Source organism: Ruegeria sp. BF12, from assembly GCF_056538705.1.
On sequence record NZ_JBQFTP010000004.1, the window covers coordinates 227,060 to 280,789 of the forward strand.

Consider the following 53,730-nt stretch of genomic DNA (forward strand, 5'->3'; position numbering starts at 1 on the left):
GACGGGCTGCGCTATGGGATGATCGGGGTGTCCGACAGCTCTCCCTGGTTGGGTGTTGCGGTATGCACAGGCGCGACACTGCTGGTTGGTGCTTTGACCTGGCAGATGCTGCGGACGGGCTATCGGCTCAAGGCTTAATTCGCCTCGGCCAGAGCCCCCGGTCGAAACGCCATTCTGGGTCGCCCGAGGCGCGGATGCAGGTTTGCCGCAATGGCCCAAGCGCCGAACAGTGCAAATCCGCCGACGGCGAACACTCCGGCAACCGGTGAGACCAGCAGGACAAGCGAGGCGATGCCCGGAGTCAGAATGCCGGACACATCCCGGTAGCTGGAATAGATTGCTGACATCTCGGTTCTCTCGGACGGTTTGACGGCCATGAGGAATGGCAACCCGGCGCAGATATCCAGAACGATCAGCCAGATGGACCCAAGCACCAGCGCCGCAACCGAAGCAACCGGCCATCCCGCGATTGCCCCGGCGGTGACAAAGCACACCCCGCAGGCCGCGAAACCTACGCGCACAGCTGTTCGCAGTGAGCGTCCCTGCACCCAGCGCAGAATCAGCGGCGCGGCAAACAGCATGCCATTCGTGGCTGACAGAAGGATGCCGCCCAACTGCTCACCCAGCCCGTTTTCAATGGCGAAAATGGGCAGATAAACCACATAAATCCACCAGCCGCAGGAACGGATCATGGCGAACAGGTATCCAGCAACGAGCCTTGGCTGGGCAAAGAACCGGGGCAGAAAGGCGAGTGGGTTTTTTGCCGGGCCTCGCGCCCGGGTAATCAGTTTTCCGTTGCCCAGCCGCATACGCCAGAACTGGATCAGCATGACTGCGCCTGCAACTGCGCTTATGACGAAGGGGGCCGGAGTCCAGACCTCCATCAGCAGAACGCCTGCCATCGGGCCACCGGTCCAGCCGAGGGCGCTGTAGAACATGCGGCTGGTCTCGCAATGGCCCAGTTCGATCTTGCTGATGTAGTCCAGCACATAGGCGTTAAAGCAGATAAAGGTCACAACCGTCGCTACGGTGTTCAGCGCCAAAGCGCCGACAACCGCTGCCGGGCTGCCTTCGATCGCTAAAATTGCGCTGCCAATGAACATGAGGCAGCCGACGGTATAGGCCCATCTGCGCGGCACGAACCGGATCAGGAAAGGTACCATCAGCCCGGCAAGCAACGAGATGACGCCAATCAGAAAATACAGAAACGAAACCGATGACGCGTCACCCAGTGCCCGGTACATAGCCAGCGGAAACACCGATATCAGAATACCGCGCACAATCGCTTCGAATCCGGCCAAAATGCCGAAATCGCGGACTGAGGGGGCAGGGGCGTGGCGCACCCATTCGGGGATACGGCGTTCGTGCATAGGTAATCTCTTTGATCAACTGAGGTCACATTGCGCCCGATGAGATTGCATTCTTCAGGGTTTGCGACATGCAGGTCGCGCTTGGGCTATGTCGGAGAAATTTTTTGGTTTCAGACCTGCCGCGCCCGCGCCTCTCGCCAGACAAGGATCAGTCCTCCGGTCAAGATAATGACCGAGCCGATCATGCTGATCCCATCCGGGATAACTCCGAAAATGGCGAAGTCGTAGAAGGCCGCAAAAATCAGCGTCGTATAGCTGATCGGTGCGACGAAAGAGGCATCTGCACGGGCCATACCGTTGACAAAGCATGCTTGCGCGCAGGCCATCAAAACGCCGATCGTCACCAGCGCCGCCCATTGTTCGAGCGTTGGCATCTGGAAGACGAAGCTCACCGCGACTGAGGCAATTGTCAGGCCCATGGCGTTGTTGATCAACAGAATCTGGATTGGGATCTCACGGCCTGAAAGCTTTTTGATGAATATCAGTTCCATTCCTATGATCGCGGCTGCCGAAAGCGCTAGCAGAGCAGCGGGTTGAAAACTCGCCGGTGTGGGCCGCAAGAGGATCAGTGCACCGGTCAGGGCCACTGCGGCGGCCAGCCAGCGCCACGGGCCGACGCCCTCTCTCAACAGAGGGATTGCCAGCACCATCGCAAAAACCGGGTTCAGGAAGGAAATCGCCGTCGCATCCGCAATCGGGATGAACGCGACCGAGGCGAACATCAACGTGATCCCCGCCCATCCGAAGCTTGTGCGCCCGATATGCAGCCCCCAATGCGGGCGTTGCAGGCGCGGCCGCATCACGCCGACGGCGGTGACGATGACCAGAAAGGCAAACAGGAAACGTCCATGGCTGATCTGCATAGGATGCAGCGCCGGGCCCAGCGTATCGGTCCCCAAAGCCTTGGCCAGCAAAGTTGTCCCCGCCAGCAGCGCACTGGCTGCTGTGATCAGCACGGCAGCAAGGGGCGGGTTATTTGCTTTGGCAACGAACATGACACAGCGGTGCGTCAGCGTCCGTCAAATGGCAAGCGGCAATTGCAGCGGGTGCCAAGTATTTTCCATCCACAGAAAATTCGGGGTTTTCAGAGGCGCGGCACACGGCTATACGGCGCCTCATGATCAAACACGCACATATCCTGCGACTCCGACGCCGACGCTTTGCCGCGTAACCAGCCCGTTTGATCCGTTTGTGCCGCGCAAATCGGCACAATTCTTACCAAATCAGTTGACGAACACAGGCCGAGTGTATCACTCACGAGGCTCAAGCTATCTGAAAAGGATGATCCCATGATCCCGTCCGTTTTGCCGACCTATAACCGTGCGCCCCTGACCTTTGTGAAGGGCGAAGGCTCCTGGCTGACCGAGGCGGATGGCCGACGTTTTCTGGACCTTGGCGCAGGGATCGCCGTGAACGCGCTGGGTCATGCCCATCCGGCATTGGTGAATGCCCTTACCGAGCAGGCGCACTTGTTGTGGCATGTCTCGAACCTCTACCACATCCCGCAGCAACAGGCGCTGGCCGACAAGCTGGTCGAGCACACGTTTGCCGACACCGTGTTCTTCACGAACTCGGGCACCGAGTCCTGTGAGTTGGCGGTCAAAATGACCCGCAAGTATTTCTATGACAAAGGTCAGCCCGAACGGGTCGAGATCATCACCTTTGACGGCTCGTTCCACGGTCGGTCGTCGGCCGGTATCGCCGCCGCTGGTTCTGAAAAGATGACCAAAGGTTTTGGCCCCCTTTTGCCTGGTTTCGTGCATGTCGCGTTCGGCGACCTCGATGGCGTCACCAACGCTATCAGCGAAAAGACCGCCGCAATCCTGATCGAGCCCATTCAGGGTGAGGGCGGTATTCGTCCCGCTCCGGACGGTGAACTCAAGGCCCTGCGTCAGATCTGCGACGACAACGGAATCCATCTGATTTTGGACGAAGTTCAATGCGGCGTCGGTCGGACCGGTAAGCTGTTTGCGCATGAATGGGCTGGGATCACCCCGGACATCATGATGGTCGCCAAAGGGATCGGCGGAGGCTTCCCTCTGGGTGCGGTTCTGGCCACCGAAGATGCGGCCAGCGGCATGACCGCAGGCACGCACGGATCCACCTATGGCGGTAACCCATTGGGCTGTGCCGTTGGGTGTGCGGTGATCGATCAGGTTGCCACACCTGCATTCCTTGAGGGCGTCAACCGCAAGGCCGGGATGCTGCGGCAGAAGCTTGAAGGCTTGATTGCCAGCCATCCGGAAGTCTTCGAAGAGGTGCGTGGCGTTGGCCTTATGCTGGGCCTGAAATGCAAGCCGGCCAATATCGACGTGGTGAACGCCGGTTATGACAACGAAGTCATAACTGTTCCAGCCGCCGATAATGTGATCCGCCTGCTTCCGCCGCTTACTCTGACCGAGGATGATATCGCACAGGCACTGATCCGCCTTGAGAAAACAGCCGAGCAGGTCGAGAGCAAACTCGCCGACGCCTGATCTTCATCTATTCAAAATCACGCGGGTATCCGGGTGGAACTGCCCGGACGACCCTCAGACAAAAGTGACAGTGAAATGAACCACTTCCTCGATATCCATAAGACCGACGCAGCTGATCTGCGGAATATGATCGATCAGGCGGGTGCCATGAAACAGGCGCGGCTTGGCCGCCCTAAGGCCGCGCTGGATGACGAACAGCCGCTCAAGGACCGCATGGTTGCGCTGATCTTCGAAAAACCCTCGACCCGGACACGCGTCTCTTTTGACGTGGGCGTGCGCCAGATGGGGGGGCAGACCATGGTTCTGTCCGGCAAGGACATGCAGTTGGGCCATGGTGAAACCATCGCCGATACCGCCCGTGTGCTGTCGCGCTATGTCGACATGATCATGATCCGGACGTTTGACGAGACCATCCTGACCGAGATGTCCGAATACTCTGACGTGCCGGTGATCAACGGCCTGACCGACCGCACACACCCCTGTCAGATCATGGCGGACGTGCTGACCTTCGAAGAACACCGCGGCCCGATCGCAGGCAAAAAAGTGGTCTGGACCGGCGATGGTAACAATGTTTGCGCCTCGTTCCTGCATGCCGCTGGCCAGTTTGGCTTTGACCTGACCTTCACCGGGCCGGCCCAGTTTGACCCCGAAGAAGAGTTCATGGGCTTCGCCCGCCAAAAGGGATCAAAAATCGTTGTCGAACGGGATCCGTTCAAAGCCGTTGAGGGTGCAGACCTTGTTGTGGCCGATACCTGGGTTTCCATGCACGATTCCCAATCGGCCAAGGAACGTCGCCACAACCTGCTGCGGCCCTATCAGGTCAATACCGAGTTGATGTCTCACGCAAAACCGGACGCGCTGTTCATGCATTGCCTGCCCGCGCACCGTGAAGAGGAGGCGACATCCGAAGTGATGGACGGCCCAAACTCAGTCATCTTTGATGAGGCCGAAAACCGCCTGCACGCGCAAAAGGCGGTGATGCGCTGGTGTCTCGGGGTCTGACTGGAGTCGTCAATGCCTCATGTCACCCTAGAATTCTCGAAAGGGATAGAGCAGGCCCATGATGTTCAGGCGATTTGCGATCAGCTTTTCGACCTGCTGGCCGCTCATCCTGAATTCGACGCTGAGACGATTAAGATCCGCGCGACTCCGGTAGAATACTACCGTATCGGCACTGATCCTCAGAGCTTTGTCCACGCCACGCTTCTACTGATGCAAGGTCGTGACGAGGCGACGCGCTCTGAGCTCAACGCATCCATTCTCAAGGTACTTTCGGCGGCATTGCCCGAGGTTGGCAGCCTCACAGTGCAAGACGTGCAGATGAACCCCGCTTCCTACGCGATACGGCTTGCCGGGTCATAACCAGCACCCGGCTGCCGTTGGTGCCTGGTAGTTCAGGTGGGTCGCCTGATATCCCAAATCCGCAGTTTGGCGAGCGTCGTGGCGCTCGCCAACACCACCAACCCGCACAGCGCCCATTTGGTCATGACTTCCATCGTGCCTTCAATCAGCAAGGCATGTACGACGCTGCCAATTATGGTGACAATCGCCAGGCTCGCGTGACCCAACCTCCAGACGCGAAACCGCAGGCCGAGGCGCTTGCGAAGAAGACCCATCACCGCAGCCCCGAACACGGCCCACATCGCGATCACGCCCCAGGCGGAAAACGGTGTCGGAGAGACAAACAACAGGGCGTCAATAACGTCGGGCGGGCTGGTGATCCACAAGCCGCCGACATGGATCAGAATGGCAGTAACCAAAGTCAGCCCGCACCACCGATGCCAATGGCGGCTGACCACAGGGGACAAGCCCGGCAACCAACGCCCGGCCAACAGCGGCTGCATCAGTAGCAAGCACATTGCGACAACTCCGGCGAACCCGGCGGCGATATAGATCGGGTCACGCCACGCCAGCAGCGGACTGGCCGCAGCAGCAATGATCGGTACGGCCATGGCAAGGATCACACCGGCCCAAATTACCAAGTTCCGGCGCAATATCGTCAGGCGGGCTGTAGTACGAAATGGGCGGCCAGAGTCTTGTCTTTTGAGCTCGCCATGATCGGGCGCAGGAACACCGTCTGGAACTCACCGCTGTCATAGGCCAGATGACCATGCGGCTGGCCAAACGCCGGCACGATCTGCGGCATTTCCAAGCGGAACTCTCCATTGGCATCCGTCAATGTGGCACCGTGACTTTGCGGGTCGCGTTCGTGGCCTTCGGTCGTGTGCGCCCAGATTTGAATGCGCTGACCGGGCAAGGGGGCACCGTCACCGGCGCGTCGAACGGTTCCGGTCATCCAGAACCCTCCGCCGCCAATCCGATCGACGATGGGCGCACCGGGGCGGTAGTTGTTGGATCCGCCACGCATGGACGGCGTAGGGGCCACCCCCTTCGCGCGCGCGGGCACAAGCAGGCCGGTTGCGCCCGTTGCCAGAGCGGCCCCGCCCGCCACAATCACTGAACGACGAGAGAAAGAAATACCAGTCATAGAAACCTCTCTTCCCAGGCGATTTATCGCGCCCCAGCGGCATCAGGGGCTCTTTGGCCGCAAAGATAGCACGATTGTTTCGGTTTCCGAGGTGCAGAGCAGGCAGAACACGCAAATTGTGAATTCCTTTGACGGTTACCTTATCCGGGTGCAATCCTGACACCCATCATCTCATGTCGGGAAGGCCCGCAGCATGATCCATCAAGACCCTGTCTCAGACGACGAAATCAAAGCGTTCAAACGTGATGGTGCAGTTGTGCTGCGGTCCAGGTTCTCGGAGGATTGGCTCAATCTGCTGCGGGATGGTATCAAGGCGGATCTGGTCCGCCCGACGAAAAACTTCACCCGCCATACCAAAGACCCGCGCGCACCGGCCTATCTCGAGGATTACTGGGCCTGGAACAAAATCCCGCAATTTACGGATTTCGTTCATAATTCGCCCTGTGCGCAAATTGCAGCACAGTTGCTGGGTGCACCGTCGATCAATCTTGTCATGGACAACTGGTTCCTGCGTGAGGCGGGCTCGACCTCTCGCCCTCCGTTCCATCAGGATCTGTCCTACTTTGATTTTGAAGGCACAATGTGCGTCTTGTGGTTGCCGCTTGAACCGGTGAGCAGGGAAAATGGTATCGCCTTCGTCAAAGGCTCGCATCTTTGGGACAAACTGTTCATGCGGGTGCGCTTTGCCGATGGCCATCCCAGCTATGAACCCACTGAGGTGGCAGGGCTAACCTATCATCCGCCACCTGACATCAACGCGGACCCGGATGCATATGAACTGTTGCAATGGGACATGGAACTGGGGGATTGCATCTATTTCGACATGCGTACGCTGCACGGCGGGCTTGCGTCTGTTACGCCGACCGAGACCGTGCGTCGATTTACGCTCAGGATGACCGCGCCGGACGGCATCATTCGCTATCGGGGTGACTGGGCCAAGGACGAACGCGCTCAGTTCGAAGCGGCCGGTTACCGAGAAGGCGACCGTATCGACGGGCCGTTTTTCCCGCGGCTTTGGCCACGCGAACCCGATCAGGCCTGAGGACGTCCCGAAACACGACGAAATCCTCGCACCCATTATGTGCATTTGTGCAAATTGAAACGCATATATTCGAATTATATCCTGCATCAATGAGCGAAATGCACAGATCACGGGAGAGCACGCATGAGTTGGAACCCCACCCACAACCCCGAATGCAAGTCAGATAATGCGGCGCTTGAGACGTTGATTATCCCGCGCGCCCGCGATCTGGGCGGGTTCGAGGTTCGTCGCGCGCTGCCTTCGGTTAAACGTCAGCTCGTCGGGCCGTTCATTTTCTTTGATCAAATGGGACCTGCCGAGTTTATCACCGATGGCGGAATCGACGTTCGCCCGCACCCGCATATCGGTTTGGGCACGGTGACCTATCTGTATCAGGGTGAGTTTGAACACCGGGACAGCCTCGGTACGCATCAGATGATTTACCCCGGCGAGGTCAACTGGATGGTTGCCGGGCGCGGCGTAACCCATTCCGAGCGTACCAGCGAGGAAACCCGAGGCAAACGGCACAGTCTGTTCGGAATTCAAACCTGGATCGCTCTGCCCGAGGCGCATGAGGATATGGCCCCCGATTTTGAACATCACAAGCAGGGTGCGCTGCCGCATATCGAAGACAAGGGGGTCAGCGCCCGGTTGATCCTGGGTTCGGCCTATGGCGAAAACAGCCCGGTAACGATGCTGTCCGAAACGTTCTATTTGGACGTGCAGCTGGATCCAGGTGCCGCATTCCCATTGCCCGACGACCACGAAGATCGTGGTGTGTATGTCACTCAGGGTTCGATCGAGATCGCAGGCGACACGTTCGAGGAAGGTCGCATGATGGTGTTCCGTCCGGGTGATCGTCTGTCGGTCAAGGCCGGCCCCCTCGGGGCGCGGCTGATGTTGCTGGGTGGCGCGACGTTGGGCGAAGACCGCTATATCTGGTGGAACTTCGTATCCTCCTCGAAAGAAAAGATCGAAAACGCCACCCGTGAATGGAAGTCTGCGGACTGGGCAAATGGTGCTTTCCATCTGCCGCCGGGCGATGATCAGGAGTTCATTCCAATCTCGGAAGAGCTGGAGCGCACCCGGCCAAGACTTGCGCGCTGACCAAACGTCAGGGGGCCTTGCCCGAGAGCCTGATACCGGCAATCCTCCCCTTTAGGGGAGGGACGCCATGAAAATAGTTATCGCGGGTGCGGGCAGCATCGGGTGTTATTGCGGGGCATTGCTGGCCGATGTCGGCCACGACGTGACCCTGCTGGGTCGTTCCCGCATTCTGGACCCGATCCGCGCGCAAGGTTTGACTGTTACCGATTTCTCCGGCCTGCGCTGTCACGTTGACGCCGAGCAGTTGACGTTGACCGAAGATCCCGAGTGCCTGCAGGATGCAGAGCTGGTGATCGTAACCGTAAAGGCTGCGGCCACGGCCGACATGGCGAGTCAAATCGCACGGCTTGTCCCGGCATCCGCGCCCATTTTGTCGTGGCAAAACGGGATGGAGAATGCCCGAACGCTCCGCACTGCTTTGCCGGATCGCGATGTACGGGCCGGGATGGTGCCCTTTAACGTCGTGCCGTCCGAACCGGCTGGTTTTCATCGTGCGACGTCTGGCGATATCGTGATCCAGTCTGGCCCCGGCGGATTGGGGCAAACGCTCAGTTCCCCTGATCTACCGGTGATCGAGAACGACGATATTGAGGCTGTCCAGTGGGGTAAGCTGGTTATCAACCTGAACAACGCGCTGAATGCGTTGTCGGGTTTGTCGTTGAAAGATCAATTGATGGATCGGGAATGGCGCCGTCTCATGGCCGACCAGATGGAAGAAGCTTTGGCCGTACTTCGGGCTGCCGGTCATACGGTTGCGTCGACGACCCCATTACCTGCGTGGATGACGCCCCACATCCTGCGCTTGCCGACACCTCTGTTCACCCGGATCGCCGCGCGGATGTTGACCATCGATCCCAGTGCGCGAACGTCAATGGCTTACGATCTGATGGCAGGGCGACCGACGGAAATCGACAGTTTGCAGGGTGAAGTCATTCGTCTGGGTAAACAATGCGGGCGGTCGACGCCGATCTGCGCGAGAGTCCGGACGCTTGTCGTGCAAAAACCCGACAAGAGTCTGCGTCCGGATCAAATCATTCCCTGAACAAAGCGAAATCTCGAAACTTCGACCTTGCTAATCCGCTCAGGTGAACGCCGTCAGCATCCAGAAGATCGCAGCCGACATGAATGCGGCCGCCGGAACCGTGATTACCCAGGCGGCGACGATCGTCATGAAATGTGACCGCCGGACCAGTTTGCGCCGCCGCTGCTCTTCCCGGGCCAGTTGTTGCTCGGGCGGGCGCTGGCGGTTGGTTCGGTCCCGCTGGCGATTCTGGTGCCACTCACGATAGAACCCGACGCCAAACACGGCACCAACGGCGATATGGGTCGAGCTGACCGGCAGTCCCAGCCAGCTCGCGATGATGACCGTAATCGCTGCGGACAGCGCGACGCAGAATGCGCGCATCGGATTCAGTTTGGTAATCTGGCTGCCCACCATCCGGATCAGTTTGGGTCCAAACAGGAACAGACCGAACGAGATACCAAAGGCTCCGATGACCATTACCCAGGTCGGGATCGAGACTTTTGTAGCAAAATCTCCGAACTCTGCCGCGTGCACGATCGCGGCCAGCGGGCCAACGGCGTTTGCAACGTCATTGGCGCCGTGCGCAAAGCTCAGGAATGCGGCCGAAATGACCAGAGGCAGGCCGAACAGCGTTTTCAGTGATTTTGTGCGGTTTTCCAGCCCTTCGGATTTGCGGCGAACCCATGGAACGGTCATGGACCAGACCAGCGCGCCCGAGGCCAGCCCGATCAGCAGGGCGAATTCCAGATCGACTTTTATGATCCGCTTTAGGCCTTTGACGGCCAGATAGGTGGCAAACGCGCCTGCCATCAAAGCCACTAGGATTGGCACCCAGCGACGGGCAGCTGCAATCTTGTCGTCCTGGTTTTGGATCTTTGCGTTGATCAGCGCCAGAAAGCCCGCTGCGATGACACCACCCAAAACCGGTGAAATCACCCAACTGGCGGCAATCGCGCTCATTGTGCCCCAGCTTACGGCGCTCAGGCCAGCAGCCGCGATACCGGCCCCCATTACACCGCCCACGACCGAGTGCGTGGTCGATACGGGCGCGCCGACCCAGGTGGCCAAGTTGACCCACATCGCCGATGAAATCAGCGCCGCCATCATCGCCCAGATGAACACGTTGTTGTTCTGGACTGATGCTGGATCGATGATGCCTTTGGAAATCGTCGAAACTACGTCTCCGCCCGCCAGTAAAGCACCGGCGCTTTCCGCGACGGCGGCGATAGCGATGGCCCCGCCCATCGTCAGGGCATTCGCCCCCACCGCAGGGCCCATGTTGTTGGCGACATCGTTCGCACCGATGTTGATCGCCATATAGGCCCCAAAACCGGCGGCCGCGATCACGATCAATCCGCCATCGGCCCGGCCGAACAGTACCGCAGCGGTCAGTCCGGCAAGTGCGATAAACGCCAGCGCAATCCCCGGAGCCAGCATCGGGCGCGCCAAGTGGACGTTCGCATGCTCAATGCGGGAAATTCGGTGCAGATCGCTGTCCAGCGCCTGCCAGCGGGCTTTTGGGTTTGTGTTCGACATCGGTTTTCTGAGGGTGGTTTGGTTTAGCCGGTGCGGTTAAAGGCTTGCCACAGGCGTTGCAACCAGCCTCACAGAAGTTTGTTGGAATTTGTTACAAATGCCGCAGCAGGGCGCTGAGTTCTGGTTCGTGCACCAGATTGGCCGCCTCTTTCGGAGGAAACCATTTGCGCTGGCGCTGACCAGCCTCGGGGTAGTCATCTGCCAAGCCTTCGATTTCTATGCGGAAAACGCTCGTGCAGACCGGAACTGCCGACCCATCATCCAACCTTTTGTCATACGTGAAGTGACCAACCGAATCCCGATTCAGGTGCTTCACTCTTACGCCGGCCTCTTCCCACGCTTCCTGCATGGCGGCTTCGGCGCCGTCTTTACCGTCCATCGGCCAGCCCTTGGGAATAACCCAACGACCCGTATCGCGGCTGGTTATGAGCAGCACTTCTTCGCCATCTTCGGTGTCACGTACGCACAAAGCTGCGAACTGCACCCTGTGAGGGCGCAGGATGAACGGTCGGGCGACCTCTTCCCACATATTTCGCAGCCATGACGTCATGAGTACAAGCTGTGTCGTGCGCTTCCAGTTTTAAAGTGGCGCGTCTTAACAGTTTATTTCAGATGCATCAATGTATCTGCTGCGCGCCGAAAGTTTCCTAAGGGAGAATTAACGAGCCCGTCGTTTGGCACGCAGGGTCGGGTCAGCTTGGGTTGGGTCCTCGGGCCAGGGGTGTTTCGGGTACTGCGCGCGCATGTCCTTGCGGACATCCGCGTAAGAACCGGCCCAGAACCCCGGCAAATCGCGTGTGATCTGTATCGGGCGTTGCGCTGGCGACAGCAGCGTGATCTTCAACGCCTCGCCGCCGACAATCGGGTGACGGGTGACGCCGAACAGTTCCTGCAAACGCACTGAAATCTCTGGCACGGCACCACCGTAGTCAATCGGCACTTTGCGGCCCAGCGGGGTCTCGAATGAACCCGGCGCGCGGCGGTCCAACTCCTGCGTCTGGTTCCAGTCTAGCCGGGCGCGCAGAGCAGGCAGCAGGTCGAACTTCTTCCAGTCTTCAGCAGTGCGCTGGCCCGAAAGCATGGGCAGCAGCCAATCTTCAAGCGTCTCCATCAATGCGTGTATCGAGAAATCTGGCAGGTCGGCCCCTTCGGCCCGCACCAGTTCCACACGTGCGGCCAATCGCGCCGCAGCGCCGTCCAGACGCAGGCCCAGATCGCGCACTCCGTCCAGCATTGCGCAGGCTATGGCCTCATCAGGGGCGTCCTTCCAGATGCGGTCGTCCAGAGTAATCGCGCCAAAGCGTTCTTGACGCCGCGCAATGACTCGACGCTCGCGTTTTGACCAGTCGCAGGTCTCGACCCAATCGATCTGATCCGCAAACAGGTCTCGGATTTCGCGTTCCGAGATCTGCGCAGCCATTCGCACACGTGCTTCACGCGGGTTTCCGTCGGTGTCTGTGACCACCAGATACGGCGCGGCGGCGAGCGTGTCGTCGTTTGCCAGCACAACGCCCTTGCCGCCAGACAGTACATAGCGGGGAACGTCGCCCTTGCGGCGTTGCCCGATCCGGTCGGGGTAGGCCAGAGCGGCCATCGCGGCGGGACTCAGGTCAGTGGGGCCCCCCGGTTTTTTCAGTCTCTTGGTTTCGGCTTTGATCCGCTCTAGCGCGCCGGAATTGACCTGCCATACCCGGTTGCGTTGAAACGCACGCGGATCACGCAGCGCCTCAAGCCGCAGCAAAATATCCGCGGGGGCACCTTTCAGGGGATCGCGTTCGGCCATCAGCGCAGCCAACGTTGCGGCGCTTGTTCCGGCGGTTTCCAGCATGTGCCCCAGTCGGGGGTGCAGGGGCAATGCCGCCAAAGCTCGGCCATGGTCGGTAATCCGGCCTTTGGTATCCAAAGCTCCCAGCATTGTCAGCAAGCTACGGGCCTCGGCCATCGTGCTCTCAGGCGGTGGAGTCAGAAAGGCCAGATCGCCGGGTTCCGCGCCCCACAACGCCAATTCCAATGCCAGCCCTGTCAGGTCTGCGGCTTCGACCTCGGCTGGTGGGTAGGTGGCCAGCGCCCCTTCTTCGCCCTTGGACCACAGTCGGTAGCACACGCCCTCGGCGACTCGTCCCGCGCGGCCAGCGCGCTGGGTGGCTTCGGCGCGCGTCACCCTCTCTGTCACAAGTCGCGACATGCCAGAGCCCGGATCGAACCGTGCCCGCCGCGCCTGTCCCATATCGACCACCACCTGGATGTCGGGGATAGTCAGCGAGGTTTCGGCGATCGAAGTCGCCAGCACCACCTTGCGTCCGGTTTTCACCGGAGCAATTGCCGCGCGTTGCGCGGCGAAGGGCATTGCGCCGAATAGAGGGCGTACCGTGCAGTCACCTGGTAATCGGTTGGACAAAGCGGCCTTAGCCGTTCGGATCTCGCCCTCGCCGGGCAGGAAGACCAGCATTCCGCCTTTGGTTTCACGTTCGGCCTGTACCACCAGCTCGACGAGCGCATCCAGTCGTCGCGCCTGCGCTCTCAAGGGGCGGTCCAGCCAGCGGGTCTCGACCGGGTAACTGCGACCCTCGGATGCTACCAGCGGCGCGTCCATCAGTTTGCCAACCGGCTCGGCGTCCAATGTCGCGGACATGGCCAGCAGGATCAGGTCGTCACGCAGCGCGCCAGTGACTTCAAGGCACAATGCGAGCCCAAGATCGGCATTCAGAGACCGCTCGTGGAATTCATCGAAAATCACCGCGCCGACGCCCGGCAGGTCCGGTTCGGATTGCAGCATTCGTGTCAGAATGCCCTCGGTCACGACCTCGATGCGGGTTGCCTTGGAGACTTTCGCCTCTCCGCGAACGCGATACCCTACGGTCTCTCCGGCGCGCTGCCCCAGAGTTTCCGCCATCCGTTCGGCGGCTGCCCGAGCGGCAAGCCTGCGCGGCTCCAGCATGACAATCTTGCCGTCGCATAGCCCGGCGTCGAGCATGGCCAGAGGCACACGTGTCGTCTTGCCTGCACCCGGAGGAGCCTGCAGAACAGCCCGGCCATTGGCCTTCAGCGCGGCCAGCAGATCAGGAACAGCGTCGTCGATGGGCAGTCGTAAGGTCATTGGCGCTTTATCCGTCAACCGTCGGGCAAGGTCCAGTTCCGCTATTTGCGGAGGACGACTGCCGGGCCATAAATTGTTTGTGCGTCAACCCGTGTAGCACGCATCACATCGTCATGGGGCTCATAGGTTACCGATACCGGAAAACGGCTGCCGGTGCGCAGGTCGCCGGGCGGATAGCCTGCAAGCCGGGTAAAAGCGCCCACACAGCGAACTTTGCCGTTCTCATCGATCCGACGGGTAAGGGCGATTTCGGTCAGCCGTTCGCCGTCGAACAGTTTTTGCCGCATGGTGCAAAGCTCAGCCGGGTTCTGATCCCGCAAAACCATGAAAATACCGGTTAGCGGATCCACCGCGCCGCGTTGCTGTGCATCCGTCACGGCATAGTCACCGCGATCACTGATCTTGGGGCCACTGGCCCGTGCGATACCGTTCCTGTAGTCAAGCCTTACGCGAGATATCCGACGGCCCGTGTCCATGTCCTCGATGTATTGGACTGGGGAAAACCGCGCCCCTTTGCGGCGCCCCCGAGCCTCAAGCACAAAGCGTACGCGTTTGATTGCTCCGGCCAATCCGGTCGTCGAAAGCTGTCCTTCCACTGCATAGCGGGACGCGCTCAGGTCGGACACCAGAACCAATTCGCCCACCTTGACCCCCAGCGCCCGCAGGGCAAATCGGCTCTGCTCAGCCATGCCGATGGCAGGCAGGAAAGAGAGGATCATCAGCAACACATGGGCGCGAATTGTATGCATCGGGTACCTTTCCTCAAAGGTCCGGTCTGGACAAATCACCCGGCGGGGCGGCAAGTAGTCGTGCCGCAAAATATCGGGGTGGGAATGGAAATAGACAGCCTAGGTGACAAGATTTTGAACGGGGACCGGCGTGCGCTGGCCCGTGCAATCACTCTGGTCGAAAGTGGCCGCGCCGATCACCGGGCGCAGGCGTCCGATTTGCTGGCATATCTGGCCAAGTCGGGGCGTCAATCCTTGCGCATTGGCCTGTCAGGCACGCCGGGCGTGGGCAAATCCACCTTTATCGAAAGCTTTGGCATGATGCTGACCGGTCAAGGGCTGCGCGTGGCGGTTCTGGCTGTCGACCCAAGCTCGGCGCGTTCGGGAGGCTCGATTCTGGGCGACAAGACCCGGATGGAGCGCCTGAGCCGCGAGAAGAACGCCTTTATCCGTCCGTCGCCCAGCCAATCGCATCTGGGTGGTGTTGCCCGCCGCACGCGCGAAGCGATTGCCCTATGCGAGGCTGCCGCGTTTGATGTCGTGTTGATCGAAACCGTGGGCGTCGGGCAATCCGAAACCGTTGTTTCAGAAATGTCCGACCTGTTCCTGCTGTTGCTTGCACCTGCGGGCGGGGACGAGTTGCAAGGTGTGAAGCGTGGCATCATGGAAATGGCGGACATGATCCTAGTGAACAAGGCGGACGGCGACCTGAAGGCCACGGCCACACGCACATGTGCCGACTATGCCGGTGCCTTGCGCCTGCTGCGCAAACGCCCACAAGACCCCGAGGGTTTCCCCAAGGCAATGACCGTCTCGGCGGTCGAGGAACAAGGGCTCGAGAAGGCCTGGGAGGAAATGCAGGCCCTGACAGGCTGGCGACGTGAGAGCGGGCATTGGTCCGATAATCGAGCCGCTCAGGCACGGTTCTGGTTCGATCAGGAAGTACGGCACGCCCTGCTATCCCAATTGGACGCGCCGGCCGCGCGCGCCGAGATGGAACGTCTGGCCTCCGAGGTCGGTTCGGGGAACCTGAGCCCGACGTCAGCCGCAAGCCGAATGCTGCGCATCCTGGCAACAGACTAGGCGGCGGTGATTGCCTGAGGTGGTGGGAACGTCAAAAACATGTATTCTGGTCCGGAATACAGTTTTTTGATTGCGCCGATTTGGAGAGGGGGGGCTGTAGGTCCAAATTTGCGCGAACCGCAAGATGAGCGCACCGGAGGCCGCCGAACATGCCCGATATCAGAGGGACAAATGGTGCCGACAATATTGACGTCACGGGCAACCAAGGGACGCTGAACGGCTCGCCCGAGGGCTCGCCTATTGATGATATCCGCGGTCGCGGCGGCGACGATCAGATCAACGTGGTCAGCAGCACGATTTCCGGTGACGTTCGCGGCAACGGCGGAAATGACGACATCACGATTGTGAATGCCGAGATCGGCGGGCAGCTCAACGCCGGGCGCAATTCGGACACGGTCACAGTCTATGACGCGCTGATTGGCAACATCCGTCTGGGTCAGGGCAATGACACCCTTAACTTCATCCGCACCGAGGTCACCGGGGATGTCAGTGGCGGTTCCGGGCAGGACGCGCTCAACTTGCCAGTTGGAACAGTCGTCACCGACGCCAATTTCGGAACGTTCACTGTTGTCGACGGGGTATCATACTCACTTTCCAGCGGCACCTTCGAACTGCCCTCGGGGATTGTCACCACCTACAGCGGCTTTGAATCCGGGACCGGGTTTCTCTGTTTTACACGGGACACTCTTATCCGGACGCAACATGGATCAACCCGAATTCAGGATCTTCGGACCGGAGACCTGATCCCGACGCAGGGGAACGGATTGCAACCCATCCGCTGGATCGGACGCCGTGTGTTTATGGCCAGTGAGCTTGCAAACGACCCCAAACGGCGCCCCGTGCGTATCCTGGCCGGCGCGTTGGGCGGTGGTTTGCCGGATCGCGATCTGCTGGTCTCACGGCAACACAGGATGCTGGTACAGTCGAAAATCGCCAAGCGGATGTTCGGAGCCTCCGAGGTCCTGATTCCGGCGATCAAGCTGACCGCATTGCCGGGAATATTCGTCGATGAAACGGTCGACAATGTCGAATACTACCACCTGCTTTTTGATCGGCACGAGATTGTTTTTGCCGAAGATGCCCCGAGCGAAAGCCTGTTTACCGGACCCGAGGCGCTTAAGGCCCTCAGCCCCGAGGCGAGGTGTGAGATATTCGATATTTTTCCGGAGTTGGCAGATGTGAATCGCAATCCAAACCCGGCGCGCTTTATTCCAAAAGGACGTCAACAGGCACAACTGGTCGCCCGGCACCTCAAGAACAAAAAGCCGCTGGTGCGGGTCGGCTGAGCTGCGATATTCATCAGTGCGGAAAGGGCGGCTCGTCTCGCGCACTTCGATGTGCCGAACACCGGGTTGGCGGCCCAGTCGTTCAATTATCAGGGTGGACGAAGTGTGCGGCAAGACAGCGTTTTCGACGGAGATTGATTACGCACCTCACTCATGAATCCGGGGCGATCCCGCCGGAACGATTGGTACGTCAACTCTGAAACGACCGCACTTAAAGCCTGCCTTTCAAAATTGGCGCCGGATTTGGAACACGTATCGGCGACGGGTTTTTCAATGGGCGGATATGCCGGCCTGCGCCTCGCATGGGCGCTGAACCTAACGTTACTTGTTGCCGTTTCCCTCCCAGCTTTCAATTTGCGAAGATCATGTTCCGTTTGACTGGCGGTTCAAAAAATAGGCGAAAGAGTTCGATCCCGATCTCGGGGCGTTGTCGAGTTGTAGGCATTCTGTACAGGGCCTCAATCAGGTTGATCCGTTCAATTGGGCCGATTTGTTGAACGCGACGATGATCCAGGGGGGGGGCATTCCCGGCGATGGAAATCGCGAGGCTGTGTTTCGGAGGCCATTCGGCAACTTCAGTGATCCGGCAAAGTGGCCGATACGCCAGGTCGCAAAAGCTGCTGCACGGCAGCGACTATCACTTGAAAAGGGGCATCCGGCTACATCGGGCCGCGCGTCCGAAAAAACCTCGCTACTGGGAACGTTTTGGCTGTTCCAGCGGCAATTTCCGGGCGGCTGGGGCTGGAAGAACACGCATTGAAACGCGTTGCGGTCCAAAATAAAAACTTGGCGTCGTGAAAGCGTGGCATATGGCTTGACCCCGCCAGCGATTCCCACTACACGCATCCAACCAGTTTTCGGGCGCGACTTCGGGTTGCGCCCCTTGTGATTTGGCCGAAGGTGTAATACCTGGCCACCAGAAACAAAGGAAGAAACCATGTCGCGCCGTTGCGAACTGACCGGAAAAGGCCCGATGACTGGCAACAATGTCAGCCACGCCAAAAACAGAACTCGTCGTCGTTTTCTGCCTAACCTGAACGACGTTACACTGCAGTCGGAAACCCTGGGCCGTGGCGTCAAGCTGCGCATCTCGGCGGCTGCACTGCGTTCGGTGGACCACCGTGGTGGTCTGGACGCGTTCCTGGCCAAAGCCAAGGACGAAGAACTGTCCGACAACGCACTGAAAGTGAAAAAGGAAATCGCCAAGGCGCAAGCTTCGGCCTAATCCTGTTTTCCTGAAAGAATTTAAGCCCTGTACCACCCGGTGCAGGGCCTTTTTTGTTTGCTGGGTATCTGTTCTTAAAATGGAATTAAATTTTCGGTTTAGGTGATATTGTTCACATACAACTTGCGTCCGCCATCTTATGTTTAGTCATATTCATCTGGCGGAGTTAATTCTCATGTCTTTCAAGTCTTTCAACGCGTTCTCCCTGTTGGCCGCATTTTTCGGCAAGTCAGTTGGGACATGTCTACGGATGCAGCGTCAGGTGAATCGGCTGCACACCAGCCTGACCAAAGGGTCCGTCAAACGTCCGGAACCGGATCGCTGACACTGTCCTCCCAGCCCTGGGCTTCATGCGCATCTGATTGCGCTTGAAGCCCGCTTTGTCTCTGGCCTATATCGGGGGCAGGATGAAGCTTTTTCTGAATAGATTCCTGCCGGTTGTGCTATCGCTGCTCGTCATTCTGACGGGGCAGGGCGTTTCGGCATCGCGCGGAATGGATCGGGCCATCGGGCAGATGGTGCTTTGCACAGGCTCCGGACCGGTTGTGGTCTATATGGATGCCGAGGGGCAGCCAACTCAACCTCCTCATTTCTGCCCGGATTATGCGCTGACCCTGTTGGGGGCGGTAGCCGTCGCGGAACCAGTGCTGCCGATTGCACCCGAAAACGACCGTCCGGTACCTCGGCGCGAGGCGGACAATCTGATCGCTCTGCCGGTCCCGTCCAAGCCGGCCCGTGCGCCTCCAATAGATGTCTGAACCGTTTCCTTACCCTATCAGACACTTAATACAGGAGAGGTGCTATGTCCCTCACATCCAAACTTCTGGCTACCCTGGCCGCTGCAACACTTGCCACTGCTGCCTTTGCGCAGGATACGATCACCGTTGACGATGCCTATGCCCGGTCATCGGGCAAGACGGCCAAGGCGGGTGCGGCCTTCATGATGATTCAAAACACCGGGGATGCCGATGATCGGCTGATCGGTGTGGAATCGGAAGCTGCTGCACGGGTCGAGTTGCACACCCACATTGTCGACGATAATGGCGTGGCCAAGATGACCCACGTCGAGGAAGGGTTCGCCATTCCTGCCGGTGAGACCCACATGCTGAAACGCGGCGGTGACCACGTGATGTTCATGGGCCTGACGGCCCCGTTCGAGCAAGGCGGGATGGTTCCCGTGACGTTGATCTTTGAGAATGCCGGCGAGGTAGAGATCGAGGTTCCTGTCGATCTCGAGCGTCAGGATTCTGGCGGTCACGGCACGCATTCCAACTGAAGCGACGCCCGTCTTCGGGCCGTTTTGCAGCCGACATCCATGCGCCAGGCCGGGTTTTACCCGGCCTGTTGTCCTTGTGGGACTGAGATCAGCGATTGACTACCCGCATGGCCACGCGGTCATGGGCGTGTTTGAAGCGCATTGCCAGCCAGAGCATGACTGCGGAAAAGGCGAGTGCAGAGAAAGCGATTGCCCAACCGAGAGCCACCATGCCACTGCCGGGCCAGAACAAAAGCACAAGGCCGATCACAAGCGCAACGATTCCCGAGTTGCGCACTGTTGGGGCATCAGGGTGGTCCCCCGACATTTGCCGCCACGCCATCAAGGAGCCAATGCCGACGATCAATGCCCAGGCACCCAGCAGGAAAAACGCCAGGCGGGCAACGCCCTCGGGCCAGATCAGCAGAACCAGCCCGATCAATAGGGCGCCGACGCCGAAGCCTCCGATCAGCCCGCGCCGCCCAAAGCCCAGTAAGGTCAGGCCGCCGTCGAGAACCAGAAGAACCCCAACCAGCCGTAGCAACAACGCGATACTACCTGTCGGCCAGAACAGGGCGGCAATCCCCAGCGCACCGGCCAATATCCCGCGCAGAAGGAATGTCCACCAAAGATCGGTCAGCTGATTCCCAAGGGCATCACGACCATCAAGGGTACCATCGTCAAGAATTTCGCCTTGTTGGTTTTGGGGGTCTGTCATCTGGGTCTCCCAGCTTGTTACGCCTTTACTATAAACAGGAAATCCGGCCCGTGTCTGCGGATTTTGCCTTAGCGTTGGCCCAATAACCGGTCGACCCAGCGCGGAACGGTTTCGGTGGCAGGGCCCAGTATGACTTCGTCGAAACTCGACGCGCCGGTTGACGGGTCGAGATTCAGTTCAACTGTTCTGGCGCCGGACATCGCGGCTTCGTGTACGAAGGCCGCCGCAGGATAGACCTGACCTGAAGTGCCGATGGCCGCAAACAGACCAGCCCCGGCCAGATGGTCGTAAATGTTATCCATGTGGTAAGGCATCTCTCCGAACCAGACCACATCCGGTCGCGCCGTTGGGGCCGCGCAGGCGGGGCAGGGTTCCGCCACGGCCATTTCGGGTGGTGCGGTCCAACGATGGCCGCAGGCAGCGCAGAGCGCGCCTGCCAACGTGCCGTGCATGTGGATTACGTCCCTGGCACGACTGCTTTCGTGCAAGCTGTCGACGTTTTGGGTAACGATCACAACCTCGCCGGGCCAGTCACGTTGCAACCGCGCCAGCGCTTCGTGCGCTGCGTTGGGTTGCGCCTTGGCAGCTTGCACCCGGCGGGCGTTATAGAATTCGTGTACCAGCGCCGGATCGCGGGCGAACCCTTCGGGGGTGGCAACGTCTTCGATCCGGTGCTGGGCCCATAGGCCGCCTTCGTCGCGGAACGTGCCCAGCCCGCTTTCGGCGGAAATCCCGGCCCCTGTCAGAATGACGATCTTTTCCATCTCAGCCCTTCGCGTTACACCGTGGTTCATGACCCACCGTATCCTGTTCGTCTGTCTGGGCAATATCTGCCGTTCCCCCGCTGCCGAGGGCGTCTTTCGCGCCCGTGCGCCCAACTACATCACCGACAGTGCCGGAACCTCTGGCTGGCATATCGGTGAACCGCCCTACGGTCCGATGCAAAAGGCGGCGCGGGCGCGTGGGATTGACCTGGGTGATCTTCGGGCGCGGCAATTCGTGGCCGGGGATTTTGACCGGTTCGATCTGATCATTGGTATGGACGCCAACAATATTGCCGATATCGAGGATTTGCGGCCTGCGGGCAACGAAACCCCGGTTCGTCTACTGACGGATTTTGCGCCACAGGCTGGCGCTGACCACGTGCCCGACCCGTATTATACCCGCGATTTCGACGGTGCGCTGGATCTGATCGAGGTGGCGGTCGAGGGCGTTGTCGCGCATTTGCGCGGCTAGTTCATCAGCTTTAACCGGTTGTTCAGCCACGGTAATTGCGCCAGCGCCGGGTCGACGATCTGGCTACCCATCAGGCGACGCATCATACCCGCGACCTCTTGCGGGACCTGATCGGACCAGTCGGAGCGGGTGAACAGGGATATCGTCCGCGAGACGTCTCCGATCGGGGCGGGGTGCGCCTCAAGATCATCGTGGAAACGTGCGGCCCGCATATAACCCAACGGTGTTGTAATCGCCCAGCCGAGACCGCGCGCAGCCATTGCCATCAGCGCCAGGTGCGAGCCAATTTCGAAACGCTCTTCGAACTCCAACTGTTGCCGCGCCAGATGCGCCTCGATCTGGCGGCTGATCAATTGCTCGCGGGCATAGCGCAGGAAGGGCAGTTCCTGCATGGCGTTCTCAACCCCTTTGGGTGTAACCAGAATAAATGGGTCACGCACCAGCGGATACTCGACGACGCCCTCCAGCACTTCGCCGCTGTGGGCCGAGACCACCAGATGCAGGCGCTGAGCTTCTAGCTCGGCGAACAGATCAAGGCTGGGTAGGGTGATCAGTTTGAACTTGGACCGCGTCAGACTTTCTGCCAGCAGTGTCGCCAGGCGTGGGGTCAGGTCATTGTCGAAGTCGTCGATCAGGCCGATGGACAGGGTTGCAAGGTGACCCAGGTCCATCACAGTCAACTCGCTCTGGGCTATCTGCAACTCGGCCAGAATGGCCTCGGTTCGCGCCAGAAAGCTGCGCCCGGCTTGCGTCAGACGCATCGGGCGTCGTCCGTGGTCCACCAGATCGGTGCCCAGCGCATTTTCCAGATTGCGCAACTGTTGAGACACCGATGGCTGGCTGAGCCCCGTGATTTCGGCAGCCTGCGCCACCGAACCCGTCCGCGCCAGAGCCTCGAACACTTCGAGACCACGCAGGGTCAGCCCTTTCATAACCATTTGACATACCTTTCGCTGCGCCTTTTCTGGGGCGCAGCGTTGATCAGGTCAAGGATTGAGATCAGCTTAGCTGCAGATCGCCTGTGCCATTTGGCCGAAGTTCTGATATCGATCCCAAAGCGCATCGTCGCGCGCGGTTTTCGACATCTTGAGTTCTTGCGCCTGATGAGGGTCTTTGAACCACTTGGCGACCGTTTTCTGATCGCTGCGCGTCAGTGCTTGGTTGGCCACTTGCTGAATGCAACTGCACCGCGCCCGGGTTGCTGCCTGTCGTTCAGACGCCAGACATGCACGTTTAATTTGCGCGGCTTCAACTGTCTGCGGTGCAATCGTCGAAATCGACGCGGCACATAGTGCGATAAGGAGGAACTGTTTCATGCTCATGCCTCGTTTTTGCCTGCCCGGAGGGATCTGACGCCCCTCTCAGCTTGCGCGGGAGTATGAAACAAACAGTTCTCAGGATCAATGGCCAAGATGTTTCGCAACAATAGCACGGCCTCTTTGCGCCTCAGAGCGGGCCGAGCGGTTTCCGCCGTACCCGGGAGGTGCCGGGGGAGGTCGGGAAAGAACAACCCGTCTGGGTCCGTGCTTTTGTGCTGGGAGACGGCCAAAAGGCTCTCAGATGCGGCTCCGTTGGCGCGGATGACACTGTGGCGTTCAAGCAGGAAGTGGTGATAACAAGCTGTCTTTTGGTTTGACGGCGTGGCAATCCCGGCATCGACGAGGCTGATCGCGGGGATGAAGACTTCGGGAGTCGTAAAAAGTAGCTCAGCTAGCGGATGCTGGATCAAAATCCTGTGCTGTTGCGAAACCTTCAGCGGCGCGACCGCGGACAAAACACCTGTCGGGATCTCAACCAACCTGAAACGCCCTGCCGAAATGACATCCTGCGAGCCGGCCCATTGCACAGGTAGATAGCCGCTGTCCTGCGTCCAGACCAGATCGCCCGGTTGCAATGCCTCGATCGGAATGGCGCCTTTGTCGGTTTCTATCGAGGTCCCGCTGCTATAACAAATTGGGGTAACGTAATCGTCGACGGCAAAGCTGGGACCTTCCTGAGTGCCGACAACCGTTAGTGTAACGCCTGCCGGAGGAAACTCGCCCGGGCCACCGATAAAGGCGATTCCTTCGACGGTGGCATAGGATGGCGATGAATTGTTCACATTGAATGCAATCGCCTGCCACGTGTTCGTGCCATCTGTCAGGGTGATGCCATATTCGGCCTCCACCCGCGCGCCGTCTGAATAGGGGATGCCATCAATCGTCTGATCGCCGTCCAGCTGCTGATTTCCATCGTTATCGGAAAAGGTGGTGTCGTTGCCGCCATCCCGGATAAAGACTTCGGTGATATTGCGCGTGTCAATCTCGATGGTCTGTCCGATCAGGTGAACACCCGTACCCTGATTGATGCCATCCAGCCCTTGCGGAACTGAGATCGACAGCTGGCTTTCCCCCAGCACAAAGATGGAATAATTGGCCAAGGTTTACTCTGCTTTCTTGTTGGTGCGTCGGCCATTCAGCGCCATGATCCTACGCATTCGCTGATTTTAGGTAAATGCGACAGGGCAGAAAGACACCATCGCGGCCTTTTCTGCAACGCTTCACCGCTTGACGAGGCTTCATTCTGCGGACATATCCCGTTCCATGACAGACCTCGCTCATATCCGCAATTTCTCCATTGTCGCGCATATCGACCATGGCAAATCCACCCTTGCTGACCGGCTCATCCAAGAGACCGGAACGGTTAAGGATCGCGACATGAAGGAACAGTTGCTCGACAGCATGGATATCGAGCGTGAACGCGGCATCACCATCAAGGCCAACACGGTTCGCATCGACTATACCGCCGATAACGGCGAGAAATATGTGCTGAACCTGATCGACACCCCGGGCCACGTGGACTTCGCCTATGAGGTCAGCCGCTCCATGCGTGCGGTCGAAGGCTCGCTGCTGGTTGTGGACTCGACCCAGGGGGTCGAGGCGCAAACGCTGGCCAACGTGTATCAGGCCATCGACGCCGATCATGAGATCGTGCCGGTGCTGAACAAGATCGACCTGCCCGCGTCCGATTGTGACCGCGTGGCCGAACAGATCGAGGATGTGATCGGCATCGACGCGACCGACGCCATTCAGGTCAGCGCCAAAACAGGGCAGGGCATCCACGAAACGCTGGAAGCCATCGTAAAACTACTTCCCGCACCAAAGGGTACTCTGGACGCGCCGCTCAAGGCGATGCTGGTGGACTCGTGGTACGACGCCTATCTCGGTGTCATCGTTCTGGTTCGTATCATGGACGGCACGCTGAAAAAGGGCATGCGGGTCAAGTTCATGTCGAACGGCACCCTGCACCATGTCGACCGCGTCGGCGTATTCCGCCCTGAGATGCAGATGGTTGAGAGCCTCGGTCCCGGTGAGATCGGCTTCCTGACTGCCTCGATCAAACAGGTCCGCGACACCCGCGTCGGTGATACCATCACCAATGACCGCAACGGTACCGAGGTCGCTCTGCCGGGCTTCAAACCCGCGCAGCCTGTGGTGTTCTGCGGCCTTTTCCCTGTCGACAGCGCCGAATTCGAAGACCTGCGCGACGCGATCGAGAAACTGGCGCTGAACGACGCCTCATTCTCCTACGAAATGGAAACCTCGGCCGCGCTGGGCTTTGGCTTCCGCTGCGGCTTCCTTGGCCTGTTGCACCTCGAGGTCATCCGCGACCGTATCGAACGCGAATACGATATCGAGCTCATCACCACCGCGCCGTCGGTGATCTATCACGTCTACATGAAAGACGGCGAGATGATCGAGCTGCACAACCCGGCCGACATGCCCGATCCGTCCAAGGTTGATCACATCGAAGAGCCGCGCATCAAGGCGACCATTCTGGTGCCCGACGAATACCTTGGCGATGTGCTGAAACTCTGCCAGGACCGTCGCGGCATCCAGCTGGACCTGACCTATGCGGGCAGCCGCGCCATGGTCGTCTATGACCTGCCGCTGAACGAGGTCGTGTTTGACTTCTACGACCGCCTGAAATCGGTGACCAAGGGCTATGCCAGCTTCGACTACCAGATGACCGGCTATACTGAGGATAATCTGGTCAAGATGTCGGTGCTGGTGAATGACGAGCCCGTCGATGCGCTGTCCACCATGGTTCACCGCGACCGGGCCGAGATGCGGGGCCGGGCGATGTGCGAAAAGCTCAAGGACCTGATCCCGCGCCACATGTTCAAAATCCCGATCCAGGCCGCCATCGGCGGCAAGGTCATCGCGCGCGAGACCCTCTCGGCCCTGCGCAAGGACGTGACCGCGAAATGTTACGGAGGCGACGCCACGCGGAAACGCAAACTGCTGGACAAGCAGAAGGCGGGTAAGAAAAAGATGCGCCAGTTCGGGAAGGTGGATATCCCGCAGGAGGCGTTTATTTCAGCGTTGAAGATGGACAGCTAAGGCTGTCCGTTCTCTCCTTTCTTTGTTGACGCATACTAGGTTGCCTCTGGGTCAGCCTCCGATTGCCCGAGGTCGGCAAGCGCATTCCAGACCACCTCTGGAATATCCCAATTCGCCCATTCTATTGTCTGCCGAACGTGTTGTGGCCAAGTGACTCCACACACCGTTGAGGTAATGTTCTCGTCCCTAAGTGAAAACTGCAGCGCCAGCGCGCCCATCGGGACGTCGTGGCGAGCACAGATTTTCTCAATCTCACGCACCGGGGCAAGCGTTTCGTCTGTTGCCGGCCGGTAGACGTAGAAGTGATGCAGCGCACTGCCCTTTGCCAGAACGCCCCCTGCGTAGGGCGCGGCATTTAGAACCGAGACCCCTTTTGATTTGGCCAGTTGAATCAATGGTGCTGCGTTGACGTTCACAAGTGTATGCCGGTTATGCGTCATCACAACGTCGAAGTCTCGGTCGCGGAGCATAGGCATGAGAACATCCAGCTTTCCGCCTGCCAGTCCGACGGCGGTTGCCAAACCTTCCTCTTTCATCCGGAACAACTCGTCTAGCGCGCCTCCGTCGCGTGTAATCTCGTACACGTCGCCAGCATATTCCGGATCATGTAGGTGGAGGATGTCCACGCGGTCTACGCCAAGCGCTTTAAAACTTTGCTCAAGGGATCGCCGGGCCTGAGAGGCATCGAAAACGCTGGTTTCCATGTTGCGGTCGATTTTCGTAGAAAGTACTCGACCTTCGGGCCAACCGCCCAGCTCGCGAATGACATCCCCAATACGTTCTTCGCTACGCCCAAGTGCATAGCCGCGGGCGGTATCAATAAAGCCGCCAGGCTGAGCCAGGATTGTCCGCAAGGTCTCGCGCGCGCGTTCTTCATCAACCTCGTACCCGTAGATTTGCGGGATGCTGCCAATACCCGTCGAGCCAAAACCGATATGCGGAACTCGAATTCCCGGTTTGCCAATTTCCTGACTGTCCATGATAACCCCCCCCTCTTTTAACATTGGAATTTTTGAATATTAAGCGGGGTGAACCATGGACGCAAATCCGCGGGAGATTCTTCCAATGGATAATCCAATAAGGCTGAGATTGGCGTTTGTTTGGCATTTGTAAGCTTGCCAATGCTCTTGTGGGGTGAGGTCAGGGGCGCAGTTTAGACGCTCACATCGCGATGTGTTATTGTGACCACGGGGAGCCGCGTTCAAGCGGATTCAATGATTGTTCAAACGCTTGCAACGCCCGAACCTCAGAAAAGAGAGGGTATTATGCACAAGTTCTTTCAAGCGACCGCCGTCACAGCCTTAGCCATCGGTCTGTTTGCTGCCTCGGCCCAGTCGGAAACGTATGACGCAGCGGGCAAGGGTATGGGGGTGAATTCGAACAAGGTCATCGAAATTTCGGACGGCCACGCCGTGGTGAACACGCAGACCGCATATGACAGTTTCGAAGTTGCCGCCGGTCATCCACTGGAAGGGGCAAGCGGGGCATGTTTCGGTGCGCTTTTGATCAATGGGGCCGGGATCTCGGGCACCGGCAACTGCGTGTTCGACACCGCAGCGGGGGAGAAGGCAGTTATGACCTGGACGGCCACGGGATTTGGTTCAGACGGTGCCCTGACCGGCGACTGGACCGTGTCCGGAGGCTCGGGTGGATGGGCCAGCGCAACGGGGGGCGGAACCTTTTCCTCGCTGACCGATCCCGATACCATGAAATTCGTAAACACGATCAGTGGAAACATCACTGTCGAATAATTGTGTTTAACAGCGATGTGTTAGGGCAGGGGCGCGCGGTTTTGCGTGCCCCTGAACGCGTCGAGTGTCTGATCGTTGAGTTAACTCATTGTGAAGTTTCCCTTAGGTAAGTTGTATCCTGTGCGCTCCCTCCCAATCTGATCAGCAGGCCAGCAACGGCCATGAACTCGGAGGAGAGCCCATGACCAGATTTTTGACTGCCGGAGCAGCCGCTCTGGCCACGACCCTCACCCTTGGAACGGCCGCATTGGCCGACAATACCCCGGACCTGCGCGGCACGTGGTTAGGGTCTTACACGACCGTATCGCCCAGCCTTGGACAACGGGGTGACGAACCTCGATTCAATCAGGCGGAATGGATGCTGGATGTCCAGATTCAGGAAGACAATGTCTTCTGGGGGCCCAGCAAGTGGCGCCGGGATGGCGACACCGATTGGAATGAAAACGAGGCCACAGGAACCATTAGCCTGGATGGGTCGGGTTCGATTGGCATCGTTGAGACTTCACCGCTGGTGATTGGCGCGAATGCGTTGATCGATGCGCGGTACGAAGACGGCAAAATCTATGCCGATTTCCGTAGCCTGCGGAACGGAACGACTTACAGCACCGTTCTGGAACGACAGGTGAACTGAAGTGTTTCCGGCCCGACCGGCTGTAGGGGGTACTGGCTGCACTGTGTGGCGGCGCTTAAATGGTAATCCCGGTCGGGTCGGAACGCTTCTCAAAAAAACGGAACCAGCGTCTCCACAGGGAGGAGACGGGTCGGACGGCAACGTGACTGCTTGCGATGGGATCCAGACTGCTTTGTGTCGGAATGCGGCGTTCCTCGGTGCGATGCGTCTGGATCTCGCGATCCTTCAGCTCACTTCGATTGTAGTGTGTTACCGTCCGGCCGCGGTCTTCGCATCCTGCGAATGCTGTTAATTCGGCTTTGTTAGCCGCCTGACACCAAGTATCAAATCCAAAATCTGGTGACGTTGTCCAAGGGTGCGCGTTTTTCCACATCGGCGGGTCGAAGGAAAGGCGTCACAAGTCGACGAATCTGTGCTTGTGCGATTCGACAGATTGGGCCTTTGGCAGTGTTCAAATCCAGCACACCGCACCGAATGGGCGGCGTGGCGGTCTTCGCAGGTGCAGAAAGAGCCGAAAAGTGGGCGATCGCCTCGCGTTTGGTCTTTTCCATCTACAAGACTGCGCGGTGTTTCGATTTCCGGAGTTATCCACAAATCTCTCCCGCCGGATATCAACATTTTATCCCCGTCTAATTTTTATGCTGCAGTGCTATTTTCTTGCCGGACTATGACCCGGATGTAACAGTTTGATTACCGCAACGGTTCTTAGGAACTTGGGTGGTACGCAAAGGCCAAGGGGGTCAGCGCAGTAAAGGTAGATCTTAGGATTTTCGTTTATGTGCAAAGGCTTACCGGTGGATGGTCAGCTGATTTGGGTGTCTGACCCCGATCAGGTGAACAGACTCTCAGAAGGTCAATGCGTGTTGTGAGGCACTTTAGGGTGTCGCTCAGCGGTCGTGGCCCGCATCAGGGCCAGGGCAACTGGATCGAGCGTCCCTCGGGCGCATCGACCCGGCAAGGCGTCAGGAGTGTCCGAGAGGATACGTGCAAAGACCGCGTCTGCGCACCTGACGCCTTTTCCTTTTTCTTCGGGCTTTTGGGCTCAATCAGGTTACCACTCTGCCCCCTCGTAAGACGGGAACGGGGTTCTTGTGCGTGCACAAGAACCCCGTGGTTGTGTCAGAAATGCATTACCGCGTCTATGCACCTGTACCAACAACTATACTGAATTTAGGCACAGTCATCAACCATATCTTGTGTATGATTGCGGCAACTCCGCAACATAATGAAAGGCTTTAGATGTTCTGCTGGACGTCTGTTGCAGCTTCCTGAATGGCGTCACCTGCATTTTCGATGTCTTTGCCTGCACCCTTCGCAGTCTCGCATGCGGCGAGAGAAAACAGGGCGAGTCCAACCAGAATTGCGCGGATCATCAATACCTCCATGTGTTTTTTCTGAAACTTGCGTAGCAGTTTTCTTATGCAGGAACCAGTATTTTGCCGCGCCTTTATTCTGGTTGGAATACGTCCGGACCGTGGCGGCGTCCGAGCCCCCCAGGCTCGAATGAACGAGAGGGTACGTCGGCTATTCGGTGGGGGGCCTCAAATGGGGGCTGAGCAGCAGGTCGCCCGCACGCAACGAAATGGTGCCGCACGAGGTAACACGATGCTGCGGAGCCGCAGACGATATGCACAGGCAAACCCGCGCGATCAGGAAGTACCCAAAAAGGCGGTGTCAGCTTTTTTCGTCGTTGCAGAACAACTCGTACACCACTTCCAGCATGCGACGTGGTCTGTCGTCCGCCAGTCGGTAATAAATCGCTTTGCCTTCGCGCCGGGGAATCACCAGCCCTTCCAGACGAAGGCGGGACAGTTGTTGTGAGACCGCTGCCTGACGGGCGGACAGCAGGTCTTCCAGTTCAGTCACAGATTTCTCGCCGGACACCAAATGGCAAAGGATCATCAGTCGGCCTTCGTGACTGATAGCTTTGAGGAAATTCGATGCGCGGGTCGCGTTTCCGGCCATCCGGTCGAAATCGTCAGATGTCATATTCTGTGATACCTGAGGCAAAGCCATTGGTGTATTCCTTTCGGGCCCTGTGTCGGGCGCGTGTTTTCTTTTCGAGTGGTCCGCAAAGGCGGTTCGCATTGCTACACGTTCTGGGCATGAATTTCCATATGCACGGATCAAAATGATGTGATGGGAAATGAGGAAGTTAGATTCTATCGCCTCAATCCGAGGTTTTGTTCTGTGCAGCTGCATGGCCTACTTAGGCACTTCGACCTCATTGGCCTGCGCGGGTTGAGCGCGATCTATCCTGCCCCCCTTGCAGCCCCCCCGTGGCGACACTAAGACTCGGGTAACGTTTCTTCGGGTAGTGTCCCGATCCACAGCAAAACAGGCAGGTTCTCATGTTCGATCCCGTTGATACCTATATGAATACGCTCGTTCCCATGGTCGTCGAACAGACCAGCCGGGGTGAGCGGGCATACGACATTTTCTCGCGCCTTCTGAAAGAGCGGATCATTTTCATCAACGGTCCGATCCACGATGGGATGAGCCATCTGGTCGTGGCGCAGTTGCTGCACCTGGAAGCGGAGAATCCGAGCAAAGAAATCTCGATCTACATCAACTCGCCTGGCGGCGTCGTGACCAGCGGTTTGTCGATTTACGATACAATGCAGTATATCAAGCCGAAATGTTCGACATTGGTAATCGGTCAAGCAGCCTCGATGGGATCGGTTCTGCTGGCTGGTGGTGAGAAGGGAATGCGCTTTTCGCTGCCCAACAGCCGGATCATGGTCCATCAGCCCAGCGGCGGATATCAGGGTCAGGCCAGCGACATTATGATTCACGCGGCCGAAACGCAGAAACTCAAGGATCGCCTGTATGACATTTACGTGCGTCATACCGGCCAGACGAAAAAGGCGGTTGAAAAAGCGCTGGATCGTGACAATTTCATGAGCCCGGAAGAAGCGAAAGAATGGGGTCATATCGACGAAATCGTCGAAAATCGCGCCAAAATGGATGGCGACGAGGCCTGAGAATAAGTCCCCACGTCTTGGGCGTGGGGAACATTTTTGAGATTGTAGCCGCCCCGGTGGTGGCCTAAGCTGCAATCACATGCGGCAATCGCGGCCCGACAGGGGCCGCAGGGATGAAGCCCGAAAGGTAGAACATGGCGACGAATTCAGGCGGTGACGGCAAAAACACGCTCTACTGCAGCTTCTGCGGCAAGAGCCAGCATGAGGTGCGCAAGCTGATCGCCGGCCCGACCGTTTTCATCTGCGATGAATGTGTCGAACTGTGTATGGACATCATCCGTGAAGAGACGAAGGCCAGCGGCTTGAAGTCCAGTGACGGTGTGCCTACGCCCAAAGATATTTGCGAAGTGCTGGATGACTACGTCATCGGTCAGGCCACCGCCAAGCGGGTCCTGTCGGTCGCGGTGCACAACCACTACAAGCGTCTGAACCACGCACAGAAGGCGGGCAGCGATATTGAACTGGCGAAGTCCAACATCCTGCTGATCGGTCCGACCGGTTGCGGCAAGACGCTGCTGGCGCAGACGCTGGCGCGGATTCTGGATGTGCCGTTCACCATGGCGGATGCGACCACACTGACCGAGGCCGGTTATGTGGGCGAGGATGTCGAGAACATCATCCTGAAACTTTTGCAGGCCAGCGAATACAATGTGGAACGCGCGCAGCGCGGCATCGTTTATATCGACGAGGTCGACAAGATCACGCGTAAGTCCGAGAACCCGTCGATCACACGTGACGTATCGGGCGAGGGTGTGCAGCAGGCGTTGTTGAAACTGATGGAAGGCACTGTCGCCAGCGTTCCGCCTCAGGGTGGTCGCAAGCACCCGCAGCAGGAATTCCTGCAGGTCGACACCACCAACATCCTGTTCATCTGTGGCGGAGCTTTTGCGGGTCTGGATAAGATCATCGCTCAGCGTGGAAAGGGCTCGGCCATGGGCTTTGGTGCCGATGTGCGTGACAATGATGAGCGTGGCGTGGGTGAGATCTTTAAGGACCTGGAACCCGAAGACTTGCTGAAATTCGGTCTGATCCCGGAATTCGTTGGCCGTTTGCCTGTCCTGGCGACGCTGGAGGATCTGGATGAGGATGCTTTGGTCACCATCCTGACCAAGCCCAAGAATGCTTTGGTCAAGCAGTACCAGCGCCTGTTCGAACTGGAAGACGCTGAGCTGGCCTTTACCGACGATGCGCTGAAATCGATTGCCAAGAAGGCTATCGAACGGAAAACCGGCGCGCGGGGTCTGCGTTCGATCCTCGAAGATATCCTGCTGGACACGATGTTCGAACTGCCGGGAATGAAAAACGTGACCGAGGTTGTGGTGAACGAAGAGGCAGTGTCGTCGGACAAGCAACCTCTGATCATTTACGCCGATGCGGCGGAATCAGCTTCGGCCGGTTAAAGCCAAACGGAAATCAAAAATACGGCGCGGCACTGACCGCGCCGTTTTCTTATGGGGGATAGCATGACGATCAAACGCATTTCGTCCGGCGGTGAATTTGAAGCTAAGATTGGTTATTGCCGCGCCGTTGTCGCCGGGGGCTGGGTCCACGTCGCCGGTACGGTTGGTCAGGGTGATGATGTCACCGAACAATGCCGATCAGCATTAAGCACAATCGAAAAGGCCTTGGCCGAAGCAGGTGCCAGCTTTGCCGATGTGGTGCGTGTAACCTATATGCTGCCGGATCGGTTCGAGTTTGAACCCTGCTGGCCGATCCTGCGTGAAACCTTCGGGGCCAACCCGCCGGTAACAACAATGATCGAATGCGGGTTGATCGACCCGAAATACCGGATCGAAATCGAAGTTACCGCCTTTCTGCCAGAATAAGGGGTGCGGTCCTTGTGACACTGGACCTTGGCGTGCCTTTGGTCCATATCTGCGTGTACAGAAATGCCGGAGGCAACCGATGGGAATCCTGAACAGTCTTTTGCGGGCCGTGACCTGGTGGAACGGAGCCACCCTGAACACGCAGATTTATACTGCCCGTAAGGGCATTAAGGTCGGCGAGGACGACGAAGGCAACGTGTTCTATCGCAATGCCGACGACAGCAAGCGCTGGGTGATTTTCAACGGCGAGGCCGAGGCAAGCCGGATTGACCCGGACTGGCACGGCTGGCTTCACCGCACCTGGGATGAGCCGCCGACGGACAAACCGCTAAAACATAAATCCTGGGAAAAAAAACATCAGGAAAACCTGACAGGCACCGCGCTGGCCTATGCGCCTGCGGGATCTCTGCGCCGCCCGGACCCGGTCGAGCGTACAGACTATGAAGCCTGGAGCCCGGAATAACACGAGGCGCGCAATGTCGACCTACAATGCAACCGAAGTTCTGGTCGGCGGGGCCGTTCTGGCTTGTGCGATCGCCTTCGGCGTCTATGCCAGTCAGTCTACCGGCCTTTCGCAAAGCAGCAATGGCTATGAACTGGGTGCCTCATTCCGATCCTTGGAAGGGGTGGGAGTGGGCACCGATGTGCGCCTTGCAGGCGTCAAGATTGGCACCGTAACGGGCGTTACCCTGAACCCCGAAACCTATCGCGCCGACACTACATTCACGATCTCAGATGGAATTCTGGTGCCTGATGACAGCGCGATTGTGATCTCATCCGAAGGGCTGCTGGGCGGCAACTTTGTCGAGGTTATGCCGGGCGGTTCGCCGTTCTATTTCGAAGCGGGTGATCAGGTCGAAGACACGCAGGGCGCGGTCAGTCTGATTTCCCTGCTGGTGAAATTCGTGGCCGGAGACGGAAGCGAATGAAGCGGCTTGCCATGATCGCAGCACTGCTGACCGCCACGGCGGCTACGGCCCAGCAAAAGGCCACGTCCGGTCCCGGCGCAATGCTGCGCGGGCTGGACAAGGTCAGCGGACAGACGGTCGACGTTGAAATGCAAAACGGCCAGACCCAAGCTATTTTTGGTTTGGATGTTGCATTGGGCGATTGCCGTTACCCAGCGGATAACCCGACCGGGGACGCCTTTGCGTACCTGACTATTTGGGAAGAAGGTAAGACGGATCAACTGTTTGACGGCTGGATGATTGCGACTTCACCGGCCCTTAACGCGCTGGACCATGCGCGTTACGACGTCTGGGTGATCCGTTGTATTACGCCTTCGGGCGACTGATTCACGTCTGCCGTAAAGTCTGCGCTGGCATCAAGTGCCTCTTCAAGTTCCTGCCGGTATTGCGTTCGGGGTATTTCGATTGCCCCCAACGAAGCAAGATGAGCGGTCAGAAATTGGGTGTCGAACAACCGAAACCCGGTTTGACGCAGGCGGTCCACCAGATAGGCCAATGCGATTTTTGAGGCATCCGTTCGGCGTGAAAACATGCTTTCTCCAAAAAACGCCCCACCCAACGCGACGCCGTAAACACCACCGACCAGGGCCTCTCCGTCCCAAATTTCCAATGAATGGGCGCGGCCAGTTTGGTGGAGTTGCTGGTACAATCCACGTAGCTCGGCGTTGATCCAGGTGTCGGCGCGATCAGCGCAGCCCTCGACCACCCCGGAAAAGTCGTGATTTATGGTAATGGCAAAGCCGCAATTTCGGATACGCCGCGCAAGGCTGCGCGAGATGTGGAAGCCATAAAGGGGAAAGACGCCGCGAAACTTGGGATCGACCCAGAACAGTTCAGGATCGTCGCGGTGCTCGGCCATCGGGAAGATGCCGATCGAATAGCCGTGCAGCAATAGTTCTGGGGTCAGGCTCATGCGGGGCACCATGGGACCAGAATGCCAACGCCCTCTGGTCCCAAAGATTTATTGGGCCATATTCGCCGCAAGCCAGTGTTCCAGCCAGTGGATGTTATAATCACCGCTGTGAATATCGGGCTCTTGTAGCAGCGCGTGGAACAGGGGCACGGTGGTATCGATGCCGTCCACGATCAGCTCTCCCAACGCACGATTCAAGCGGGCCAAAGCCTCATCCCGGTCGCGACCTTGAACGATCAGTTTGGCAATCAGCGAGTCGTAGTAGGGCGGAATCGAGTATCCGTCGTACAGTGCCGAATCCATCCGCACGCCCAGACCGCCGGGCGCGTGATATGCTGAAATCTTGCCCGGGCAGGGTGAGAAATTCGGCAGCTTTTCAGCATTGATCCGGACCTCGATGGCGTGGCCATTGATTACCAGATCGTCCTGACCGAACGACATCGGCTCGCCAGCGGCGACGCGAATTTGCTCGCGCACCAGATCGACGCCGAAAATACCTTCGGTCACCGGATGCTCTACCTGCAGGCGGGTGTTCATTTCGATGAAATAGAACTCGCCATTTTCGTACAGGAACTCGATCGTGCCCGCGCCGATATAGTTGATCTTGGCCACGGCGTCGGCGCAGATCTTACCGATCCTGGCGCGTTCCTCGGGGGTGATGCAGGGGCCGGGTGCCTCTTCGAATACCTTCTGGTGGCGGCGCTGCAGCGAGCAATCGCGCTCACCCAGATGAACCGCCTTGCCTTTGCCGTCGCCGAAGACCTGGATCTCAATGTGGCGCGGCGTGGTCAGGTACTTTTCGATATACACCTCGTCATTGCCAAAGGCGGCCTTGCCTTCGGCGCGCGCGGTCATGAAGGCGCTTTCCATCTCATCAGCGTTTTTCGCGACTTTCATACCGCGACCGCCGCCACCGGCAGTGGCTTTGATGATGACGGGATAGCCGAATTCCTCACCGATTTTCTTGGCCGTGGCCAGATCGGGGACACCGCCATCAGAACCCGGAACGCAAGGTACGCCCAGTTGTTTCATCGTATCTTTGGCGGTGATCTTGTCGCCCATAACACGGATGTGTTCAGCGGTGGGGCCGATGAAGGTGATGCCGTGATCTTCGACGATCTGCACGAATTCGGCATTCTCGGAAAGGAAGCCATAGCCGGGGTGGATCGCCTGCGCGCCGGTAATTTCACAGGCCGAAATGATCGCGGGCACGGACAGATAGCTTTGCGGGCTGGGCGGAGGGCCAATACAGACCGATTCGTCCGCCATACGCACATGCATCGCGTCGCTGTCGGCGGTGGAGTGCACGGCGACCGTCGCAATCCCCATCTCGCGCGCGGCGCGGATGACGCGCAGGGCGATCTCGCCTCGGTTGGCAATCAGGATCTTGTCGAACATGGGCCCGCCTTACTCAACGATGACCAGAGGGGTGCCGAATTCCACAGCGTCGCCGTCACCCACCAAAATGCGCTTGATGGTACCCGACTTGGGCGCGTGGATGTGGTTCATGGTTTTCATCGCCTCGACGATCAGCAGTGTGTCGCCTTCGGACACAGATGCCCCGACGCTGATGAACGCAGGCGCGCCCGGTTCGGGCTGCATGTAGACGGTGCCAACCATGGGCGAAGTAACGGCGCCGGGATGGCTGGCCGGGTCTTCCTGCGCGGCTGGAGCCTCGGCAGGGGCAGCGGCTGCGGCGACAGGGGCGGCCGCGAGTGCCGGTGCTGCGGCCGGAACGGCCACCTGAACCGGAGCGGGCGCAACCTGCGACATGCGGCTTACGCGCACGTTCAAGCTGTCTTCCTCGCCATATTCACGCTTGACCTGCAGTTCGGTCAGGTCGTTCTCGCGCAGCAATTCGGCCAGAGCCTTGATGAATGCCACATCCGCTTCGTGTTTGGTGTCTGTCATGAGTGTCCTCGACGGTTCCCCTTTGGCCCGTCTATTTCATGCGGGCTTTTGGTCTGATTACGCAGCGTTATAAGCCATGCGCCTTGTCATGAAAAGCGCGTCTCGGCTTGTCAGATAGGGGTTTTACCCAAGTTTTTGAGAGGGAAAGGCGTTTAGAGCGGCATTCCCGAGAGTTTTGCCACCAGTTCCGGTAGTTTACGTGCGCCAAACTTCTCCAGCAAGCGGGCGCGGTAGGCTTCGATTGTGCGATAGCTCAGCCCCAGTTCCACTCCGATTTCCTTAGCGGACATGCCCCGGCAGGACATTATGGCGACTTCGCGTTCACGAGCCGTCAGCTCGACGAGGGGGCGTTCCTCCGAGATGTCAGAAAAGCTCCAGATTCCATGGCGGAACGGGTCATCCGGGGTCAGGGATCGCCCGCGTGCCCGGCACCAGAACAGATCGCCGTTGCGTCTGCGCATAACACGCTCGTCGGTATAATACCCGGTGTCGCGCATCACTTGCAGGCTGCGGGCACCAATGCGTTCCCAATCTGCGACCGACGGGTAGAGGTGCAGCAGAGGCATATTGCGATACTCTGCTTCTTCGCCGCCAAAGGTGCGTGCGAATTGCAGATTGCAACGTCGGATGATGCGGTTTTCCAACTCGACCAATCCGATGGGGGCATATTCAAAAGCTGGATCGCTCATCTGGGTATCGTGCCGGGATTTCGGGGAAAATAGAAGGGGGCTGGTGCAATTTTGGTCGTGCGGCAGTCAATTGGGTGTTCGCGATGTCAGGTGAACTTGAGGGCACATTTGTGAAGCCTGTAAACAGACTATGAAAACTGGCTGTTAAGCGTTAGAAATCTATAGGGAGTTCTGAAAAGGTGGGGGTAACATGGGCGCGAGATCATGCGCGATACGCTGACGGGCAGCCGTATTCGTGAGCGACGCCAGATCGCGGGTCTGCGTCAGGCCGCGCTTGCGCGGCAGGTTGGAATTTCAGCGTCTTATCTGAACCTCATCGAACACAACCGCCGACGGATCGGGGGTAAGCTGCTGGTCGATATCGCCAATGCCTTAGCTGTTGAGCCTTCGCTGCTGACGCAGGGGATCGAGGCGACGCTGATCTCGGCATTGCGCGAAGCCGCAGCAGATGCCGTAGGGCAGAAGGCCGAGGTTGACGGGCTCGAGGAATTCGCAGGGCGGTTCCCGGGTTGGGCAGGTGTGCTTGCTCAGATGCACCGGCGAGTCGTGTCGCTGGAGCGCACTGTCGAAACTTTGTCGGACCGTTTGACCCACGACCCGCACCTGGCCGCGTCCATGCATGAGGTCCTGTCAACCGCTGCCGCGATTCGTTCAACGGCGGCGATTTTGGCCGAGACGCAGGAGATCGAGCCCGTATGGCAGGACCGTTTCCACCGCAACTTGCATCAGGATGCAGAGCGGCTGGCGGACAGCTCCAAGTCATTGGTGGCGTATCTGGACGATTCCGAATCTGCCGAAGACCGTCGCGGGGTGCCTAGCGAGGACGTTGAGGCGTTCTTCGATGCCAACGGCCACCATTTCCCTCGGATCGAGGAAGGTGGAACAAGCTCGGATATCGATCTGAGCAAACTGGAATCAACTGCAGCAAGAACTGTGACCAAGAGTTTTCTGGATGTCTACGCGGCCGATGCACGGGCGATGCCCTTGGCCGAAGTTCAGACTGCTCTGACCGAGGCTGAGCCAGACCCGTTACGGTTGGCAGCTCGGTTTTCGGTTGATGTTGCTACGGTGCTTCGGCGGTTGGCCGCGCTGCCCGAAGGATATCTGGGACGGCCAACAGGGCTGGTGGTTTGTGACGCGTCCGGAAGTATTCTGTTCAGCAAGCCCGTTCCGGGGTTCGCCATGCCCAGATTTGGCGAAGCATGCCCGCTGTGGCCGTTGTTTCAGGCGCTCAGCAGGCCATTGGTTCCGATCCGCAAACGTGTCGTGCAGCTGGGGCGAACCGCAGCCGAATTTGATTGCTACGCCTATGCCTGGCCTCAGGCGGTGTCCGCGTATGACGATGCGCCGGTTTACCAATCGGTCATGCTGGTTCGGGCGGTGGAAGAAGGGGGACAGGACGCGCAATTCGCCACAAGGGTTGGCCCAAGCTGTCGGGTCTGCCCCAATGGCGACTGCAAGTCGCGCCGAGAGCCGTCGATTCTGAGCGAAGGTTTTTGACAGTTTCCTGACAGAGCGCGTAAGCTGACGCCGACGGGTTCACGAACAGAACACGTCACGGGGAGGGATGGAACATATGAGCCGTAAGGTTCTGTTAATTGAGGACGAGCCCAACATCGCCGAAGCTATTCGTTTTTTGCTGACGCGCGAAGGTTGGCTGGTGGAAACGCATGCCGAAGGTTCGGATGCGATTCAGGTCATTCAGGGTGCGAACCCTGATCTGGTTATTCTGGATGTTATGCTGCCGGGGAAAAGCGGCATGGAGATTTTGCGTGATCTGCGCGAGATAGAAGACCTGCAGGGTTTGCCGGTTCTGATGCTGACGGCCCGAGGGCAATCGCGTGATCGGGAAATGGCTGAAAATGCTGGGGTCAGCCGCTTTATGACCAAACCCTTTTCCAATGCCGAAGTGCTGACGGCTGTGCGTGACCTGCATGCGCAGGCGACGCGGTCATGAGCCTGGGCGAAGATCGACAGCCCAAAGGGGCACGGCCTTCGCTTTTTCTTGAGCGTCACAGCTATCGCCGTCGCAGGTTGACGGATGCCGCGCGGCTGTTGCCAATTCTTGGGGCGGCTTTGATCGCGCTGCCGTTGCTATGGCCCAGTCAGAGTTCGACTGGTGACGGCGTGCCTTTGTCTTCGGCCATTCTGTACATTTTTTCCAGTTGGGCTTTGCTGATTGTGATCAGCCTGATCTTTGGCTTTGCCGCCAGACGCATGGCAGCAAATGACGATTCCGAGCCGGAGTCGGATCGATGGCCACGCTGAATGTTCTGATTCTCGTTTGCCTTGGCTATGTCGTACTGTTGTTCGGCGTGGCCTTTGCAGCCGACCGGATGGCGGCAGCTGGCAGGGGGGCTTGGCTGCGGTCTCCGTTGATCTACACACTATCGCTATCAATCTATTGCACCGCTTGGACGTTTTACGGCGCGGTCGGCAATGCGGCGCGGTCAGGGTTGGAGTTTGTCACGATTTACCTCGGGCCTACGCTGGTCATGCTCAGCTGGTGGTGGGGTCTGCGCAAGCTGGTGCGGGTCGGGCGCAGCCAGCGCGTGACCTCCATCGCTGACCTGATCTCATCGCGTTACGGCAAGTCCAATACGCTGGCGATCTGTGTGACGATTTTAGCTGTGTTGGGCGGGACGCCCTACATCGCACTGCAGTTGCAATCCATAACCCTGTCTTTTTCCATTTTTGCCGAGGCTGATCCATCCGGTTTGTACCGTGAAGGATCCAGCGTGTTCTGGGTGGCCGCCGGGCTCGCGGTGTTCGCGATTCTTTTTGGGACCCGAAATCTGGACGCGAACGAACGCCACCACGGGGTGGTAACGGCAATCGCACTGGAATCGGTCGTAAAACTCTTCGCTCTGCTCGCAGTCGGGATATTCGTCGTATGGGGTATCGCGGGTGGCGTCGGCCCGATGATGGATCGTATCGATGCGTCCGAGATCGGACAGTGGAACGTGGATGGCGGGCGCTGGACAACATTCATCTTTCTGTCTGCCGCTGCTTTCATCTGTTTGCCGCGCATGTTTCAGGTGATGGTAGTTGAGAACGCTGATGAAGGGCATCTGAGAACTGCGGCCTGGGCTTTTCCACTTTACCTGCTGCTGATGAGCCTGTTCGTCATTCCCATTGCCGTTGTAGGGCTGGATTTGATGCCGGAGGGGTCGAACCCGGACCTGTTTGTTCTGACCGTGCCCTTGTCACAGGGTAATGACTGGCTGGCGATGTTCTCATTTATCGGGGGGTTCTCTTCGGCAACCTCCATGGTCATCGTGACGGCGATGGCGCTGTCGACCATGGTGTCGAACCATCTGGTCATGCCAATCTGGCTGAGCACACAGGAAGGTTCCGGCTCGGTGTCCGGGGATGTGCGCAACGTCGTGCTGGTTGCGCGACGTGTATCCATCGCGGTCATCATGGCACTGGGCTTCTTCTATTACCGTTTGTCCGGCGGCGGCGCCGCTCTGGCATCAATCGGGCTGGTGGCCTTTGCGGGGATTGCCCAGATTCTGCCGGCGCTGGTGGGTGGCCTTTTCTGGCGCGGGGCTACGCGAACCGGCGCGCTGGTTGGGCTGACAGTTGGGTTCCTTCTGTGGATCTACACGCTGCTGCTGCCGGGGATGGGCGGCGCCCTAATGCCCGAAACGGTCCTGCAAAATGGGCCATTCGGTTGGAGTTGGTTGCGCCCTCAGGCCCTATTTGGGATCGACGGCATGGACCCGATGGTCCACACGGTCATGTGGTCGCTGACCCTGAACACATTTGCATTCTGCGCCGCTTCCCTGCTGAGCTTTCCCAGCCCGCTGGAACGACTGCAAGGCGCGCAATTCGTCAACGTTTACGACCACTCGGTCGCGCCGCGGGGCTGGACGGGGTCCGTGGCGCAAAGCGAAGACCTCATGATCATGACCCAGCGAATTCTGGGCGCGGGTCCGGCACAGGAATTTTTTCAGGCTGAGGCCAAGGCGCAGGGCGGCAGGGCAAGCCTGCCCGAGCCAACGCCGGGTTTTCTGGAACGTCTGGAGCGCGAGCTCAGCGGTTCGGTCGGGGCTGCGACGGCTCATGCGATGATCGGGCAGATCGTCGGCGGTTCATCGGTCTCGGTCGAGGATCTTTTGGCCGTGGCGGACGAGTCAGCGCAACTGTTGGAGTACTCCAGCCAGCTTGAAGTCAAATCCGCTGAACTTAGCCGCACCGCGAGGCAACTGCGCGAGGCCAACACCAAACTCACACAAATTTCCGAGCAAAAAGACAGCTTCCTCAGCCAGGTCAGCCATGAATTGCGTACGCCCATGACGTCGATCCGCGCGTTTTCTGAAATCATGCGCGACACCGATGGGCTGAGCACCGAGGAACAGACACGCTATGCTGCGATCATCCATGATGAGGCGTTGCGGCTGACGCGATTGCTGGACGATCTTCTGGACCTGAGTGTGCTGGAAAGCGGGCGGGTCAGCCTGAATGTGGGCGGGGATACGCTGTACTCGGTTCTGGATCGGGCAGTGTCCAGCGCGCTGGCCGGATCGCGACCGGCGTTAAAGGTTCAGCGGTCAAGATCGTCAGAGCGGATCCCACTGCACACCGACCTTGATCGGCTGGGGCAGGTTTTCATCAACCTGATTTCGAACGCACAGAAATACTGCGATGCGGATGACCCGGTCTTGACCATTTCAGCCCATGACGTTGGTGGGCAGGTCGTTATCGACTTTGCTGACAATGGTAGTGGCATCCCGCCCGAAGCGCAGTCGATGGTGTTCGAGAAATTTGCCCGCGTTGGCGTGGACAAGGCAGGCGGCGCCGGGTTGGGACTGGCGATCTGCCGAGAGATCATGCAGCGTCTGGGCGGCGAGATCAGTTACCTGCCCGGTCAGGGTGGCGCGGCGTTCCGCGTCCGCCTGCCATTGGCTTACCAGCAGGCCGCGCAATAAGGCGGCCATAAAGGCATTGGTAACCTGCGCCGGGTTAGACCGGAAAACAGATTCAGAAACTCACAGCGGTAACCGGAATGACGCAGTCTGTCAGCACAGCTTTGGCACGCAAACTTTCGGCGGGGCGGGAAGAGCAGGGTGAAAAACCGCGTTCCGTTCTGCGTGCGCTGCGACTGGCGTTTGCACGAACAGCCGGTGACCGTTTTCAGTTGCCGCTTTCGGTTATTGGCGCAAAGCAATCCAGCAGAGCACCGGGAGACCTTACCGAAACGGCGGGTGAAGACTGGCTGCTGCTTCAGTTTTGCAGCGGCGAGGGGATGTCCGCGGCCGTTTGCATGGACATGGGGGCCGCATCTGCAATCGTTCAGGTGCAAACAATCGGGGAGGTCATGTCTACCCCTCCAGTCGCGCGGGAGTACACGGATACCGATGCCGCTATGGTGGCCCCACTGGTGGAGGAAGCTCTTGTTCGGGCTGTTGGTCTGGTCGAAGCGGCGGCCGATCAGTCCAGCCTTTCGGGTTATGAATTCCGTTCGCGGCCTCCCGATCTGCGTAGCCTGACGCTGGCCATGGTCGAGGACGCATATCGCGTTTTTGAGCTAACGGTGGAACTGGGCGGGGGGCTTCGACAGGGTCAGATCTCGGTCATTCTTCCCGAACAGGCGGCAGATCAGGGCGCCGATGACACCAGGCCGGAGGAGGCGGGGCCGAATCTCGAACAGGTGTCCGGTGTTGTTCGAGCCCAGTTGAATACGGTAATCAGCCGGATGTCGCTACCATTGGCAACCCTTTCCGGGCTTGTGGTGGGCGACGTTCTGCCGCTGATCGGATCAAGGCTGGACCGGGCGGAGGTCCTGACAATTGATCGGACCCGCGTTGCTGAGGGACGATTGGGCCAATGTGGAGGGATGCGCGCAGTAAGATTAAACGAAAATGCCGCACGGTCGCTTGAGCATTCGGATTTGCCTCAGTTCCTCGAAGCAAGATCAAATGTAACACAGCGAGAAGTTTTGGACGAACCGGTTCCGGACAACGTCACCCAGGGCGTTGTGCCGATAGGCTCAGCGGCGATAAACGACATAGAGCACGGGTTGGGCTTTGAAAATCCGGATCAAATGGTCGCCGAAATTTCGCAATTGGCGGGTTTGACGGGGTTGGATGACGAGCTTGGTTAAACCTGATGAGCAGAAACCTTCAGCGTTCCATGTTCCGCAAGTGATCCAACGCTGGACGCAGGTTTTCCAAGGCGTATCCGGCTTTGGTTGTAGCCTCCAGAATGTCATCTGTACTCATACGGTCGCATTGGCCCAGCGCCCACACCACCGAACAGCGCGTGCCCGACGCGCAATAGGCCAGAACTGGCCCCGAGCAGCTTTCCGAGAGCTCTCGCTGCAAGGCCACGTTGCTGGGCGTCATGGTCTGATGCGTCAATTCCAGAACTTCGTATTCCATACCCGCTGCCCGCACGGCCTGACCGATCGCGTCCGACTGCATATCGTGGGGAACTTCGGCATTGGGGCGGTTGCAGATGACCTTAACGAAACCTGCTGCGGCGATGGCTGGGACGTCCTCGACCGTGATCTGGGGCGAGACGGCGTAGCGGGGGGTAATTGGTCGAATCTCCATGACAATTGCTTAGGCCGCGTTTGCGGTCCTGTCCAGTTGCGCGCCAAGGCCGGGGGCCGCAAACATTCCTGCGATCATGGCGACCAGAAACACCACGCCCCCGAAGCCGCCATAGGTTACGGATGCGATCGCGGGTCCAGGGCAAAGCCCCGCCAAGCCCCAACCCATGCCGAACATCACAGAACCCGCAACAAGGCGGCGATCCAGTTCGGGCGAACTCTTCTTTGGGAACTCTCCTCCGGTCAGGGGTGTACGGTGGGGCGTAAGCCTCCACGCGACGAACATTGGCAGGATCGCTCCACCCATAACGAAGGCCAGTGTAGGATCCCAGTTCCCGAAAACGTCCAGCCAGCCCTGAACTTTCGTGGTGTCTGTCATACCCGAAATCAAAAGTCCGGCACCGAACAGGGATCCGGCAAGCAAAGAAATGAAAACGCGCATCAAATCAGCCCCCAGACGTGACGCATAAGGGCAATGGTTACCCCACCTGCACCAATGTAGATCAGGGTTGCGACGATGCCCCGGATCGAAAACCGGGAAATCCCGCACACCCCGTGCCCCGAGGTGCACCCGTTGGCGATTCGCGTACCAGCGCCGACCAACAACCCGGCAACCACGATTACGACGAAATTGCTGGTCAGATGCGTTTCAGGTGCTGATGAGAATAAGGGTCGCAGTAGGACAGGCATGCCGATAACCCCGGCAATGAAGCAAAGCCGCTCAAGTGCTCGGTCGCTGCCATCAACCAACCCGCCCAGTATTCCGCTGGCGCCCATGATGCGGCCATTGCCCAAAAGGTAGACGGCGGCACCAAGCCCGATCAGCAAGCCGCCGACCAGCCCCCATATCCATTCCGTATGCATTCAGTATCCTTTGTCCGGTTGATCGGCGTGTGTCACAGCTTGTTGATAGGGATCTTCAAAAACACGTCACCCTCTTCATCCGCCGGAGGCATCTGACCCGCGCGCATATTAACCTGCAGAGAGGGCAGGATCAGGCGCGGCATCGGTAATGTCGCATCCCGCGCATCGCGCATTTCGACGAATTCTTCGATCGTCCGGCCTTGCCCAATATGGACGTTCAGGGCCTTTTGCTCACCGACCGTCGTTTCCCAGGCATATTCGTCGCGTCCCGGTGCTTTGTAGTCATGACCGACGAAGATCCGCGTTTGATCCGGCAAGGACAGGATTTTTTGGATCGACCCGAATAGCGTTTCTGACGACCCGCCCGGGAAGTCGCACCGCGCCGTTCCGAAATCGGGCATGAACAACGTGTCGCCAACAAAAGCCGCATCGCCGATCACATACGTCATGCAAGCGGGCGTATGGCCGGGCGTATGCAGCACGTCACCGCGCATCTGACCGACATGAAAGCTGTCGCCGTCGCGGAATAGGGCGTCGAACTGGCTGCCGTCGCGCTGGAACTCGGTGCCTTCGTTGAAAATCTTGCCGAAGGTTTCCTGGATGGTGACGATCTGGTCCCCGATGCCGATTTTCCCGCCTAGTTCCTGCTGCAGGTAGGGCGCGGCCGAAAGGTGATCGGCGTGGACATGGCTCTCCAAAATCCACTCGACCCGTAGTTCATTGTCCCGGACGTAGGCCACGATCTGATCTGCCGAACTGGTGTTCGTGCGGCCAGAGGCGTGATCGAAATCGAGAACGCTGTCGATGATGGCGCAGGCCGTACCTTCGGGTTCTTGTACGAGGTAGGAAACCGTAAAGGTCTCGGGGTCGAAAAAGGCTTTCACAATCGGTGTCATATGGCCCTCCGTCAGCGCGTCTTTATTCATATATTATTTTTCGAATGTGACGCAACCGACATTCTTTAATTTGATGCCTGTCAAGGCAACTTAATCTGAATCCGAGTAGAATTTAATCATTCTGCTTTAGGTTGCCAAAACAGCGCTGCGGGCAGGCGAGTTTCCGCGCGTTTGCCAGCTAAGATCGGCAGGTCTTAAAACGGTTACCTATATCAGTCACACTGACAGCAATTGGGAGGATGGATATGTCTACAATGAATTTGTATTCCGAAGCCGAACACTTAGAGCAAAAGCTGCAGAATGCCTGTCTGGAAACACGTCTTGCCCTGCAGCCCAGCGTGACCAATGTGATTGCTCGTATGCGTCAGCAAGGTGTGCATGTACCTTCGCGCCTGCGGCGGCTTGATGCGGCTTTGTGTGAAGACGTCATGGAAGCACATTTCGACAACATGCCGATCTGAGGCGCTGAATTAGCTGAAAGAAATTCCTAGAATAACCAGCATCAGGCCAATCACCGAAAGAAAAAGCGAAGCCAGATTCCACGGTAGAACGCTTTGAACAACGGCGCGCAATTCGTCATCCGAAAGGCCGGACTTGCGCGCCTTCATCACACGCAGGATACACCAGACCAGGCCCAGCAGGCCGGCGAGCGACAGGGCGGCACCGCCCCAGGTGATGAATTCGAACATAGTTCCCTACATTTTCCCGCAAATCTTCCTTGCGCTTAGCGGATCGGTTGTCTGCGCACAAGCCCGCCCGGGATTGGATGCTTGCAGCCCACGCAGTGGCAATGTATCCGGCTAACTGCCGTTGCTAATGCATCAGATCGCAGCCTTTTGGAGAGATGAATATGGAAGATGTGACCGAAGATCAGGCCGCCGCCAACTACCGTGTGACAGCAGGCGAGCTGCGTCAGTTTGTAGAGCGGATAGAACGGCTGGATGCCGAGAAAAAGGACCTGGCGGAACAGCAAAAAGAAGTAATGGCCGAAGCCAAGGCGCGCGGTTACGACACCAAGGTCATGCGCAAGGTCATTGCGCTGCGCAAGCGCGACAAGGACGATATCGCGGAAGAAGAAGCCGTGCTTGAAATGTATAAGGAAGCATTGGGCATGTGAGCTGCGCCGGGGTTGTGTTCAGGGCTTTAATACCCGTACCCCGGTCATCGCATCCAGCCTGATCAGGTCTTGCTCGTATAGCTCGAAGAACGCGTCGACGATCTCTTCGCTCCAGCCGGGCAAGTCCAGCTCTTCTTCCATTTTTTCCGGCTGGGCGTGGTCTTCCAATACCGCGGCAAGAGCGTCTCTTGTATCGGCCTTCGGTTGATCGGAGCTTGCATCCAGAATCGCCTTGACCTGCGCTTTTCCCTTATCGGTCAAAAGCGATATCAGCAGATCGTACTCATCCACAATTTGGGCGTTGTCCGGCAACCCACCGATGCTGCGCAGGATATCGCCCCAAATCAACGGAGTGTCTTCGTTAGCCCATAGCGTGATCTGCACGTCCGGAGCGAAGTCCCGGATATCTTCAATCATTCCGATCCAACTGAGATGGCTTAGATCATTGCTGCGGATGACGTTTTGGCGTTCCTCTTCGGTGAGGGACATAAGGTGTTTCGGGATAAAGCTGCCGGGGTTTCTGAGCGCCAGAAATAGTTCGATCTGGCAATCGTGAAATGCTTCCTCAAGAACCGACATTCGTTTTCCCGCGGAAGGATAGAACTGACCATCCGAAAGCAGTGTATCTTTCTCGCCGGCAAAGCCGTCGCTTGTGAAAATGGCGCGCTGCATTTCGGGATCGGTCGGCAGATTGCCTCGAATACCTTCAATCTCGTCCGGCATTGGAGGCCGGGTTCTCAGTGCTTCAAACGCTGGTTTGAATACCTGACGATATCGGCGAGGGCCAAAAAGCGCGACACTGTATTGTGCAAGCACGTCCCTATTAGTCTGCAACGACTTCAGCAGCCGCCCTTCGTCGGTAAACGCTGCGCCTGCGTGGATAGCAACCTGCATATTCGGTTCTTGTCCTTGCATTCTTGTGCCTGCCTGTCGAGTTACAGGCTGTGCTTGGGACAGTCAAATCACCCCCATGGCTGCAGGTGATTGATCGCATCACAAGGAAATTCGAAAATCCCTAAGTTAGGATGAAAATTGAGGCTTGCAGTCCGCTAAAAGAGACAGTAATCGACACTCAGCGCCCCTATAGCTCAGCTGGTAGAGCAACTGATTTGTAATCAGTAGGTCCGCGGTTCGAGTCCGTGTGGGGGCACCACGATATTCCATTCATTTCTGGCAAGCAGGTTGCAGTATCGCGCGCTTCTAAGTGCAGTTGATCGAGTTTTGGTTTGGGCGGTGACGCGTTGCGCAATCTTGGTGTGGTGCGCCGTTTGTCCAGTGCGCCAGCAAGCCTGGCAGATTCGCCCACGTGGAGACTCGGGCGAGGCTTGGTCAGCTTAGGCCAATGACGATACCAAATACATAGAGACTGGATGGTTCGGTTATCTTCTGGATGAACTCCACCCAATCTTCACTGTATATCCGTTCGAAATACTCGGGGTACTTCCACACCAGATTGTGAAAGGTGAAAGTTGTTAGAAGCACGCCCAGCGTGCTCGCGCTGGCAAACTCTTTCTGTTTGTCTTTGAGAAACAGCGATATGACGATCCCAGCCATGCTGGCCAGGCCTATGCCGATAAAGTCCTGCGTGTTGATTTGACGAGGGTCCGGTACACCCGCCATCTGAAGCTGAATGTAGCGGGTCAGGAATACGACCAGCACACCCAAAAGGAATGCACCGAGGAAAGATGCGGGATACGCGAGGCGTTTCCAGATGCTTTCGGTTCTGGGTGGCGGGGCTTTTCTGGCGGCTTCTTCTGCGCGTTGACTAATGCGCGCGACGCGATCCTGAAAGGACTTCTGCTCGGTACTCATAAGTAAACTCAATTGCTTTTGGGCTATGGCGCAGGGTTAAACCTTTGGTGGAAGTTAAGCAAGGCGCGCGCAACCCCGGCGCGTGGTTGGCCAAGTGTGGAACTGTCAAAACAGCAGCGATGAGGCCATATTGGGGGCGGCAGCAAGAGCGGCCATACCGCGCGGCTGGGATGTGAATTGACTGGAAGGAGCCAAAGAATTCGAAACCCGGAAATTCGTCCGTGAAACGCATTGTATTCAGGGCTTGATAGTCTTACTGAGTTTTTGAGGTCCCAACGCGACCCGGCACGCTGAGCGGGCGTGATGGAATGGTAGACATATCAGACTTAAAATCTGAAGGGCGTATGCCCGTGTGGGTTCGAGTCCCACCGCCCGCACCACAACTTTTCAGGTTGGAAATCCGAGTTGCGTGATCATCTTCCAGATATCCCGGTTGGCTTCTGAAAGCTGTTCGACCACGTTTTCGATTTCCTTCATCGCGTCCTCGTCAACCATATCTTGCCGACCGAGTTTGATATCCGTCTTCCGGTCGGCAATGCGCATCAATATGGTTTTGGGATTGCCGCTGTCCGGGTCAAAGGAATAGATACAGTGGTTGTATCTGTTTCTAATGCCGGAGAGTTTGCTGAGCCGCCGCGTATGATCCAGAATCGGATCGCGTATCTCCTCTGGGCGGCCTTCCATCTTTGCCAGCCGCTCAACCAGATCGATCCTGGCGCGACTAGTGTTCAGCGTCAGAAATATGATGACGGCAACATCCTTTTCAGTTTCGGTCAACCCGGCGATTAAGTGAATCAACAGACTTTCCGTGTTGGTCCACATATAGTTCAACCTGCCGACCATCAGGATGAGGCGGTCAAAGCGGGATTCAAAATTGTCAGTCAACGGGCAGATTTCGCGCCTCGTCCGGCGCGACCTCAAAAAAGAACTGTGCGGCCGCCGTTCGGTTGCTGACGCCGATCTTGCCCGCCACGTTATGCATATGGAGTTTGACGGTATGCTCGGTGATACCCAGGTTCGACGCAATAATCTTGTTGCTTTGACCTTTTGAGACCAGCTGCAAAACCTGCTTTTCCCGGCGTGTCAGCTTGGAATAGATGGGATGCAGATCGCCCGGCTTTGAAGCGGGTTCCCGAGGCTCATTCGAAGATATCTGCGGGTGCGCCACGCAATCCGCAAGAAAACAGGGCAGATAAAGCTCTTCATGCAGCAACAAACGTAATATGGATCTCCAAACGTCCGGGGCAACGTTCATCGGTAAATAGCCGATGTCACCAAATTGACCGCGGTCCCAGTTTTCGAAAGCCAAGCGGGCCACATCCTCCTTGCGATAGGCGAAAGCAAGGCAACCTGACCCAGCGCTTTCTGTATAGACTTGCGGTCTGGTCAAAAGATCATCCAGCAGCATCTGATCGACGACCACTATTTTTCCGGCCCCGACATCGGACCCGTTTAACGCCGGTAACGCGTCAATTGTTTCGATCCGGCGCGTAGACACGCCAAACTCGCTTTGAACACCGTTGATGGTTTGATCTGAATAGAAGAGTTCTTTACCTACAAAATTGATCGAGAATTCTTCGGGATTAGAAACGTTTGCGACAGCATTATCCTGAAACGGATTGCCCATTATTCCCCCCTTATTAACCCGCGCCGCGACAAAAAAACGGCGAAATTGTAACCAGCACTCGTAGAGCAGAATTCGAAGAAATTAACAGTATAGAGATACGACTATAGCGGAAAGTGCAAGATTCATCAATGATATGTCCAACCGCAAAAATCGGTTCTACTACTTTCGATTAGGTGAACCAGAACTCTTCCCGCATAAGTAGAAGTAATTGCAGGGATTCCTAAACTGGTGGTTTTAATTGCGGTCTGCAAGCTATAGATGCGGACATTTTTGATCACACAAGTTTTACGACAATGAAATCAAGGCGCTGGGCGTTCTAGTGCTTTAGGGTAGCTATTCATGATGTCCCCGGCCTGTAACCATGGGCCTGCTTCTATATCGAAGCTCTAATTCCTGATGTGTCGGCGAATCGCGCATTACAGCGAGCCATTTCCGCAGACACGGTGTCGGCTAAGCCGAGAAAGGAGGGTGGGACAAAATTCACTGAACGAAACCGCATCCACGCGCGTTTGTGCGTGTGAGTGTGTTGAAGAGTTTCAACCGCGCCAGTAGCCGTTTTGTAGATGAATGACGGTCCGTGCGCTTAATAAGTGGAAAAAATTATGTCACGCGAACGTAATAGCAATCAGAATAACGTTGTAGACGTAGAAGAAATTAACACCGGCGATGTTTCTATTCCGGTCGAAGCCGATGTTAAAGTTGAAGAAGCTCACATTGACGCTGATATGACCGAACAGGAGACCAAGGTCGAAAACGAACAGGATCAAGGTCAGGACCAAAAACAAGAACAGGGTCAGTCGACCAAGGTCGAAAACGAGCAAGGTCAGGACCAAGGTCAGGACCAAGGCCAGGATCAAGGTCAGGACCAAAAACAAGACCAGAGCCAGACCAACGGGAACAATGACAACTCAAACTGGGTCAATATCGATTTCGGTGAAGAAGGCATGCCGAGCGATGACGATGTCGTTGATATCGATGCCGATTATTCAAGTTTTGGTGACGTGATCACCGCCGGTGGCGATATTGACTACGATCCGGGCGATGACATGACTCTGAACATCGACATGAGCGGCACAACCACCGCAATGTCTGCGATCAACAGTCAGTATGCCAGCCTGAATGACGATGACACTCTTGAACATGCCGAAGTTAACAACAGCGGTAGTTTTAAGCAGGAGGGCGATGCCACGGGCGGCGATGCAAGCGCTGGTGACGGTATCTCTGCTGGCGCAGATGGCGGAAACTCCGGCAACGGTGGCGCGACCACTGCAGGTGACGCTTACGGCGAAACCTATGGCGGACACACAGCGGCCTTTGGCGGCATAAGCGGCGATGCTAACGGCGACGGCGCAGGCGGAGACGGTGGTGACTCTGGCGATGCTGTGAACTTCGGTCTGGGCGTCGGACATTCCAACGCTCAATCGGACGGTGACAGCACTGGTGGTGACGGTGGTTATGCCGACAGCACATCGGATGCCCACAACGAAGGCAGCTCGGAATCAGATGTAGATTCGGATGGCGGCGAAGGCGGTAACGCTGGATCCATTGGTCTGGGCCTTGGTTTCGGTTCGTCGAATGCTGACAATGACGGTGAATCGGCCGGTGGCAACAACGCGTCGAACGCTGACAACAACGTTGATGGCAGTGCCGACAATGAAGTCGATGCCGAAGACGCAAACGGTGGTAGCGGTCTCGCTGGTAACCTCGGTCTCGCTGCCAACGAGAGCGATAGCGATACGCAAGCCAATGACTCGACATCCGGTGGCAACATCGGACTGGGCCTAGCAGCAGGTCTGGCTGGCGCATCCGCGGACGGCACCGGTGGTAACGGTGACGGTGGCGACGGCGACAGCGGTGACGCAGATGGCGGTGATGGCGACAGCGGTGACGCAGATGCCGGTAACGGTCCTGGCGGCGACGGCGACGGCGGTGACGGCGGTGACGGCGATGGCGGTGACGGCGACAGCGGTGACGCAGATGCCGGTAACGGCCCTGGCGGCGACAGCGGTGACGCAGATGCCGGAAACGGCCCTGGCGGTGACGGCGGCGACGGTACTGGCGGCGACGGCACCGGCGGTGACGGCGGCGACGACGATGGCGGTGACGGCGGTGACGGCAAAGGCGCGCTCGGTGACGCTGGCAACGGTGGTGCCGGCGACGGTGGCGACGCTGACAGCGGCAACGGTGGTGCCGGCGACGGTGGCGACGCTGACAGCGGCAACGGCTCGGGCGGCGACGGCATGGGTGCTGCTGGTGACGGTGGCGACGGTGGTGCCGGCGACGGTGGCGACGCTGACAGCGGCAACGGCCAAGGTGGTTCCGGTGACAGCGGCAACGGCCCTGGTGGTGCCGGCATGGGTGCATCCGGTAACGGTGGTACCGCTGACGCTATCGGCGATGCTCAGGGTGTAGGTGATCAGGACGCTACGGGTCCGGCTATCGCTCAAGCTCCGGGTGACGTGAACGGCGAAGCCGACAACAACCAGGATGCAGAAGTCAATGCTGGTGACGGTGGAACCAACGACGCTGACGGCTATGCACAAACCGACGGTACTGGCACCGCGAATGCTGATGGTGTTGGTGGCGGCGGTGGTGCGCTGCAACAGGATGCGACATCCACAGGTACGGGTGCCGGATCTGCAGACGCCGAAAACAACGCGGGTGACGGTGGATTGTCCGAAGTCTTCTCAACCGCGGATACCGACGGTTCGGCAGACAGCATGGCGGAAGCCATTGCCGGATATGGCGGCGAGGCGACGTCCAACAATGACGCGACCTCGGCCGGTATGGGCAGCGCGACTGGCGCGGCAACTTCGGGCGTCGGTGGCGGCGGTGGTGCCGGTGCCGGATACGGCGGCAACACAGGCAGTGCCGCGGGCAATGCGACCGGTGGTGATACCTATGGTGCTGACGTCGATGGTGGCGATGCGTCTGGTGCATACTCGGGTGCTGGCGGAGCCGGTGGCAACGCTGGTTCGTGGGGCTCAGGCAACGGTGGCGACGGTATCGTCAACGGCGAGTCCTATGCTTCGGCAGCGGCCGTAGTCGACACATCGGCGTTCAACCAGTCGATCGTCATGGGTGCCAACGTACTTGGCAACTCGGTCGATACGACAATGGTTGGTGGTTCGATGACCGCGACCCACAAC

At 58.1% G+C, this 53,730-nt stretch carries 60 protein-coding genes and 2 tRNA genes (2 of these 62 only partly in view); 33 read left to right on the forward strand and 29 right to left on the reverse strand.

Translation table 11 applies throughout. The features are described 5' to 3' along the window. A protein-coding gene (locus tag ACR0J0_RS09425) for an ABC transporter permease (RefSeq protein WP_480663279.1) crosses the window boundary here: on the forward strand, positions 1-138 show its final stretch. 669 nt of this gene lie to the left of the window's left edge; 138 of the gene's 807 nt are visible here — the last part of the coding sequence; the start codon falls outside the window, past its left edge; its stop codon occupies positions 136-138. Here the strand turns inward: ACR0J0_RS09425 and ACR0J0_RS09430 are convergent. Further along, positions 135-1,370: an MFS transporter gene (locus tag ACR0J0_RS09430; RefSeq protein ID WP_480663281.1), complete on the reverse strand. Its 1,236-nt coding sequence runs from the start codon at positions 1,368-1,370 to the stop codon at positions 135-137. The two genes, ACR0J0_RS09425 and ACR0J0_RS09430, sit on opposite strands and share 4 nt — an antisense overlap. 110 nt (positions 1,371-1,480) lie before the next feature. Continuing rightward, positions 1,481-2,365: a DMT family transporter gene (locus tag ACR0J0_RS09435; RefSeq protein ID WP_480663283.1), complete on the reverse strand. Its 885-nt coding sequence runs from the start codon at positions 2,363-2,365 to the stop codon at positions 1,481-1,483. Between the two features lie 294 nt (positions 2,366-2,659). Here ACR0J0_RS09435 and ACR0J0_RS09440 point away from each other — a divergent pair, with 294 nt between their 5' ends. From ACR0J0_RS09440 to ACR0J0_RS09450, 3 genes are all read left to right on the forward strand, one after another. Beyond that, a complete protein-coding gene (locus ACR0J0_RS09440; protein ID WP_480663285.1) occupies positions 2,660-3,847 on the forward strand; it encodes an acetylornithine transaminase in 1,188 nt (395 codons plus the stop codon). A gap of 75 nt (positions 3,848-3,922) precedes the next feature. Further along, positions 3,923-4,849, forward strand: coding sequence for an ornithine carbamoyltransferase (gene argF / locus ACR0J0_RS09445; protein ID WP_480663287.1), 927 nt, complete (start codon positions 3,923-3,925; stop codon positions 4,847-4,849). A 12-nt stretch (positions 4,850-4,861) separates the two neighbouring features. Continuing rightward, positions 4,862-5,209, forward strand: a complete 348-nt coding sequence (locus ACR0J0_RS09450) for a 5-carboxymethyl-2-hydroxymuconate Delta-isomerase (RefSeq protein ID WP_480663289.1) — start codon at positions 4,862-4,864, stop codon at positions 5,207-5,209. A 32-nt stretch (positions 5,210-5,241) separates the two neighbouring features. Here ACR0J0_RS09450 and ACR0J0_RS09455 read toward each other — a convergent pair whose 3' ends face one another. Both ACR0J0_RS09455 and ACR0J0_RS09460 read right to left on the reverse strand, forming a co-directional pair. Continuing rightward, on the reverse strand, positions 5,242-5,799 hold the full coding sequence (locus tag ACR0J0_RS09455) for a ferric reductase-like transmembrane domain-containing protein (protein ID WP_480663291.1): 558 nt from the start codon (positions 5,797-5,799) through the stop codon (positions 5,242-5,244). Positions 5,800-5,846: 47 nt separating this feature from the next. Then, a complete protein-coding gene (locus ACR0J0_RS09460; RefSeq protein WP_480663292.1) occupies positions 5,847-6,335 on the reverse strand; it encodes a twin-arginine translocation pathway signal in 489 nt (162 codons plus the stop codon). Between the two features lie 193 nt (positions 6,336-6,528). Between ACR0J0_RS09460 and ACR0J0_RS09465 the strand changes: the two genes are divergently transcribed. From ACR0J0_RS09465 to ACR0J0_RS09475, 3 genes are all read left to right on the forward strand, one after another. Next, positions 6,529-7,377 carry a phytanoyl-CoA dioxygenase family protein gene (locus ACR0J0_RS09465; protein WP_480663294.1) on the forward strand — a complete coding sequence of 283 codons (849 nt, stop codon included), beginning with the start codon at positions 6,529-6,531 and terminating at the stop codon, positions 7,375-7,377. Between the two features lie 123 nt (positions 7,378-7,500). Continuing rightward, positions 7,501-8,463 carry a pirin family protein gene (locus ACR0J0_RS09470; protein WP_480663296.1) on the forward strand — a complete coding sequence of 321 codons (963 nt, stop codon included), beginning with the start codon at positions 7,501-7,503 and terminating at the stop codon, positions 8,461-8,463. A 67-nt stretch (positions 8,464-8,530) separates the two neighbouring features. Beyond that, positions 8,531-9,505 carry a 2-dehydropantoate 2-reductase gene (locus ACR0J0_RS09475; protein ID WP_480663298.1) on the forward strand — a complete coding sequence of 325 codons (975 nt, stop codon included), beginning with the start codon at positions 8,531-8,533 and terminating at the stop codon, positions 9,503-9,505. A 39-nt stretch (positions 9,506-9,544) separates the two neighbouring features. Here the strand turns inward: ACR0J0_RS09475 and ACR0J0_RS09480 are convergent, their stop codons facing one another. From ACR0J0_RS09480 to ACR0J0_RS09495, 4 genes are all read right to left on the reverse strand, one after another. Next, on the reverse strand, positions 9,545-11,023 hold the full coding sequence (locus ACR0J0_RS09480; protein WP_480663300.1) for an inorganic phosphate transporter: 1,479 nt from the start codon (positions 11,021-11,023) through the stop codon (positions 9,545-9,547). A gap of 91 nt (positions 11,024-11,114) precedes the next feature. Continuing rightward, entirely contained in the window at positions 11,115-11,573 is a 459-nt protein-coding gene (locus ACR0J0_RS09485; protein WP_480663302.1) for an NUDIX hydrolase, read from the reverse strand. Between the two features lie 108 nt (positions 11,574-11,681). Continuing rightward, a complete protein-coding gene (gene hrpB, locus ACR0J0_RS09490) occupies positions 11,682-14,120 on the reverse strand; it encodes an ATP-dependent helicase HrpB (protein ID WP_480663304.1) in 2,439 nt (812 codons plus the stop codon). Between the two features lie 41 nt (positions 14,121-14,161). Beyond that, positions 14,162-14,869 (reverse strand): DUF3108 domain-containing protein, encoded by a 708-nt coding sequence (locus tag ACR0J0_RS09495; protein ID WP_480663306.1) that lies wholly within the window; start codon positions 14,867-14,869, stop codon positions 14,162-14,164. A gap of 84 nt (positions 14,870-14,953) precedes the next feature. Here ACR0J0_RS09495 and meaB point away from each other — a divergent pair, with 84 nt between their 5' ends. From meaB to ACR0J0_RS09525, 6 genes are all read left to right on the forward strand, one after another. Then, positions 14,954-15,931 (forward strand): methylmalonyl Co-A mutase-associated GTPase MeaB, encoded by a 978-nt coding sequence (gene meaB / locus ACR0J0_RS09500; protein WP_480663308.1) that lies wholly within the window; start codon positions 14,954-14,956, stop codon positions 15,929-15,931. A gap of 149 nt (positions 15,932-16,080) precedes the next feature. Continuing rightward, complete coding sequence (locus ACR0J0_RS09505) at positions 16,081-17,217, forward strand: Hint domain-containing protein (RefSeq protein ID WP_480663310.1); 1,137 nt, start codon at positions 16,081-16,083, stop codon at positions 17,215-17,217. Positions 17,218-18,154: 937 nt separating this feature from the next. Next, positions 18,155-18,442, forward strand: coding sequence for a 50S ribosomal protein L28 (rpmB, locus tag ACR0J0_RS09510; protein ID WP_170473488.1), 288 nt, complete (start codon positions 18,155-18,157; stop codon positions 18,440-18,442). Positions 18,443-18,617: 175 nt separating this feature from the next. Continuing rightward, positions 18,618-18,767: a hypothetical protein gene (locus ACR0J0_RS09515; RefSeq protein WP_480663312.1), complete on the forward strand. Its 150-nt coding sequence runs from the start codon at positions 18,618-18,620 to the stop codon at positions 18,765-18,767. Between the two features lie 82 nt (positions 18,768-18,849). Beyond that, on the forward strand, positions 18,850-19,200 hold the full coding sequence (locus ACR0J0_RS09520) for a hypothetical protein (RefSeq protein WP_480663314.1): 351 nt from the start codon (positions 18,850-18,852) through the stop codon (positions 19,198-19,200). Positions 19,201-19,244: 44 nt separating this feature from the next. After that, positions 19,245-19,718 carry a copper chaperone PCu(A)C gene (locus ACR0J0_RS09525; protein WP_480663316.1) on the forward strand — a complete coding sequence of 158 codons (474 nt, stop codon included), beginning with the start codon at positions 19,245-19,247 and terminating at the stop codon, positions 19,716-19,718. 88 nt (positions 19,719-19,806) lie between these two features. Here the strand turns inward: ACR0J0_RS09525 and ACR0J0_RS09530 are convergent, their stop codons facing one another. Together ACR0J0_RS09530 and ACR0J0_RS09535 are read right to left on the reverse strand one after the other, a co-directional pair. Beyond that, positions 19,807-20,415: an HdeD family acid-resistance protein gene (locus ACR0J0_RS09530; RefSeq protein WP_480663318.1), complete on the reverse strand. Its 609-nt coding sequence runs from the start codon at positions 20,413-20,415 to the stop codon at positions 19,807-19,809. A 68-nt stretch (positions 20,416-20,483) separates the two neighbouring features. Then, complete coding sequence (locus tag ACR0J0_RS09535) at positions 20,484-21,179, reverse strand: NAD-dependent deacylase (RefSeq protein WP_480663410.1); 696 nt, start codon at positions 21,177-21,179, stop codon at positions 20,484-20,486. A 28-nt stretch (positions 21,180-21,207) separates the two neighbouring features. Between ACR0J0_RS09535 and ACR0J0_RS09540 the strand changes: the two genes are divergently transcribed. After that, complete coding sequence (locus ACR0J0_RS09540; RefSeq protein WP_480663320.1) at positions 21,208-21,651, forward strand: low molecular weight protein-tyrosine-phosphatase; 444 nt, start codon at positions 21,208-21,210, stop codon at positions 21,649-21,651. Here the strand turns inward: ACR0J0_RS09540 and ACR0J0_RS09545 are convergent. The 3 genes from ACR0J0_RS09545 to ACR0J0_RS09555 form a co-directional block, all read right to left on the reverse strand. Further along, complete coding sequence (locus ACR0J0_RS09545) at positions 21,648-22,589, reverse strand: LysR family transcriptional regulator (protein ID WP_480663322.1); 942 nt, start codon at positions 22,587-22,589, stop codon at positions 21,648-21,650. The two genes, ACR0J0_RS09540 and ACR0J0_RS09545, sit on opposite strands and share 4 nt — an antisense overlap. A 66-nt stretch (positions 22,590-22,655) precedes the next feature. Further along, positions 22,656-22,967, reverse strand: coding sequence for a hypothetical protein (locus ACR0J0_RS09550; RefSeq protein WP_480663323.1), 312 nt, complete (start codon positions 22,965-22,967; stop codon positions 22,656-22,658). Positions 22,968-22,969: 2 nt separating this feature from the next. Continuing rightward, positions 22,970-24,070 carry a Hint domain-containing protein gene (locus tag ACR0J0_RS09555; RefSeq protein WP_480663325.1) on the reverse strand — a complete coding sequence of 367 codons (1,101 nt, stop codon included), beginning with the start codon at positions 24,068-24,070 and terminating at the stop codon, positions 22,970-22,972. Between the two features lie 163 nt (positions 24,071-24,233). Between ACR0J0_RS09555 and lepA the strand changes: the two genes are divergently transcribed. After that, the gene (gene lepA / locus ACR0J0_RS09560; RefSeq protein ID WP_480663327.1) at positions 24,234-26,033 is read left to right on the forward strand and encodes a translation elongation factor 4; all 1,800 of its coding nucleotides are present in this window, start codon (positions 24,234-24,236) and stop codon (positions 26,031-26,033) included. A 35-nt stretch (positions 26,034-26,068) separates the two neighbouring features. Here the strand turns inward: lepA and ACR0J0_RS09565 are convergent, their stop codons facing one another. Beyond that, complete coding sequence (locus ACR0J0_RS09565) at positions 26,069-27,013, reverse strand: aldo/keto reductase (RefSeq protein ID WP_480663329.1); 945 nt, start codon at positions 27,011-27,013, stop codon at positions 26,069-26,071. Between the two features lie 285 nt (positions 27,014-27,298). Between ACR0J0_RS09565 and ACR0J0_RS09570 the strand changes: the two genes are divergently transcribed. Together ACR0J0_RS09570 and ACR0J0_RS09575 are read left to right on the forward strand one after the other, a co-directional pair. Beyond that, entirely contained in the window at positions 27,299-27,784 is a 486-nt protein-coding gene (locus ACR0J0_RS09570; protein ID WP_480663331.1) for a hypothetical protein, read from the forward strand. Between the two features lie 181 nt (positions 27,785-27,965). Further along, the gene (locus tag ACR0J0_RS09575) at positions 27,966-28,415 is read left to right on the forward strand and encodes a hypothetical protein (RefSeq protein ID WP_480663333.1); all 450 of its coding nucleotides are present in this window, start codon (positions 27,966-27,968) and stop codon (positions 28,413-28,415) included. Between the two features lie 1,235 nt (positions 28,416-29,650). Here ACR0J0_RS09575 and ACR0J0_RS09580 read toward each other — a convergent pair. After that, positions 29,651-29,788: an entericidin A/B family lipoprotein gene (locus ACR0J0_RS09580; protein ID WP_239336160.1), complete on the reverse strand. Its 138-nt coding sequence runs from the start codon at positions 29,786-29,788 to the stop codon at positions 29,651-29,653. Between the two features lie 301 nt (positions 29,789-30,089). Next, entirely contained in the window at positions 30,090-30,431 is a 342-nt protein-coding gene (locus tag ACR0J0_RS09585) for an ArsR/SmtB family transcription factor (protein WP_239336163.1), read from the reverse strand. Between the two features lie 335 nt (positions 30,432-30,766). On the opposite strand from ACR0J0_RS09585, the gene ACR0J0_RS09590 reads away from it, so the two are divergent. The 6 genes from ACR0J0_RS09590 to ACR0J0_RS09615 all read left to right on the forward strand — a co-directional run bounded on the left by ACR0J0_RS09590 (position 30,767) and on the right by ACR0J0_RS09615 (position 34,519). Then, the gene (locus tag ACR0J0_RS09590) at positions 30,767-31,399 is read left to right on the forward strand and encodes an ATP-dependent Clp protease proteolytic subunit (RefSeq protein ID WP_480428421.1); all 633 of its coding nucleotides are present in this window, start codon (positions 30,767-30,769) and stop codon (positions 31,397-31,399) included. Positions 31,400-31,533: 134 nt separating this feature from the next. Further along, positions 31,534-32,799 carry an ATP-dependent Clp protease ATP-binding subunit ClpX gene (clpX, locus tag ACR0J0_RS09595; RefSeq protein ID WP_058282413.1) on the forward strand — a complete coding sequence of 422 codons (1,266 nt, stop codon included), beginning with the start codon at positions 31,534-31,536 and terminating at the stop codon, positions 32,797-32,799. Between the two features lie 63 nt (positions 32,800-32,862). Next, complete coding sequence (locus tag ACR0J0_RS09600) at positions 32,863-33,225, forward strand: RidA family protein (RefSeq protein WP_480663335.1); 363 nt, start codon at positions 32,863-32,865, stop codon at positions 33,223-33,225. 79 nt (positions 33,226-33,304) lie between these two features. After that, on the forward strand, positions 33,305-33,688 hold the full coding sequence (locus ACR0J0_RS09605; protein ID WP_480663337.1) for an NADH:ubiquinone oxidoreductase subunit NDUFA12: 384 nt from the start codon (positions 33,305-33,307) through the stop codon (positions 33,686-33,688). Positions 33,689-33,701: 13 nt separating this feature from the next. Further along, positions 33,702-34,154 (forward strand): outer membrane lipid asymmetry maintenance protein MlaD, encoded by a 453-nt coding sequence (mlaD, locus tag ACR0J0_RS09610; RefSeq protein WP_480663339.1) that lies wholly within the window; start codon positions 33,702-33,704, stop codon positions 34,152-34,154. Next, positions 34,151-34,519: a DUF2155 domain-containing protein gene (locus ACR0J0_RS09615; protein ID WP_480663341.1), complete on the forward strand. Its 369-nt coding sequence runs from the start codon at positions 34,151-34,153 to the stop codon at positions 34,517-34,519. The genes mlaD and ACR0J0_RS09615 overlap by 4 nt, the downstream gene beginning before the upstream one ends. Here ACR0J0_RS09615 and aat read toward each other — a convergent pair. The 4 genes from aat to ACR0J0_RS09635 all read right to left on the reverse strand — a co-directional run bounded on the left by aat (position 34,474) and on the right by ACR0J0_RS09635 (position 37,706). Continuing rightward, positions 34,474-35,106, reverse strand: a complete 633-nt coding sequence (gene aat, locus ACR0J0_RS09620; protein WP_480663343.1) for a leucyl/phenylalanyl-tRNA--protein transferase — start codon at positions 35,104-35,106, stop codon at positions 34,474-34,476. The genes ACR0J0_RS09615 and aat overlap by 46 nt on opposite strands. 48 nt (positions 35,107-35,154) lie before the next feature. After that, positions 35,155-36,504 carry an acetyl-CoA carboxylase biotin carboxylase subunit gene (accC, locus tag ACR0J0_RS09625; RefSeq protein WP_480663345.1) on the reverse strand — a complete coding sequence of 450 codons (1,350 nt, stop codon included), beginning with the start codon at positions 36,502-36,504 and terminating at the stop codon, positions 35,155-35,157. Between the two features lie 9 nt (positions 36,505-36,513). Then, the gene (accB, locus tag ACR0J0_RS09630) at positions 36,514-37,017 is read right to left on the reverse strand and encodes an acetyl-CoA carboxylase biotin carboxyl carrier protein (protein WP_480663347.1); all 504 of its coding nucleotides are present in this window, start codon (positions 37,015-37,017) and stop codon (positions 36,514-36,516) included. 152 nt (positions 37,018-37,169) lie between these two features. After that, complete coding sequence (locus tag ACR0J0_RS09635) at positions 37,170-37,706, reverse strand: LuxR C-terminal-related transcriptional regulator (RefSeq protein ID WP_480663349.1); 537 nt, start codon at positions 37,704-37,706, stop codon at positions 37,170-37,172. A gap of 204 nt (positions 37,707-37,910) precedes the next feature. Between ACR0J0_RS09635 and ACR0J0_RS09640 the strand changes: the two genes are divergently transcribed. From ACR0J0_RS09640 to ACR0J0_RS09660, 5 genes are all read left to right on the forward strand, one after another. Next, complete coding sequence (locus tag ACR0J0_RS09640; RefSeq protein ID WP_480663351.1) at positions 37,911-39,206, forward strand: helix-turn-helix domain-containing protein; 1,296 nt, start codon at positions 37,911-37,913, stop codon at positions 39,204-39,206. 76 nt (positions 39,207-39,282) lie between these two features. Beyond that, positions 39,283-39,663, forward strand: a complete 381-nt coding sequence (locus ACR0J0_RS09645) for a response regulator transcription factor (protein ID WP_480663353.1) — start codon at positions 39,283-39,285, stop codon at positions 39,661-39,663. Then, on the forward strand, positions 39,660-39,974 hold the full coding sequence (locus tag ACR0J0_RS09650; protein ID WP_480663355.1) for a hypothetical protein: 315 nt from the start codon (positions 39,660-39,662) through the stop codon (positions 39,972-39,974). The genes ACR0J0_RS09645 and ACR0J0_RS09650 overlap by 4 nt, the downstream gene beginning before the upstream one ends. Beyond that, positions 39,962-42,640 carry an ATP-binding protein gene (locus ACR0J0_RS09655; protein WP_480663357.1) on the forward strand — a complete coding sequence of 893 codons (2,679 nt, stop codon included), beginning with the start codon at positions 39,962-39,964 and terminating at the stop codon, positions 42,638-42,640. Before ACR0J0_RS09650 ends, ACR0J0_RS09655 begins: the two co-directional genes overlap by 13 nt. A 77-nt stretch (positions 42,641-42,717) precedes the next feature. Beyond that, complete coding sequence (locus tag ACR0J0_RS09660) at positions 42,718-43,815, forward strand: FliM/FliN family flagellar motor C-terminal domain-containing protein (protein WP_480663359.1); 1,098 nt, start codon at positions 42,718-42,720, stop codon at positions 43,813-43,815. 19 nt (positions 43,816-43,834) lie between these two features. On the opposite strand, the gene ACR0J0_RS09665 is transcribed toward ACR0J0_RS09660, so the two are convergent. The 4 genes from ACR0J0_RS09665 to ACR0J0_RS09680 are packed head-to-tail and all read right to left on the reverse strand — an operon-like array spanning position 43,835 to position 46,025. Beyond that, positions 43,835-44,266: a protein tyrosine phosphatase family protein gene (locus ACR0J0_RS09665; protein WP_480663361.1), complete on the reverse strand. Its 432-nt coding sequence runs from the start codon at positions 44,264-44,266 to the stop codon at positions 43,835-43,837. A gap of 9 nt (positions 44,267-44,275) precedes the next feature. Further along, positions 44,276-44,707, reverse strand: a complete 432-nt coding sequence (locus tag ACR0J0_RS09670; protein WP_480663363.1) for a DUF6691 family protein — start codon at positions 44,705-44,707, stop codon at positions 44,276-44,278. Then, positions 44,707-45,129: a YeeE/YedE family protein gene (locus tag ACR0J0_RS09675; protein ID WP_480663365.1), complete on the reverse strand. Its 423-nt coding sequence runs from the start codon at positions 45,127-45,129 to the stop codon at positions 44,707-44,709. Before ACR0J0_RS09675 ends, ACR0J0_RS09670 begins: the two co-directional genes overlap by 1 nt. 32 nt (positions 45,130-45,161) lie before the next feature. Beyond that, a complete protein-coding gene (locus ACR0J0_RS09680) occupies positions 45,162-46,025 on the reverse strand; it encodes an MBL fold metallo-hydrolase (protein WP_480663367.1) in 864 nt (287 codons plus the stop codon). Positions 46,026-46,270: 245 nt separating this feature from the next. On the opposite strand from ACR0J0_RS09680, the gene ACR0J0_RS09685 reads away from it, so the two are divergent. Continuing rightward, positions 46,271-46,486: a hypothetical protein gene (locus tag ACR0J0_RS09685; RefSeq protein WP_239336222.1), complete on the forward strand. Its 216-nt coding sequence runs from the start codon at positions 46,271-46,273 to the stop codon at positions 46,484-46,486. Between the two features lie 9 nt (positions 46,487-46,495). Here ACR0J0_RS09685 and ACR0J0_RS09690 read toward each other — a convergent pair whose 3' ends face one another. Next, positions 46,496-46,714 carry a hypothetical protein gene (locus ACR0J0_RS09690; RefSeq protein ID WP_480663369.1) on the reverse strand — a complete coding sequence of 73 codons (219 nt, stop codon included), beginning with the start codon at positions 46,712-46,714 and terminating at the stop codon, positions 46,496-46,498. Between the two features lie 161 nt (positions 46,715-46,875). Between ACR0J0_RS09690 and ACR0J0_RS09695 the strand changes: the two genes are divergently transcribed. Then, on the forward strand, positions 46,876-47,142 hold the full coding sequence (locus ACR0J0_RS09695) for a DUF2312 domain-containing protein (protein ID WP_058272185.1): 267 nt from the start codon (positions 46,876-46,878) through the stop codon (positions 47,140-47,142). A gap of 18 nt (positions 47,143-47,160) precedes the next feature. On the opposite strand, the gene ACR0J0_RS09700 is transcribed toward ACR0J0_RS09695, so the two are convergent. Then, positions 47,161-48,036 (reverse strand): hypothetical protein, encoded by an 876-nt coding sequence (locus tag ACR0J0_RS09700; protein ID WP_480663371.1) that lies wholly within the window; start codon positions 48,034-48,036, stop codon positions 47,161-47,163. Positions 48,037-48,219: 183 nt separating this feature from the next. Here ACR0J0_RS09700 and ACR0J0_RS09705 point away from each other — a divergent pair. Then, positions 48,220-48,295 (forward strand) — tRNA-Thr (locus ACR0J0_RS09705). A 176-nt stretch (positions 48,296-48,471) separates the two neighbouring features. Here ACR0J0_RS09705 and ACR0J0_RS09710 read toward each other — a convergent pair. Beyond that, positions 48,472-48,954, reverse strand: coding sequence for a hypothetical protein (locus ACR0J0_RS09710; RefSeq protein ID WP_480663373.1), 483 nt, complete (start codon positions 48,952-48,954; stop codon positions 48,472-48,474). Between the two features lie 294 nt (positions 48,955-49,248). On the opposite strand from ACR0J0_RS09710, the gene ACR0J0_RS09715 reads away from it, so the two are divergent. After that, positions 49,249-49,334: transfer RNA gene (locus ACR0J0_RS09715), tRNA-Leu, on the forward strand. A 7-nt stretch (positions 49,335-49,341) separates the two neighbouring features. Here ACR0J0_RS09715 and ACR0J0_RS09720 read toward each other — a convergent pair. Continuing rightward, positions 49,342-49,839: a hypothetical protein gene (locus ACR0J0_RS09720; protein ID WP_480663375.1), complete on the reverse strand. Its 498-nt coding sequence runs from the start codon at positions 49,837-49,839 to the stop codon at positions 49,342-49,344. Then, positions 49,832-50,581 (reverse strand): helix-turn-helix transcriptional regulator, encoded by a 750-nt coding sequence (locus ACR0J0_RS09725; protein ID WP_480663377.1) that lies wholly within the window; start codon positions 50,579-50,581, stop codon positions 49,832-49,834. The genes ACR0J0_RS09720 and ACR0J0_RS09725 overlap by 8 nt, the downstream gene beginning before the upstream one ends. 602 nt (positions 50,582-51,183) lie before the next feature. On the opposite strand from ACR0J0_RS09725, the gene ACR0J0_RS09730 reads away from it, so the two are divergent. Then, positions 51,184-53,730, forward strand: the 5' portion of a protein-coding gene (locus ACR0J0_RS09730) for a beta strand repeat-containing protein (RefSeq protein WP_480663379.1). Its footprint extends 21 nt past the window's final position; only the first 2,547 of its 2,568 coding nucleotides appear in the window; it begins with the start codon at positions 51,184-51,186; its stop codon lies beyond the right edge, outside the window.

What these genes read in the sequence shown, in the direction of transcription:
- ACR0J0_RS09685 (WP_239336222.1), top strand. Translation starts at nt 46,271, where the DNA reads ATGTCTACAATGAATTTGTATTCCGAAGCCGAACACTTAGAGCAAAAG.
- ACR0J0_RS09505 (WP_480663310.1), top strand. Translation starts at nt 16,081, where the DNA reads ATGCCCGATATCAGAGGGACAAATGGTGCCGACAATATTGACGTCACG.
- ACR0J0_RS09545 (WP_480663322.1), bottom strand. Translation starts at nt 22,589, where the DNA reads ATGGTTATGAAAGGGCTGACCCTGCGTGGTCTCGAAGTGTTCGAGGCT.
- ACR0J0_RS09475 (WP_480663298.1), top strand. Translation starts at nt 8,531, where the DNA reads ATGAAAATAGTTATCGCGGGTGCGGGCAGCATCGGGTGTTATTGCGGG.
- ACR0J0_RS09640 (WP_480663351.1), top strand. Translation starts at nt 37,911, where the DNA reads ATGCGCGATACGCTGACGGGCAGCCGTATTCGTGAGCGACGCCAGATC.
- ACR0J0_RS09600 (WP_480663335.1), top strand. Translation starts at nt 32,863, where the DNA reads ATGACGATCAAACGCATTTCGTCCGGCGGTGAATTTGAAGCTAAGATT.
- ACR0J0_RS09465 (WP_480663294.1), top strand. Translation starts at nt 6,529, where the DNA reads ATGATCCATCAAGACCCTGTCTCAGACGACGAAATCAAAGCGTTCAAA.
- lepA (WP_480663327.1), top strand. Translation starts at nt 24,234, where the DNA reads ATGACAGACCTCGCTCATATCCGCAATTTCTCCATTGTCGCGCATATC.
- ACR0J0_RS09590 (WP_480428421.1), top strand. Translation starts at nt 30,767, where the DNA reads ATGTTCGATCCCGTTGATACCTATATGAATACGCTCGTTCCCATGGTC.
- ACR0J0_RS09430 (WP_480663281.1), bottom strand. Translation starts at nt 1,370, where the DNA reads ATGCACGAACGCCGTATCCCCGAATGGGTGCGCCACGCCCCTGCCCCC.
- ACR0J0_RS09695 (WP_058272185.1), top strand. Translation starts at nt 46,876, where the DNA reads ATGGAAGATGTGACCGAAGATCAGGCCGCCGCCAACTACCGTGTGACA.
- ACR0J0_RS09460 (WP_480663292.1), bottom strand. Translation starts at nt 6,335, where the DNA reads ATGACTGGTATTTCTTTCTCTCGTCGTTCAGTGATTGTGGCGGGCGGG.
- ACR0J0_RS09515 (WP_480663312.1), top strand. Translation starts at nt 18,618, where the DNA reads ATGTCTTTCAAGTCTTTCAACGCGTTCTCCCTGTTGGCCGCATTTTTC.
- ACR0J0_RS09535 (WP_480663410.1), bottom strand. Translation starts at nt 21,179, where the DNA reads ATGGAAAAGATCGTCATTCTGACAGGGGCCGGGATTTCCGCCGAAAGC.
- ACR0J0_RS09525 (WP_480663316.1), top strand. Translation starts at nt 19,245, where the DNA reads ATGTCCCTCACATCCAAACTTCTGGCTACCCTGGCCGCTGCAACACTT.
- ACR0J0_RS09585 (WP_239336163.1), bottom strand. Translation starts at nt 30,431, where the DNA reads ATGGCTTTGCCTCAGGTATCACAGAATATGACATCTGACGATTTCGAC.
- ACR0J0_RS09615 (WP_480663341.1), top strand. Translation starts at nt 34,151, where the DNA reads ATGAAGCGGCTTGCCATGATCGCAGCACTGCTGACCGCCACGGCGGCT.
- ACR0J0_RS09690 (WP_480663369.1), bottom strand. Translation starts at nt 46,714, where the DNA reads ATGTTCGAATTCATCACCTGGGGCGGTGCCGCCCTGTCGCTCGCCGGC.
- ACR0J0_RS09485 (WP_480663302.1), bottom strand. Translation starts at nt 11,573, where the DNA reads ATGACGTCATGGCTGCGAAATATGTGGGAAGAGGTCGCCCGACCGTTC.
- ACR0J0_RS09725 (WP_480663377.1), bottom strand. Translation starts at nt 50,581, where the DNA reads ATGGGCAATCCGTTTCAGGATAATGCTGTCGCAAACGTTTCTAATCCC.
- hrpB (WP_480663304.1), bottom strand. Translation starts at nt 14,120, where the DNA reads ATGACCTTACGACTGCCCATCGACGACGCTGTTCCTGATCTGCTGGCC.
- ACR0J0_RS09710 (WP_480663373.1), bottom strand. Translation starts at nt 48,954, where the DNA reads ATGAGTACCGAGCAGAAGTCCTTTCAGGATCGCGTCGCGCGCATTAGT.
- ACR0J0_RS09680 (WP_480663367.1), bottom strand. Translation starts at nt 46,025, where the DNA reads ATGACACCGATTGTGAAAGCCTTTTTCGACCCCGAGACCTTTACGGTT.
- ACR0J0_RS09580 (WP_239336160.1), bottom strand. Translation starts at nt 29,788, where the DNA reads ATGATCCGCGCAATTCTGGTTGGACTCGCCCTGTTTTCTCTCGCCGCA.
- rpmB (WP_170473488.1), top strand. Translation starts at nt 18,155, where the DNA reads ATGTCGCGCCGTTGCGAACTGACCGGAAAAGGCCCGATGACTGGCAAC.
- ACR0J0_RS09665 (WP_480663361.1), bottom strand. Translation starts at nt 44,266, where the DNA reads ATGGAGATTCGACCAATTACCCCCCGCTACGCCGTCTCGCCCCAGATC.
- ACR0J0_RS09520 (WP_480663314.1), top strand. Translation starts at nt 18,850, where the DNA reads ATGAAGCTTTTTCTGAATAGATTCCTGCCGGTTGTGCTATCGCTGCTC.
- ACR0J0_RS09540 (WP_480663320.1), top strand. Translation starts at nt 21,208, where the DNA reads ATGACCCACCGTATCCTGTTCGTCTGTCTGGGCAATATCTGCCGTTCC.
- ACR0J0_RS09650 (WP_480663355.1), top strand. Translation starts at nt 39,660, where the DNA reads ATGAGCCTGGGCGAAGATCGACAGCCCAAAGGGGCACGGCCTTCGCTT.
- ACR0J0_RS09435 (WP_480663283.1), bottom strand. Translation starts at nt 2,365, where the DNA reads ATGTTCGTTGCCAAAGCAAATAACCCGCCCCTTGCTGCCGTGCTGATC.
- argF (WP_480663287.1), top strand. Translation starts at nt 3,923, where the DNA reads ATGAACCACTTCCTCGATATCCATAAGACCGACGCAGCTGATCTGCGG.
- ACR0J0_RS09550 (WP_480663323.1), bottom strand. Translation starts at nt 22,967, where the DNA reads ATGAAACAGTTCCTCCTTATCGCACTATGTGCCGCGTCGATTTCGACG.
- ACR0J0_RS09455 (WP_480663291.1), bottom strand. Translation starts at nt 5,799, where the DNA reads ATGGCCGTACCGATCATTGCTGCTGCGGCCAGTCCGCTGCTGGCGTGG.
- clpX (WP_058282413.1), top strand. Translation starts at nt 31,534, where the DNA reads ATGGCGACGAATTCAGGCGGTGACGGCAAAAACACGCTCTACTGCAGC.
- ACR0J0_RS09655 (WP_480663357.1), top strand. Translation starts at nt 39,962, where the DNA reads ATGGCCACGCTGAATGTTCTGATTCTCGTTTGCCTTGGCTATGTCGTA.
- mlaD (WP_480663339.1), top strand. Translation starts at nt 33,702, where the DNA reads ATGTCGACCTACAATGCAACCGAAGTTCTGGTCGGCGGGGCCGTTCTG.
- ACR0J0_RS09605 (WP_480663337.1), top strand. Translation starts at nt 33,305, where the DNA reads ATGGGAATCCTGAACAGTCTTTTGCGGGCCGTGACCTGGTGGAACGGA.
- accB (WP_480663347.1), bottom strand. Translation starts at nt 37,017, where the DNA reads ATGACAGACACCAAACACGAAGCGGATGTGGCATTCATCAAGGCTCTG.
- ACR0J0_RS09575 (WP_480663333.1), top strand. Translation starts at nt 27,966, where the DNA reads ATGACCAGATTTTTGACTGCCGGAGCAGCCGCTCTGGCCACGACCCTC.
- ACR0J0_RS09530 (WP_480663318.1), bottom strand. Translation starts at nt 20,415, where the DNA reads ATGACAGACCCCCAAAACCAACAAGGCGAAATTCTTGACGATGGTACC.
- aat (WP_480663343.1), bottom strand. Translation starts at nt 35,106, where the DNA reads ATGAGCCTGACCCCAGAACTATTGCTGCACGGCTATTCGATCGGCATC.
- ACR0J0_RS09470 (WP_480663296.1), top strand. Translation starts at nt 7,501, where the DNA reads ATGAGTTGGAACCCCACCCACAACCCCGAATGCAAGTCAGATAATGCG.
- ACR0J0_RS09675 (WP_480663365.1), bottom strand. Translation starts at nt 45,129, where the DNA reads ATGCATACGGAATGGATATGGGGGCTGGTCGGCGGCTTGCTGATCGGG.
- ACR0J0_RS09480 (WP_480663300.1), bottom strand. Translation starts at nt 11,023, where the DNA reads ATGTCGAACACAAACCCAAAAGCCCGCTGGCAGGCGCTGGACAGCGAT.
- meaB (WP_480663308.1), top strand. Translation starts at nt 14,954, where the DNA reads ATGGAAATAGACAGCCTAGGTGACAAGATTTTGAACGGGGACCGGCGT.
- ACR0J0_RS09645 (WP_480663353.1), top strand. Translation starts at nt 39,283, where the DNA reads ATGAGCCGTAAGGTTCTGTTAATTGAGGACGAGCCCAACATCGCCGAA.
- ACR0J0_RS09635 (WP_480663349.1), bottom strand. Translation starts at nt 37,706, where the DNA reads ATGAGCGATCCAGCTTTTGAATATGCCCCCATCGGATTGGTCGAGTTG.
- ACR0J0_RS09565 (WP_480663329.1), bottom strand. Translation starts at nt 27,013, where the DNA reads ATGGACAGTCAGGAAATTGGCAAACCGGGAATTCGAGTTCCGCATATC.
- ACR0J0_RS09660 (WP_480663359.1), top strand. Translation starts at nt 42,718, where the DNA reads ATGACGCAGTCTGTCAGCACAGCTTTGGCACGCAAACTTTCGGCGGGG.
- ACR0J0_RS09670 (WP_480663363.1), bottom strand. Translation starts at nt 44,707, where the DNA reads ATGCGCGTTTTCATTTCTTTGCTTGCCGGATCCCTGTTCGGTGCCGGA.
- accC (WP_480663345.1), bottom strand. Translation starts at nt 36,504, where the DNA reads ATGTTCGACAAGATCCTGATTGCCAACCGAGGCGAGATCGCCCTGCGC.
- ACR0J0_RS09570 (WP_480663331.1), top strand. Translation starts at nt 27,299, where the DNA reads ATGCACAAGTTCTTTCAAGCGACCGCCGTCACAGCCTTAGCCATCGGT.
- ACR0J0_RS09700 (WP_480663371.1), bottom strand. Translation starts at nt 48,036, where the DNA reads ATGCAGGTTGCTATCCACGCAGGCGCAGCGTTTACCGACGAAGGGCGG.
- ACR0J0_RS09450 (WP_480663289.1), top strand. Translation starts at nt 4,862, where the DNA reads ATGCCTCATGTCACCCTAGAATTCTCGAAAGGGATAGAGCAGGCCCAT.
- ACR0J0_RS09440 (WP_480663285.1), top strand. Translation starts at nt 2,660, where the DNA reads ATGATCCCGTCCGTTTTGCCGACCTATAACCGTGCGCCCCTGACCTTT.
- ACR0J0_RS09495 (WP_480663306.1), bottom strand. Translation starts at nt 14,869, where the DNA reads ATGCATACAATTCGCGCCCATGTGTTGCTGATGATCCTCTCTTTCCTG.